Raw genomic sequence first — 54,359 nt, 5'->3', positions numbered from 1 at the left:
GGGCCACCGGGTCGCCGCCGTAGGCGTCGGTGCGGCGGTTGGTGCCCGCCCACAGGAACTGGTCGATGAGGTAGCCGTGGGCGCCGTGCAGCTCCACGCCGTCGAAGCCGATGCGCTCGGCGTCGGCCGCCGCCTTCGCGAACGCCGCCACGACGTCGTCGATGTCCGCCTGGGTCATGACCTTGCCGCCCTCGGAGCCGTCCAGGCGCAGCCCCGACGGGCCGACCGCCGGCGCCTCCGGGAAGGGCGGCTTCCCCTGCTCGCGGACCGTGCCGACGTGCCACAGCTGCGGCATGATCCGGCCCCCGGCCTCATGCACCGCCGCCGCGACCTTCGCCCAGCCGGCCAGCTGCTCCTCCCCGTGGAACCGGGGAATCCGGTCGCTCATGCCGGCGGACGGGTGGTCGACGTACGTGCCCTCGGTGACGATCAGCCCGACGCCCGCGGCGGCCCGGCGCGCGTAGTACGACACGACGTCCTCGCCCGGCACGCCGCCCGGTGAGAACTGGCGGGTCATGGGCGCCATGACGATGCGGTTCGGCACGCTCAGCCCGTTCAGGGCGACCGGCCGGGCCAGGATCTCGGCGGCACGTCCGGTGGTCTCGGAGGCGGCGACGGTCATCAGGAGGGCTCCTCGCGGATACTCGACGGTATGTGTACGTGCATCGATCGCACCCTTCGTCGAACCCGCGCGACGCGACGGTCATTCCCGCCCCTCCCCCGCCCCCACTTGTGACGCCGGTCACCCCGTGAGGCGTCCGGACACGCCGAAGGGCGGCACCCCCACTGCGGGGAGTGCCGCCCTTCGTACTTCGGACGGGTCCGAACCTGACGGGTCAGGCTCAGAAGTCCATGTCACCGCCCGGCATGCCGCCGCCGGCCGGGGCCGCGGCCTTCTCCGGCTTGTCGGCGATGACGGCCTCGGTGGTGAGGAACAGCGCGGCGATCGACGCGGCGTTCTGCAGCGCGGAGCGCGTCACCTTGGCCGGGTCGATGATGCCTTCCTTGACCAGGTCGACGTACTCGCCGGTCGCGGCGTTCAGGCCGTGGCCCGGGGTCAGGTTGCGCACCTTCTCCACCACGACACCGCCCTCGAGGCCGGCGTTCACGGCGATCTGCTTCAGCGGGGCCTCGAGCGCGAGCTTCACGGCCTGGGCGCCGGTCGCCTCGTCACCCTCGAGCTCCAGCTTCTCGAACACCTGGGAGGCCTGCAGCAGGGCCACGCCACCACCGGCGACGATGCCCTCCTCGACGGCCGCCTTGGCGTTGCGCACGGCGTCCTCGATGCGGTGCTTGCGCTCCTTGAGCTCCACCTCGGTGGCGGCGCCGGCCTTGATGACGGCCACACCGCCGGCGAGCTTCGCCAGGCGCTCCTGCAGCTTCTCGCGGTCGTAGTCCGAGTCGCTGTTCTCGATCTCGGCGCGGATCTGGTTCACGCGGCCCTGGACCTGGTCGGCGGAGCCGGCGCCGTCCACGATGGTGGTCTCGTCCTTGGTGATGACCACCTTGCGGGCCTTGCCCAGCAGGTCGAGGGTGGCGTTCTCCAGCTTGAGGCCGACCTCCTCGGAGATGACCTCGCCGCCCGTGAGGATGGCGATGTCGCCGAGCATGGCCTTGCGGCGGTCACCGAAGCCCGGAGCCTTGACGGCGACGGACTTGAAGGTGCCGCGGATCTTGTTGACGACCAGGGTCGACAGGGCCTCGCCCTCGACGTCCTCGGCGATGATCAGCAGCGGCTTGCCCGACTGCATGACCTTCTCCAGGAGCGGGAGCAGGTCCTTGACCGAGGAGATCTTGGAGTTGGCGATCAGGATGTACGGGTCGTCGAGGACGGCCTCCATACGCTCCATGTCGGTGGCGAAGTACGCCGAGATGTAGCCCTTGTCGAAGCGCATACCCTCGGTGAGCTCCAGCTCCAGACCGAAGGTCTGGGACTCCTCGACGGTGATGACGCCTTCCTTGCCGACCTTGTCCATCGCCTCGGCGATGAGCTCGCCGATCTGGACGTCGGCGGCGGAGATGGAGGCCGTGGAGGCGATCTGCTCCTTGGTCTCCACGTCCTTCGCCTGCTCCAGCAGGGCGGCGGAGACCGCCTCGACGGCCTTCTCGATACCGCGCTTCAGGGCCATCGGGTTGGCGCCGGCGGCGACGTTGCGCAGGCCCTCCTTGACCAGGGCCTGGGCGAGAACGGTCGCCGTGGTCGTACCGTCACCGGCGACGTCGTCCGTCTTCTTGGCGACTTCCTTGACCAGCTCGGCGCCGATCTTCTCGTACGGGTCCTCGAGCTCGATCTCCTTGGCGATGGAGACACCATCGTTGGTGATCGTGGGGGCGCCCCACTTCTTCTCGAGGACGACGTTGCGGCCCTTGGGGCCGAGCGTCACCTTCACGGCGTCCGCGAGCTGGTTCATGCCGCGCTCGAGGCCGCGCCGCGCCTCCTCGTCGAACGCGATGATCTTGGCCATGTGAAGTGGTCCCTCCAGGACTGGGGGTGATTCCTTCGGACCGCGCCCGCGCCCGCGACGGACGGCTCGCCGGCCGTGTGGTTCCTTGCCCCACCCGACCTGGCGGGCCTCACCGACCCGGTCCTTCGTTGTCACTCTCACCTTCAGAGTGCTAACGCCAATGATTAGCACTCGACCCCCCCGAGTGCAAGGCGCACCCGCGAAGCGACGCGATCGCGCAGGGGACCCACAGGGCCGTACGGGCCAAGCGCGCCAAGGGCACACGCCCGCGCTCAGCCCCGGGCGAACACGGCGCGCACGGCGCGCGCCTAGGGCACGACGAAGGGCCCGCACCCCGGGGGGGTGCGGGCCCTGTCGCCGGCAGAAGATGTCGCGTGCGGCTGGTAGCGCGTTCAGGCGGTGACGCGAACCATGTCGGCCTGCGGGCCCTTCTGACCCTGCGAGATCTCGAACTCGACCCGCTGGCCCTCTTCAAGGGTGCGGTAGCCGTCCATCTGGATCGCGCTGTAGTGGACGAAAACATCCGCACCACCGTCGACCGCGATGAAGCCGTACCCCTTCTCCGCGTTGAACCACTTGACGGTGCCCTGAGCCATGCCTAACTCCCCTATTACTGGCCCTTGCACAGATCCACACTTCGCGGACCCGGGTCAGACCTCACCCCCCAACGGTTGGGGGCGTGCGCCGGAACGCGTCGACCGCGGCTGAATGTATCTGTCCAACTGCCGTCTGCAACAGGTCAATCGGACGAGAAATCTGGACGCCACCGGTCCGGAATGTGGCAAGAATTCGCCAGAATTCAGGGCAAGTCGGGCCGGGCAAAGGTGACAAAAGCCGCGAAAGGAGCCCGCACTTTGGCTACATCCAGTCGGGTCCGCGGCAGGAATTCAGGGTTCCCGATCTATGGATCGGGAGCGCGTTCCCCAACTCTACCGCGCTCAATCCCATGGAATTGCCCCCTCCGCATCTCTCACGGAGGGGGCAATGGAGTAAACGCTCGGTAACGGTCATTACCGAAGGTAATGATCAGCCTCCGGCGACCGCCGGGATGATCGAGACGCCGGCGCCCTCGGGGGTGGCCGTCTCGAGCCCCTGCTCGAAGCGCACGTCGTCGTCGTTGACGTACACGTTCACGAACCGGCGCAGCTTGCCCTGGTCGTCCAGGACGCGCGCGGCGATGCCGGTGTGGTTCTTCTCCAGGTCCTGGATGACCTCGCCCAGGGTGGCCCCCTCAGCGGGGACCTCGGCCTTGCCCCCGGTGTAGGTGCGCAGAATGGTAGGAATACGGACGGTAACGCTCACTTTGAACCTCCGGTCAGGTAACACACCCAGGGGCGCGGGGAACTGTGCGACAAGCCCCCACCGGCCCGCGGTGAAAATTCAAGCCTCAGACGAGCCCGGCCTCACGGAACGACTCCAGACTGGGCCGGATCGTCGCCGTGAGCCCCGTCCCCGCCACCGCGTCCAACGTCTTGAGCCCGTCCCCGGTGTTCAGCACCACGGTCGTGAGGGACGGATCCAGCACCCCGTCCTCGATCAGCTTCTTCGTCACGCCGACCGTGACACCGCCGGCGGTCTCCGCGAAGATCCCCTCCGTGCGCGCCAGCAGCTTGATCGCGTCGACCACCTGCGCGTCCGTGACGTCCTCCACGGCGCCACCGGTGCGCCGGGCGATGTCCAGCACGTACGGCCCGTCCGCCGGGTTGCCGATCGCCAGCGACTTGGCGATCGTGTTCGGCTTCTGCGGGCGCACCACGTCGTGCCCGGCCTTGAAGGCGGTGGACACCGGTGAGCACCCCTCGGCCTGGGCGCCGAAGATCTTGTACGGCTTGTCCTCGACGAGTCCGAGCTTGATCAGCTCCTGGAGACCCTTGTCGATCTTCGTGAGCTGCGAGCCGGAGGCGATCGGGACGACCAGCTGGTCGGGCAGGCGCCAGCCGAGCTGCTCGCAGATCTCGTACGCGAGGGTCTTGGAGCCCTCGGCGTAGTACGGCCGCAGGTTGACGTTGACGAAGCCCCAGCCCTCGCCGGCCGGGTCGCCGATCAGCTCGGAGCAGAAACGGTTCACGTCGTCGTAGTTGCCCTCGATGCCGACGAGCTCGCCGCCGTAGACGGCGGCCATGACGATCTTGCCCTGCTCCAGGTCGTGCGGGATGAACACGCAGGAGCGGAAGCCGGCCCGGGCGGCGGCGGCGCCGACCGCGCCGGCCAGGTTGCCGGTGGAGGAGCAGGACAGCGTGGTGAAGCCGAAGGCGCGCGCGGCCTCCAGGGCCTGGGCGACGACGCGGTCCTTGAAGGAGTGCGTGGGGTTGCCGGAGTCGTCCTTGACGTAGAGGCCGCCGGTGACGCCCAGCTCGCGGGCGAGGTTGTCGGCCTGGACGAGCTTGGTCCAGCCGGGGTTCAGGTTGGGCTTGGTCGCCACGTCCGCGGGGACGGGCAGCAGCGGCGCGTAGCGCCAGATGTTCGCGGGACCCGCCTCGATGCGCTTGCGGAGCTCTTCGGTGTCGTGACCCGAGAAGTCGTAGGCGATCTCCAGCGGGCCGAAACACTCCTCGCAGGCGAAGACGGGGCCGAGGGGCACACGGTGGCCGCACTCGCGGCAGGACAGCGCGGCGGCGGGACCCAGGTCGACGGAGTTCGCGGAGTCGGTGGTGCTTGCAACAGTCTGCACAGCCATGGAGGCGAGGCCCTTTCTCCTCATCTTCCTCACGACGCACTTCGCCGTGAGACGGATTTGGCACCTTCCCTAGCCGGGAGCCTCGCCACGTCCGCGTGACAGGAACCGACTGGAGGGTTGCCGGGGCTTCATCGGGCCGTATCCCTCTGCCCCTCTGGATGAGCGGTGTTCAGTTGTGCGCCGCGTGACCCCGGGATGCGGGGCCCCTCGGCGTTGTTCAAGACTGTAACCGAAGGCCCGGACGGCGGAGACAGCCGTCCGAACCCCGAGATGGATCACCGGCCAGTGAGGAGCCCGGACCGTGCTGGAAGAAGTCGAGCGCTGGCTCATCGCGCGCTCCTGGTCGGTGGCCGACCGTCCCCCGCACCGGCTCCTGGCGGCGAAACGGGCCTCGGGGCAGTCGGTGAGCGTGGTGCTGCCCGCGCTGAACGAGGAGGCCACCGTCGGGGACATCGTCTCCGTCATACGGCACGACCTCGTCCTCCAGGTGCCGCTGGTCGACGAGGTCGTGGTGATCGACTCCGGCTCCACCGACCGCACCTCCGAGGTGGCCGCGGCGGCGGGCGCGCGGGTGGTGCACCGGGACGCGATCCTGCCCCGGATACCGGCCGTGCCCGGCAAGGGCGAGGTGCTGTGGCGGTCGCTGCTGGTCACCCGCGGCGACATCGTGTGCTTCGTCGACGCCGACCTGAGGGACTTCTCCTCCGACTTCGTCACCGGCATCGTCGGCCCGCTGCTCACCGACCCCGGCATCCAGCTCGTCAAGGCCATGTACGACCGGCCGATGACCCGGGCCGACGGGACCACCACCGGCGCGGGCGCCGGGCAGGGCGGCCGGGTCACGGAGCTGATGGCGCGCCCGCTGCTCAACATGCACTGGCCGCAGCTCGCCGGGTTCGTGCAGCCGCTGGGCGGCGAGTACGCGGCCCGCCGGAGTCTCCTGGAGCAGCTCCCGTTCCCCGTCGGGTACGGCGTCGAGCTGGGCATGCTGGTCGACGCCCTGCACCTGGTGGGCCTGGACGCGCTGGCGCAGGTGGACGTGGGCGTGCGCAAGCACCGGCACCAGGACGGGCAGGCGCTGGGCCGGATGGCCGCCGCGATCTACCGCACCGCGCAGCTGCGGCTGGCCCGCGCGCATCTGCTGCGGCCGTCGCTGACCCAGTTCGAGCGCTCCGGGGACGCCTTCGAGCCTCGTACGTACTCGGTGGACACCGAGGAGCGGCCGCCGATGACGGACATCGCGGAGTACCACGCGCGCCGGGTGGCGTGACCCTGCCGGGCGGCCCCGTGCCTCCGGGGTGGCTCGACCCCGCCGGCCGGACCGGTGCGGCCGGGTGGCCTGACCTCGTCCACCACCGGCCGGTGTGACGCACCGGCACGTTTGAGGCCCGGGGGGCCGGGCTAGGTTGAGGCGTATGGCTTCAAGCTTCGGTGCAGCTCAGGTGCTGGTCGCCTCCAACCGGGGGCCCGTGTCGTACGCGGTCGCGGACGACGGTTCGCTGAGGAGCAAGCGGGGCGGCGGAGGACTGGTCTCCGGCCTCTCGGCCATCGGCTCCGGGTCGGACTCGCTGTGGGTGTGCTCGGCGCTGTCCGACGGCGACCGCGAGGCCGTGCGGCGCGGCGTCGCAGTGGACGGCGTGCGGATGCTGGACATCCCGGCCGACGTGCACGCGGACGCGTACAACGGCGTCGCGAACTCGGTGCTGTGGTTCGTCCACCACATGCTGTACCAGACCCCGCTGGAGCCGGTCTTCGACGCGTCCTTCCGCAGCCAGTGGGCCTCCTACGAGACGTACAACCGCGCGTTCGCCGAGGCGCTGGCCGAGGAGGCCGCCGAGGGCGCGGCCGTCCTGGTCCAGGACTACCACCTGACCCTGGTCCCCGGCATGCTCCGCGAGCTCCGCCCCGACCTGCGCATAGGGCACTTCTCGCACACCCCGTGGGCGCCGCCCGAGTACTTCGCGATGCTGCCCGACGACATCGCGCGGCAGGTGCTGCGCGGGATGCTCGGCGCCGACCGGCTCGGCTTCCTCACCCGCCGCTGGGCGGACGCCTTCACCGCGTGCTGCGAGCGGTTCGCGGGCGGGCTCGGCGACACCCGCATCGGGGTGCACGGGCTCGGCGCCGACGCGGACTTCCTGCGCGCCCGCTCGCACGAGGCGGACGTCGACGAGCGGATGGCCGGCCTGCGCGAGGAGATCGGCGAGGGGCGCCGGACCATCGTCCGGGTCGACCGCACCGAGCTGTCCAAGAACATCGTGCGCGGCCTGCTGGCGTACCGGCAGCTGCTGGACGACCGGCCCGAGTGGCGCGAGCGCGTGGTGCACGTCGCCTTCGCCTACCCGTCCCGGCAGGACCTCGCCGTCTACCGGGACTACACGGCCGAGGTGCAGCGGGTCGCCGAGGAGATCAACGAGCGGTACGGCACCCCCGGCTGGCGCCCGGTCGTCCTCCACGTCAAGGACGACTTCGCCCGCTCGCTGGCCGCGTACCGGCTGGCCGACGTGGCCCTGGTCAACCCCATCCGCGACGGCATGAACCTGGTCGCCAAGGAGGTCCCGGTGGTCTCCGACGGGGGCTGCGCCCTGGTGCTGTCCCAGGAGGCCGGCGCCCACGAGGAGCTGGGCGAGGACGCGATCACCGTCAACCCGTACGACGTCGTCCAGACGGCCGAGGCCCTGCACGAGGCGCTGTCGATGCGCCCCGAGGACCGCACGGAACGCAGCAAGCGGCTCGCCGCGGCGGCGACGGCGCTGCCACCGGCCCGGTGGTTCCTGGACCAGCTCGAAGCACTGCGTGGATAGGTTGGGGCGCATGGCCAGTCAGACGGATTCCACGGACGCCGGCGACCTGCCGACGCCCTCCACGCAGGCCGGGCGGGACGGACTCGACGCGATTCTGGCCCACCCGGGCAAGGCGCTGATCGCGCTCGACTTCGACGGCACGCTCGCGCCGATCGTGCCCGACCCCGAGCAGGCCCGCGCCCACCCGGACGCGGTGCCGACGCTCGCCGCGCTCGCCCCGGAGGTGGCCGCGGTGGCCGTCGTGACGGGCCGCCCGCCGGGGGTCGCGGTGCGGCACGGCGGTTTCGCGGGCGTGCCCGGTCTCGAGCACCTGGTGGTGCTCGGCCATTACGGCGCCGAGCGGTGGGACGCGGTGACCGGTTCCGTCACCGCGCCGGCCCCGCATCCCGGCGTCGCCGCCGCCCGCGCGGAGCTGCCGGGGCTGCTCGACCGGGTGGGGGCGTGGCAGGGCACGTGGATCGAGGAGAAGGGGCGGGCCGTCGCCGTCCACACCCGCAGGGCGTCCGACCCGCAGGCCGCCTTCGAGGCGCTGCGCGCTCCGCTGACGGACCTCGCGACGCGGCACGGCCTTGTCGTGGAGCCGGGGCGGCTGGTGCTGGAGCTGCGGCCGCCGGGGATGGACAAGGGGGTCGCGCTGCTGGAGTACGCGCGGGAAATCGGGGCGGGGTCGGTGTTGTACGCCGGGGACGACCTGGGCGACCTCGCCGCCTTCACGGCGGTGGACAAGCTCCGTGCCTCCGGCACGCCGGGGGTGCTGGTGTGCAGCGGCAGCGAGGAGGTCACGGAGCTGCGTGACCGGGCCGACCTGGTGGTGGACGGCCCGGCGGGCGTGGTGCGCCTGCTCCGGGCGCTGGCAGCCCGGCTCGCCTGACGAGGGGTTCCGCCCCCGCCGGGGCGGAACACCCCTACCGCTCCCCGCGCCGCGCCTCCCGCACCCGCCGCAGCCGGTTCACCGTCACGGGATCGTGGGCCAAGGCCCGCGGATCATCGAGCAGCGCGTTCAGCAGTTGGTAGTACCGCACCGGCACCAACCCCAGCTCCTCCCGAATCACCCGCTCCTTCACCCCGGGCGACACAACCCCCCGCCGCTCCAGCGCGAGCACCGCCCGCTCGATCTCCCCCAGCTCCTCACCCATGCCGGCAGGCTAACCGCTACGCCGCGTTCTCCGCCCGCACGGCAGCCGCCTGCAGCTCCCCCAGCACGCCCGCGGGGCTGCCCCCGGGCGCCACGGCCCGCCCGATCTTCTGCTTGATCGCCGCGTTCACCGCGGCCCACGACGTCTTGCCCACCGGGTACAGCTCCGACAGCGGCAACTGGTCGAGGAACGGCTTGAGTTCCTTGTCCTGCCCCGACGCCGCCATCGCCCGCGACGCGGAGTTGGTGACCGGCAGGAGGTCGTACTCGCGGGAGAAGTTCAGCACGTTCTCCTCGCTGTAGACGAAGTCGAGGAAGTCGCCGATCTCGTCGCGGTGCCCGTTCTTCTCGAACGCCATCATCCAGTCGGCGACACCCAGCGTGGACGGCGTCTCGCCGTCGGCGCCGGGGATCGGCACCATGCCGTACTTCACGCCCTTCTTCTTCGCCATCTCCATCAGCGAGGGATGCCCGTTGAGCATGCCGACGTCGCCCGCGGCGAACGCCTCGAACGCCTTCGCGCGGTCGAGCTTGCCGGGGGCGACGGGCCCGGTGAGGCCCTTGCCGACGAGTTCGTCGCGCAGCCAGCTGAAGGTCTCGACGTTCTCCGTGGAGTCGATGCCGTAGGTGCCGCCGATGTCGGTGTAGCCGCCGTCGCCGCTGAGCAGCCACTGGAGGGTCTCGGCCTGCGCCTCCTCGGGGCCGAGGGGGAGCGCGTACGGGAACCTCACCCCGTTCGCCTTGAGCGCCTCGGCGCACTCGACCAGCTCGTCCCAGGTCTCGGGCGGGGTGAGCCCGGCCTCGGCGAAGAGGGACTTGTTGTAGAAGAGCAGCCGCGTGGAGGCGGCGAACGGCATGCCGTACTGCACGCTGTTGAGCTCGCCGGCGCCGGAGAGCTGGGAGAGGAAGTCCGCCTGGACGGGGATGGAGAGCAGGTCGCCGGCGCGGTAGAGCAGGCCCTGGGAGGCGTAGTCGGCGTACGCGCCGATCTGGGCCATGTCCGGCGGGCTGCCGGCGTCGACCATCTCCTTGACCTTGCGGTCGACGTCGTTCCACGAGTACACGCTGACGTCGATGTCGACGTCGGGGTGGTCGGTCTCGTACCGCTCGACCAGGTCGGCCCAGTACTTCTTGCTGCTGTCGGCGGCGCCGTTGCCGTAGTCGGCGGCGACCAGCGTGAGGGTCACGTCGGAGGAATCGCCGCCGATCCCGCATCCGCTCAGGACCGCTGCCAGTCCCAGCGCGGACACCGCCGCGATCGTCCTTGTCCTGACCCGCCCTCGCACGTGCTCTCCCCTGCTCCGGCGCCGCGCGCCATCCGTGGTTCCGATAATCGGATTAAGGTCTACACCACGTGAGTGGACTAGACCTCTTGCGGGTCCACGGGCCACACTGTTCCCCGTGAAACATGTCATCGCCCTCGACGTGGGCGGCACCGGGATGAAGGCCGCCCTGGTCGGGGCGGGCGGCGAGCTGCTGCACCAGGCCCGCCGCCCCACCGGCCGCGAGCGCGGCCCGGACGCCGTGGTCGAGGGCATCCTCGGCTTCGCGGCGGAGCTCCGCGCCCATGGCATCCGCGAGTACGGCGAACCGGCCTCGGCCGCCGGGGTCGCCGTGCCCGGCATCGTCGACGAGGCGGAGGGCGTCGCCGCCTACGCCGCCAACCTCGGCTGGCGTGACGTACCGCTGCGCGCCCTGCTCGCCGAGCGGCTCGGCGGCGTCCCCGTGGCGCTCGGCCACGACGTGCGCACCGGCGGTCTCGCCGAGGGCCGCATCGGCGCCGGGCGCGGCGCCGACCGCTTCCTCTTCGTGCCGCTCGGCACCGGCATCGCGGGCGCCATCGGCATCGACGGCAAGGTCGAGGCCGGCGCGCACGGCTTCGCGGGCGAGATCGGCCACATCGTCGTACGGCCCGGCGGCGCGGAGTGTCCGTGCGGGCAGCGCGGCTGTCTGGAACGGTTCGCGTCCGCGTCGGCCGTGAGCCGGGCGTGGGCCGAGGCGAGCGGCGACCCGGACGCGGACGCGGCGGACTGCGCCAAGGCCGTCGCCTCGGGCGACGAGCGGGCCGTGCGGGTGTGGCAGGAGGCGGTGGACGCGCTCGCCGACGGGCTGGTCACCGCGCTCACCCTGCTGGACCCGCGCACGCTGATCATCGGTGGCGGGCTCGCCGAGGCGGGGGAAACCTTGTTCACACCGCTGCGGGAGGCCGTCCGGCGGCGGGTCACCTTCCAGAAGCTGCCGTCCCTGGTCCCCGCGACCCTCGGGGACACCGCCGGATGCCTGGGCGCGGGCCTTCTCGCCTGGGACCTGATCGGGACCGGGACCGCCGATCCCTCGATCGAGACCACTGACCCCTCGGAGGTAACCACCTGATGGCCCCCACCAAGGTTCTCACCGGTGCCCGGGTGGTCCTGCCCACCGGGACCGTGGACGACGCCCGCGTGACCGTCGAGGGCACGCGCATCGCGGCCACGGAGCCCGGCACGTCCGCGTCCCCTTCCCCGGCGGACCGGGCGGCCGAGACGGTCGACCTGCGGGGCCACTGGGTGGTCCCCGGCTTCGTCGACATCCACAACCACGGCGGCGGCGGTGTGTCCTTCGCCGCCGGCACCGCCGAGGACGTCCTCCAGGGCGTCCGCACCCATCTGCACCACGGCACCACCACCGTCGTCGCCTCCGCCGTCACCGGCGACCTGGACTTCCTCGCCCGGCACGCGGGGATGCTGGCGGAGCTGGCCCAGCAGGGCGACATCGCGGGCATCCACTTCGAGGGGCCGTTCATCTCCCCCTGCCGCAAGGGCGCGCACGACGAGACGCTGCTGCGCGACCCCGACCCGGCGGAGGTCCGCAAGCTGATCGACGCGGCCCACGGCCACGCCCGGATGATGACGCTCGCCACCGAACTCCCCGGCGGCCTGGACTCCGTACGGCTGCTCGTGGAGCACGGCGTGATCGCCGCCGTCGGCCACACGGACGCGACGTACGAGCAGACGGTGGCCGCCGTCGACGCGGGCGCGAGCGTCGCCACGCACCTGTTCAACGCGATGCCGCCGCTCGGCCACCGCGCGCCCGGCCCGATCGCGGCGCTGCTGGAGGACGAGCGGGTCACCGTCGAGCTGATCAACGACGGCACCCATCTGCACCCGGCCTCCCTGCAGTTCGCGTTCCACCACGCGGGGCGTGACCGGGTCGCCTTCATCACCGACGCGATGGACGCGGCCGGCTTCGGCGACGGCCGCTACATGCTCGGCCCGCTGGAGGTCGAGGTCGCGGACGGCGTGGCCCGCCTGGTGGAGGGCAACTCGATCGCCGGCTCCACGCTCACCCTGGACCGCGCCTTCAAGCGGGCGGTGACGGTGGACGGGCTGCCCGTCGAGGACGTCGTCGCGGCGGTGTCCGCCAACCCGGCGCGGCTGCTCGGCCTGTCCGACCGCATCGGCTCGCTGGAGTCCGGCAAGGACGCCGACCTGGTCGTCCTGGACGACGCCTTCGAGCTGGTGGGCGTCATGCGCAAGGGAGAATGGGCGGTCACTCCCCAACTGGCCTGATCCGTCCCGGGACCGGTCCACGGTGGCCGGTCCCAGGGGTGGGCCGACCGCCTTCCATTTGGCATGATCGTGACCCCGGGGCCACGGAAGGCAGGCAAGAGGGGGAGGTCGGCCCGGTGATTCTCACGGTCACGCTGAACACCGCTCTCGACATCACCTATCGCGTCCCGTCCCTGCGGGCGGGCGCCTCCCACCGGGTCTCCGAGGTGCTGGAACGCCCCGGCGGCAAGGGCGTCAACGTCGCCCGGGTGCTGGCCGCGCTCGGCCACGAGGTGACCGTCACGGGCTTCTCGGGCGGCCCCACGGGACGCGTCCTGCGCGACCGCCTCACCGAAGTGCCGCGCCTCACCGACGCGTTGGTCCCGGTCTCCGGCGCCACCCGCCGCACGGTGACCCTCGTCGACGACCGCACCGGCGCCACGACCCATCTCAACGAGCCCGGCCCGGACATCACCCATGCCGAGTGGTCCGCGTTCCAGGAGGTCTACGAGGACCTGCTGGCGTCCGCCTCGGCGGTGGCCCTGTGCGGCAGCCTGCCGCCGGGCGTCCCGGTCGGCGCGTACGCGCACCTCGTCCGCACGGCGCGCGCGGCCCAGGTGCCGGTGCTGCTCGACACGAGCGGGGCGGCGCTGCGCCGCGGGGTCGCGGGTCGTCCTGACTTCCTGAAGCCCAACACGGAGGAGCTGGCCGAACTCACCGGCTCCCACGAGCCGTTGCGCGCCACCCAGGACGCCCGCCGCCGGGGCGCGGGCACGGTGGTCGCGTCCCTGGGCGCGGAGGGCCTCCTCGCGGTGACCCCGGAGGGCCGCTGGCGCGCGACCCCGCCGGCCCCGCTGACCGGCAACCCCACGGGCGCGGGCGACGCGGCCGTGGCGGGCCTGCTGTCCGCCCTGGTGGAACACCGCCCCTGGCCGGAACGCCTGATCCGCGCCACGGCCCTCTCGGCGGCGACGGTCCTCTCCCCCACAGCCGGCGACTTCGACCGGGCGGCCTACGACCGGTTCCTGACGACGGTCACGGTCACGGGCGTGGCCACGGCGGCGTGAGGCTTTCACGCCTCACGATGAAGGCCCGCAGGATCAGCTGGATCCGTCCTCGTTCGTGAGCCACAGCTGGTCGAGGACGGCGTTGCACTTGTTGCCCTCGTTGCAGGCCAGTTCGATGGTGTTGGTGCCGTCGTTGAGGTTCACGCTGGCCCAGGTGTTCTGCCAGCCCTTCTCCCAGTCGCCCTTGGGGCTCTTCGCGAAGTTCTTCATGTTCAGCGGGCGGCTCTGGGCCTCGCCGTTGACCACGATCGTCGCGTCGGCGTCCTCGCCGGGGATGCCGTACTGCGCGTAGAAGCGGTAGTTGCCGGCCTTCACGCCGTTGACGGTCCAGGTGACCTTCGAGCCGACCTGGTTGAAGCCGGTGACGTAGACGCCGCCGTCGGCCTTCGCGCCCTTGAACTCGGACGCGAGGCTCGCGCCGCCGTCAAGGCGGAGCGCCTTCGCGTCGATGGCGGGCAGCTTCGCCTCGTCCTCGCCCTTGTCCTCGGAAGAGGACGGGCTCGGCTCGCCGGATTCCTGGGTGGCCGTCGGGGACGGGCCCGCCTCGTCGCCGCCCTTGTCGTCGTCGTCACCGCTGAGCATGGCGACGCCGATGCCGATGACGACCGCCGCGACCACGGCGATCGCGCCGATCAGCAGCCCCTTGGTGTTGGGGCCGCCGCCACGGCCGCCCCCGCGGGAGGGCTGGGTGCGTGCGGTGGGCGCGCCCCCGGGCAGCGTCTCCGGCGCGGCGTAGTGCGCGCTGGGCTGGCCGAAGGCGCCCTGCTGGGGCGGTGCCTGCGGGGCGGGCCCCTGCTGGCCGTACTGGCGGGAACCGACCGGCCGCACCCGGTTCACCGAGTTCGGGTAGCCGTAACCCCCGGACGGCGGCTGGGCTCCGTTGGCCTGCCCGTCGGCGTACAGATAGCCGAACGGGTCGTCGTCCTCGGGCGTGCTCGCGCCGTTGTTGCCGGGCGTCATCCCCTGTGCTCCTAGCTGCGGATCGGGTGCGTACGTGTGCGGAGAAGCCGAGCCTACCCGGTTCCACTGACCCGAAAGGGTGACCCGGACCGCATCAACCCGCCGACCTGGAGATCATCCGGCACGTCTGTGCTGTTTGGGACGAGATCGTTTCTCGACGTACATCCGCTCGTCGGCCGACTTCAGCACTTCGTCGGCCGTCATGCCGCAATGGGCCCACCCGATGCCGAAGCTGGCGCCCACCCGCACGGCCCGTCCCTCGGCCCGGATGGGCTGGATGATCTCGTTCCGCAGCCGCACCGCGAGGTCCTGCGCGTCGGCCCGGCCGAGCCCGTCGGCGAGGATGACGAATTCGTCACCCCCGAGCCGGGCCACGGTGTCGCCGTCCCGCACGCCGTTGCTGAGCCGCCGGGCGACCTCGATGAGAACCGCGTCACCCGCGTTGTGCCCGAACCGGTCGTTGATCGACTTGAAGCCGTCGAGGTCGCAGAAGAGCACCGCGAGCCCCTTGGTGCCGTCGTCGGCGTCCGCGGCGGGGGCGACGGTGTGCACATGGTGGTCGAAGCCGTCGTACGCGTCGCTGCCGGGCGGGAAGTCGAAGTCGTGGCCGCGGTCGAAGGCGGGCGGCCCGAAGGCGGCGTCGTGGGAGTCGAAGGACTCGTAGGGCTCCATGGAGTCCACGGCCGCCGGCAGCGCCTGCGGCTGCTGGCTGCACAGCCGGGCGGAGAGCCGGGAGCGCAGCTCGGCGGAGTTCGGCAGTCCGGTGAGCGAGTCGTGGGAGGCGCGGTGGGCGAGCTGGAGCTCGCGGCGCTTGCGCTCCTCGATGTCCTCGACGTGGGTGAGCAGGAACCGCGGCCCGTCGGCGGCGTCGGCGACCACCGAGTTCCGCAGGGAGACCCACACGTAGGTGCCGTCGCGCCGGGCCAGCCGCAGCTCCGCCCGGCCGCCCTCGGCGGAGGTGCGCAGCAGGGTGCCTATGTCCTCGGGGTGGACCAGGTCGGAGAAGGAGTAGCGGCGCATCGCGGAGGCGGGCCGGCCGAGCAGCCGGCACAGGGCGTCGTTGGTGCGCAGGATGCGGCCGTGCTGGTCGCCGCCCATCTCGGCGATGGCCATGCCGGAGGGCGCGTACTCGAAGGCCTGCCGGAAGCTCTCCTCGCTGGCCCGCAGCGCCTGCTGCTCGCGCTCCAGGCGGACGAGGGCGCGCTGCATGTTGGACCGCAGCCGGGCGTTGCTGATCGCGATGGCGGCCTGGAAGGCGTACATCTGGAGGGCCTCGCGGCCCCAGGCGCCGGGCCGGCGGCCGTTGCGCGGGCGGTCGACGGAGAGCACGCCGATCAGTTCGCCGGAGGTGCCGCCGCCGGCGGGGCCGGGCGCGTACATGGGGGCGAAGAGCCGGTCGGAGGGGTGCCACTCGTCCTCGAAGCGGGGAGCGGGCCCGTCGGTGTACCACTGCGGGACGTCGTCGTCGTCGAGGACCCAGCCCTCGGTGTGCGGTATGAACACCAGGTCGCCCCAGCGCTCGCCCATGGTGAGCCGGCGGTCCCAGGACTCACGGGAGCCGACCCGGCCGGTGATGAGGGCCTCGGCGGCCGTGTTCCCGGACAGGGCGGCGACCACCAGGTCGCCGTCGGGGCGTACGAGATTGACGCAGGCCAGCTCGTACCCGAGGGCGCCCACGACGCCGTCGGCGACCGTCTGCAATGTGTCCGCCAGACTGCGCGCCGTGTTCATGTCGGCCATGGCCCGGTGGAGTTGTCGCAGCGATGCCAGACGGACGTAGGGTTCCGACTCGGTCTCCATCCTCGCCCTCCCCCCGAGACCTCGCAGCGCATCAAGGGTCATCATCGGCGTATCGTCGCAGCAGCTTCCCGCCACTGAATCACAGCGCGCTGCTCACCCGGTACACAGGGTCAACAATTCTTGCCCCTTGTGACTCAAGTCACAGCTAAACGTGAACAATTGCGTGGTCTACGCGCGGAATCCCGGCCTATTTCCGCGACGCGGATCATGTGGTGATTGCGCATGAATCGTGCCTGCATCGGCCGCTGGTCCTAGGTCCCGGTTCGGGCCACGGTCCGATGCGGTGTCCACGCGGCGGAGATTAGCGTTCCCGGTGTGCTGAACACTCCCGCCGCCCCGGCCTCGATCACCGTTCCGCCCGCCGCCCGGCATGCTGAGGGGGTGAGCAACGACGAGTTCCGTGCCGCCATGTCCCGTCTGGCCGCCGGTGTGGTGCTGGTGACGGCCATGGAGCCGCCGCTGGACCCGGACGACCCGGGCGCGCCGGCCGGCGAGGACGTCGGCATGACCGCGACCGCGTTCCTGTCCGTCTCCCTCGACCCCCCGTTGGTGCTGGTCAGTCTGCGGACCGGCTCCCGCATGGACGAACTGCTGGAGGAGCAGCCGCTGTGGGCGGTGTCCGTGCTGTCCGAGAGCCAGCGCCACATCGCGGGCCGCTTCTCGATGAAGGGCCGGGTCAGCGACCGTTTGCTGTTCGCGGACATTCCCTACCGGCGCGGCGAGTACACCGGGGCTCCTCTGGTCGGCGGCGCGCTGGCGACCCTGGAGTGCCGCACGGAACAACGGGTGGCGGCGGGCGACCACACCCTCGTCGTCGGCCGCGTGACGACGGCCGCCGTGCCGAGCGCGGAAGGCGGTCCGCTGGTCTATTTCAAGGGCCGCTACCGCCAGTTGGGCTGAGCGCGTCCGAAAACCCTTTTACCGCCGCCGTTTTACCTGCCTACCCTCCCCGCATGACGACCGCCAGGGCCCCGCGCCTCGAAAAGATCACACCCGCGAATCTCGAGGCCGCCCTCGCCCTGCGGGTCCGCCCGGAACAGGAATTCGCCGTCGACCCGGTGGCCCACTCCCTCGCGGAGGCGTACGTCCGCCCCGACAAGGCGTGGCCGCGCGTGATCGTGGCCGACGGCCGCGTGGTCGGCTTCGTGATGGCGTTCCTCGACATCGACTGGCGCGACGACGGCACCGACGTCCGCTCGGGCCTGTGGCGCCTCACCGTCGCGGCGGAGGAACAGGGCAAGGGCTACGGCCGCTTCGCGGTGACCGAGGTGGCGGAAGAACTACGCCGCCGAGGCAAGAAGACCCTCCACGTCACGTGGCACCCCGGCGAGCACGGCCCGGAGGACTTCTACCTCACCCTGGGCTTCGAGAAGACGGCCGAGAAGGTCGACGAGGAGCACGTGGGAATCCTGCGTCTGTAAGAACACCCTCAGGGGCGCGGGGAACTGCGCGGCCGGCCCCCACCGGCCCGCAGGTGAAGAACAAGGGCGTGGCCCACCCGCGTCTCACCAGTCCCGCGCGGAGCGCCCCCGCTTGGTCTCGGACCGCCGCTTCTTCTCCCGCAGCCGCCGCTCGTTGATTCCCCGAGGCACCCGGGTAGGCCGCCGCGGCTTGGGCGGAGGCGCCGTGGCCTCCGCGAGCAAAGCAGCCAGCCGCACCGCCGCCGCCTCCCGGTTCCGCCACTGCGACCGATGCTCGGACGCCCGCACCGTGAGCACCCCGTCGGTCAGCCGCCCCGCGAGCCGCTCCAGCGCCCGCCGCTTCCACACCTCGGGCAGCGCCTCGGTCCTGGCGAGGTCGAACCGCAGCTCGACCTGGGTGTCGCTGGTGTTGACGTGCTGCCCGCCCGGCCCGGACGACCGCGAGAAACGCCACATGAGCTCGGCCTCGGGCAGGGAGACGGAGCCGCGTACGACAAGGGGACCGGACATGACATACAGGTTCCCGCGCCCGGACCGGTCACGTCACCCGAATATCCGCATCCGGGTAAAGAAAGTAAAGCGACCTGGAACCTGGCGCACCCCTCTCGGCGTTCAAGGTGGTAGCTGTAGCTTCATTAGCCGTACGCAAACGAGGGAAGGGACTCCCAACAATGGCTGTAAGCCTGTCCAAGGGTGGCAACGTCTCGCTCACCAAGGAGGCTCCGGGCCTGACCGCCGTCACCGTGGGCCTCGGCTGGGACGTCCGCACCACCACGGGAACGGACTTCGACCTCGACGCGTCGGCGATCGCGGTCAACGCACAGGGCAAGGTCTACTCGGACGCCCACTTCGTGTTCTTCAACAACAAGCAGACCCCGGACAACACCATCGTCCACACCGGTGACAACCGCACCGGTGCGGGTGAGGGCGACGACGAGGCGATCAACGTCAACCTGGCGGCCCTCCCGGCCGACATCGACAAGATCGTCTTCCCGGTCTCGATCTACGACGCCGAGAACCGCAGCCAGAACTTCGGCCAGGTGCGCAACGCGTACATCCGGATCGTCAACCAGGCCGGCGGCGCCGAGATCGCCCGTTACGACCTGTCGGAGGACGCCGCCACCGAGACCGCGATGGTCTTCGGCGAGCTGTACCGCAACGGCGCCGAGTGGAAGTTCCGCGCGGTCGGCCAGGGCTACGCCTCGGGCCTGGTGGGCATCGCCCAGGACTTCGGCGTGAACGTCTGACGGACGCGCCGCGACCGACCTGACGGAGCCCCCGCCCGCGTCTCGCCGGGCGGGGGCTCCGCCGTGCCCGGCCGGCGCGCCCGCCCCGGCCGGCGCGCCCGCCCGGCGCCCGCGCGCTACGTTGCCCCCGTGTTCCTCGACCCGCTGCGCCTCTCCCCGGACGGCGACCTCCCCGGCCCCGTGCTGACCGAGGTCACCGCCCTGTACGCCTCCAACCACGCCTTCCACGCCCTCAGCGGCGACTTCCCCGACCCGTACGACATCCGGCCGGAGCAGGTCGCGGCCGAGCTGGCCCGTGAGCTGGCGGACCCGCACACCGAGGTGCTGCTCGCCCGCGAGAAGGGGCTTCTCGTCGGCATCGCCGTCACGCTCTCCGAGCACCCCGACCCCGCCGACCCCGACCCGTGGATCGGCCTGCTGATGGTGGACGCGAGCCTGCACGGCCGTGGTCACGGCCGCCGCCTCGCCGGACTCGTCGAGGACCGCCTGCGCGCGGCCGGCCACACCGCCGTACGGCTCGCGGTGCTGGAGGACAACGCCCAGGGCCTCGCCTTCTGGACCGCCCTCGGCTACACGGAGATCGACCGCCGCCGCGACCGCGAGCTCGGGCGCCCGTGCCGGGTCCTGCGCAAGCCCCTCACCGCGCCCGGCCCGGACCCCGCCCAGGAACCGGGCCCCGCCCAGGAACCGGACCCCGCCTAGGACGCGCTCTCCGGCCGCCCCTCCCCGTACAGCCACTCCTCCCACACCCGGGAGAAGTCCTTGTCCGGCACCGTCTTCTCGACGTACGCGGTGAAGTCGTCCGTGCTCGCGTTGGCGTGCCGGTGCTCCGCCGCCCAGCCGCGCAGCAGGCGGCCGAAGGCCTCGTCGCCGGCCGTTCCGCGGACCATGTGGAGGACCATCGCGCCGCGCCAGTACACGGGCGTGGCGGAGATGTGCGCCGCGCCGGGCGGGTCGGCGGGCGGGAAGGACCAGAGCGCGGCGTTGGTCCCGGCGTCCGGGAAGTACGAGCCGGAGTACAGCCGGTCGAAGGTGCTCTGCGCGCTGCCCTCGCCGTGGTCCTCCTCCCACAGCCACTGCGCGTACGTGGCGAAGCCCTCGTTGAGCCACATGTCCCGCCAGGTGCGCGGGGTGACGGAGTCGCCGTACCACTGGTGGGCGATCTCGTGGACCAGCAGGGCGGTGTCGGGGGCGCCCGCGAAGACGGGGCGGTTCTGCGTCTCCAGGGCGTACCCGGCGTCCCCGGGGCGTTCCACGATCGCGCCGGCGGAGGAGAAGGGGTACGGCCCGAACCGCCGCTCCGCCCACTCCACGACCTCCGGCAGCAGCTTCACCGCCGCGCGGCTCGCGCCCGCCTGCTCGGGGTCGACGGCGGTGAACAGCGGCAGCCCGCCGGCGGTCTCCGCGCGGTGGACGTCGTAGCGGCCGATCGCGACCGTCGCGAGATAGCTCGCCATGGGCTCGGGGGTGTGCCAGCGGTACGTCGTGCGGCCGTCCTCGGTCTCCTCGCCGGCCGGTTCGCCGTTGGAGACCGCCCGCAGCCCTTCCGGCACGGTGACGGAGAGGGTGTAGGTGGCCTTGTCGGAGGGGTGGTGGTTGCCGGGGAACCAGGCCATGGAGCCGACCGGCTGGCCCAGGGCGAGCGCCCCGTCGGCGGTGCGCAGCCAGCCCTCCTCGGAGCCGTCGGGGTCGGTGACGGTCTCGGGACGCCCCGAGTAGCGGACGACGACCCGGAAGCGCGCGTCCCGGTCGAGGGCGCGGCGCGGCCGCACGGTCAGCTCCTGCCCCTCGCGGCCGAAGCGGGCGCCCGCGCCGTCGACGGTGACGGCGTCCACGTCGAGGCCCTGGAGGTCGAGGTTCAGCGCGGTGAGGTCCTCGGTGGCGCGGGCGTCGATCGTCGCGGTGCCGGTGAGGCGGCGGTCGTCGGGGTCGTAGGAGAGGGCGAGGTCGTAGTGGGTGACGTCGTAGCCGCCGTTGCCCGCCTTCGGGAAGTACGGGTCGCCCGCGCCGTCGTCACCGGCGCCCTCGGCGCCCGGCCCGGGCCCGCACGCGGCGAGCACCACCGCGAGCAGGGCGGCGGCGGTTCCGCGGCTCAGGGGGCGGGGGGTGCGCACGCCGGGATCCTATGGCGGTTCATGGCCTGGACCGTGACACCATCACCCACGTGCTCGACATCGGTTACGCCCTCTCCAACCGCTTCCCCGACCCCCCGCAGACCGACTACCGCCGCGCGGACGTCCACGCCCTGCGGCACGACCTGTTCTGCGGCGACGTCTATCTCGCCGACACCGAGTCGGACCGCGAGATCTCCACGACCTGGGGATGGGTGCCGGTGCTCGACTTCGCGTGGGCGCTGTGCGACATCGTCGAGCGCGTCGACCGCGACCCGGCGGGCTCGCGCGCCTCACGGCCGCAGCACGCCGAGCTGGACTTCACCGAGTCCACGGACCGCCTGCTGTTCGAGCGGCGCTTCGGCTGGGTGGACATCGAGGCGGAGTGGCTGCCGGCGTCCGAGCCGCCGCTGACCTTCTCCCACGCCGAACTGCGCCGTGAGGCCCGCGACTTCCTGCACGACCTGCTGGCCGACCTGATCGACCTGCACGAGGACCTCGGCGAGAACCCGGCGATCTGGACCCTCCAGTCCCGCTTCCCCCGCGTGAGCTGACGGGCCCCGCGGGGCGGCCGTGAACGGTCAGGCGCCGATCCGGTCCACCAGCTCCCGGGCCTCCTCGGTGCGTCGGTGGTCCGGGCCGAGGACGGCCAGACAGGCGTCGTGAGCGGCCACCGCCCGCACCCGCGCCTCGTCGCGGCGGCCCACCCCGAGCAGCGCGGTGGCCGTCGCCAGATCGACGGCGCCCGCCTCCGGCCGCTGCTCCGCGGCGGGCAGGCCGCGGTGCAGCCGCAGGGCGTGTTCCGCCTCGGCGAGCGCCTCCTCGTGGCGGGCCTGACCGTTGAGACTGCGCGCCAGGTTGAGCCGCAGGACGAGGGAGAAGCGCTCGGGCATCCCCCGGGCGGCGGCGAGCACCTCGCGGGCGAGCGCCTCGGCCTCGGGGTGGCGGCCCAGCGCGGTGAGGGCGAAGACCTGTCCGTTGCGGGCGGCCAGCGCCACATGGGCCGCCTCCGGCTCCGGCCTGCGGGCCGCGGCGGACACGACGGCCGCGCACTCCGTCTCGCATTCGGCGTACCGCCCGAGCGAGGTCAGCACCTGGGCGCGGTCCGAACGCGCCTTCAGCGTCTGCGGATGCCCGTCCCCGAAGGCCCTCGCGAAGTGCGGCAGCGCCTCGTCGTGGAGGGCGACGGCCTCGGCATGGCGCCCCTGCGCGCCCGCCGCGATCGCGGCGACGTGGAGCGCCACGGGCGCCCACGTGTCGTTCCGTCGCCGGGACCGGGACGCGGCCACGGCCCGGGCCTCCCTCTCCGCGTCGGCGTGGCGCCCGGCCCGGTGCATGGCGACCGCCTGGGCCAGAGGCGATCCGACCGACGACACGTCAAGAGGGCCACGCGGCCGGAAGATTCTCATGCGCGGAGCATACGAACAACACGCACGTCCGTTCGACGATTCCCCGGACCGGGTGGCGGCCCCGCACCCATGCTCACTCCTCCACCCTGATCCCCAGCTCCCCCGCCAGCACCGGCGCCAGGTCCAGCAGCTGCGCCGTGCTGATCACCGCGCCGGACAGGCGGTCCACGCCGCGGGCGATCTCCAGTGAGGCCGCCTGGCGGAGGTCCACGTCCTTCAGGGTGGCGCCGGACAGGTCCACGGCCGTCAGTGTGCAGTCGGTGAACTCGACGCGCTCCAGACGGGCCCCGCCGAAGTCCGGCTCGACCAGGACGCAGCCCTCGAAGACGACGTCCTTGAGGGCGGCCGAGCGCAGGTTCAGGAAGTCGATCTTCCCGCCGCGGACGCGGACCCGCTCCAGCGCCGCCCCGTGCAGCTGCGTGCCGCCGAGCCGGGCGTCGGTCAGCTCCACGTCGCGGAGGGTCGCGCCCGCCAGGTCCGTGCCCACGCCCCGCACCCCGTCGAGCACCGAGTCCAGCAGCCGGGCCCGGGACAGCCGCGTCTCGTCCAGCGCGCACCCCCGCAGCGCGCAGTCCATGAAGCGCGCGCCCGCGCCGTCCTGCCCGGCGAGGTCCGCGCCGGCGAACTCCAGCCCGTCGTAATCCCCGTCCGGCTCCAGACCACCCCCCTCGAACGCCTCCAGCGGGGGCAGCCGCAGCTCCGGCCTCCGCGCCGCCCGCACACCCGGTCTCCCCGCCGCCGCTCCACGCACCATGCGCACCATGCTGCACCCCGCCTCTGACATCCCGTCCGGCCTGCGGAAACGCCCCGCGTGTCACATCCCGGCGCCGCCGGGCGTCCTGGTTGTGTACCGACCGAGCCCGACCGAGGGAGAAGCCCAGTCATGCACCGCATCACCGTCGTCGGCGGCGGATTCGCCGGACTCACCGCGGCCGTCTCCGCCGCCGAGGCGGGCGCCGAGGTCACCCTGTACGAGGCCCACCACACGCTCGGCGGCCGCGCCCGCACCGCCGACGCCCCCTACCGCACCAACGAGGGCCCGCACGCCCTCTACAGCGGCGGACCCCACTGGACCTGGCTGCGCGAGAGGGGCCTGCTCGGCCCGCTCGCCCCGCTGCCGCTGCGGGAGGCGGCCCGGCTGCGGCTGCGTCACCGGGGCGCCCTGCGCCGCACCCCGCCGCCCGCGATGCTGAAGCTGCTGCGCCCCGGCCTGCGGGCGCCCGTCGACGCCGACTTCCTCACCTGGGCCACCGGGATCGCCGGCCCGGAGGGCGCGCGGGCCGCCGCGCACTTCTCCGCGGTCGCGCTCTTCCACCACGACCCCGGCTCCCTGTCCGCCGCGTTCGTGCACGAGCGGCTGCGCCGGGCCACGAAGCTGCCTCCGGAGGCGCACTACCCGCGGGGCGGCTGGGGCGCGCTGATCGACCGGATGGCCTCCCACGCCTGGAACCTGGGCGTGCGCGTGGAGACCCTGTCCCGCGTCGACACCCTCCCCACCGACACCCCGGTGATCGTCGCCACCTCGCTGGAGTCCGCCCGCCGTCTCCTCGGCGACCCCTCGCTGACCTGGCCGAGCGGCCGTACCGTCCTGGTCGACCTGGCGCTGCGCACCCGGCGCCAAGACCCGTTCGTGGTGTCCGACCTGGACGCGCCCGGCTGGCTGGAGCGGTTCACCGCGCAGGACCGCACCCTCGCCCCGGCCGGCGAGCAGCTGATCCAGAGTCAGATCCCGGTCGGGCCGGGCACGTCGAAGGCCGAGGGCGCCGCCCGCGCGGACGAGCTGCTGGACCTGGGGTTCCCCGGCTGGCGCGACCGGCTCACCTGGCGGCGCGAGGCGCTGGCGGACGCCCGTACCGGCGCCGTCGACCCGCCCGGCGCCACCTGGCGCGACCGGCCCGCCGTGGACCGCGGGAACGGGGTCTACCTGGCCGGGGACCGGGTCGCCGCGCCGGGCGTGCTCTCCGAGGTGTCCTTCACCAGCGCCCTCACCGCCGTCTCCCTCGCCCTCGGCCGGGACGCCCTTGACCTCAAGCGCGCTTGAGGTCGCACGGTGGATGCCGGGGCGCACGGGCGCCCCGTGACAGCCCAGGGGGAGCACGATGCACGCCGTCCGACTGCACGCCTTCGGTCCCGCCGAGAACCTCACGTACGAGCGGGTCGAGGACCCGGTGCCGGGTCCCGGCCAGGTCCGGGTCGCCGTCCGGGCGGCCGGGGTCCACCTCCTCGACACCGCCCTGCGCGAGGGCCTGCGCGGCCCCGGCCCGGGCCCCGCCGAGCTGCCGACGATCCCCGGCCGGGAGATCGCCGGGGTGGTCGACGCGCTCGGCCCGGACGCCCCCGACGGCTGGCTCGGCAAGCGGGTCGTCACCCACCTCGGCTTCGCTCCCGGCGGCTACGCGGAACTCGCCGTCGCCGACGCCGCACGCCTGCACGAGATCCCGGAGTGCCTGGACTTCGCCGAGGCCGTCGCCATGATCGGCACGGGCCGCACGGCGATGGGGATCGTGCAGTTCGCCGAGCCGGGCCCCGGTGACGTGGTCGCCGTCCCGGCCGCGGCGGGCGGCATCGGCACCCTCCTCGTGCAGTACGCCCGGAACGCGGGCGCGACCGTGATCGGCCTCGCCGGCGGCCCCGCGAAGACCGCGCTCGCCACGCGGGCCGGCGCCGGCCTCGCCGTCGACTACACCGCCCCCGACTGGCCCGAGCGTCTCGAGGAGTACCGGGGCAAGCTCACCGTCGTGTACGACGGCGTGGGCGGGGACGTCGCCCGCACCCTGGCCGGCCTGCTCGCGCCGGAGGGACGGCACGTGGTGTTCGGCTGGACCTCGCAGGGCATCGGCAGCGACCGCCCGTACCTCGTCGACGGCGTCTCGGTCAGCGTCCTCGGCCCCGAGATGCTGCGCCGGGCCGGCGGCGACGACCCGATGCGCACGCTGGAGACCCGCTCCCTCGCGGAGGCGGCCGCGGGCCGGCTCACCCCCGCCGTGCGGCGTTTCCCCCTGTCGCGGGCGGCCGACGCCCACCGGGCGCTGGAGAACAGGGGGACGACCGGGAAGGTGGTCCTGGAGCCGTAGCGCCCCGCCCGCTGGAAAATCCCGGCGCGCCCGCCCCCTTACGGCACTACCGTGCGAGGCGTGATCGACATCCCCGCGGAACTCGCCGAGGCCCAGGTCAAGTTCAACAAGGAGGCCGGGCGCGCCTTCATCGCCGCCCTCCCCGGCCTCGCCGCGGACTTCCTGGACCGCTGGGAGCTGCGCCTCGTCGGGGCGCCCCTGCACGGCGTCAGCGCCCTGGTCCTCCCCGTCGACCGCGCCGACGGCACCCCGGCGGCGCTCAAGCTCCAGATCCGCGACCACGAGAGCGAGGGCGAGCCGGTCGCCCTGCGTCTCTGGGACGGCGACGGGGCGGTCCGCCTCCTCGACCACGACGAGCCGACCGGCACCATGCTGCTGGAGCGCCTGGACTCCTCCCGGATGCTCGCCCACCGGCCGGACGTCCACGAGGGCGTCCTGGTCATCGCGCGCCTCCTGGCCCACCTCCACACCACCCCGGCGCCCCCGGGGATGCGCCGCCTCGGCGACATGGCCGCGTCCATGCTGGAGCGCACGCCCGCCGTCCTCGACCGCATCCCCGACCCCGAGGCCCGCCGCCTGGTCGCCGACTGCGCGGCCGCCGTGCGCGAGGTCGCGGACGAGCCCGGCGACCGGCTGCTCCACTGGGACCTGCACGACGAGAACGTCCTCGCCGCCGACCGCGCGCCCTGGCTCGCCATCGACCCCAAGCCGCTCGCCGGCGACCCCGGCTTCGACCTGTGGCCCGCCCTCGCCAACAACTTCGATCCCGCCGACGTCCTGTGGCGCTTCGACGCGATGACCGAGGTCCTCGGCCTGGACCGCGCGCGGGCCCGGGCGTGGACGTACGGGCGGGTGCTGCAGAACTGCCTGTGGGAGACCGAGGAGGGCCGCCCCCTGAACGAGGCGGACCTGGAGATCGCCCGCCGCCTGCGCGGCCGTACGCGATGAAGGGCCCGGGACATGAAGAACCCGGGCCGGAGAAGGTCCGGCCCGGGGAAGTCGCTGGAGCCCCCTGTCGGATTCGAACCGACGACCTGCTGTTTACAAGACAGCTGCTCTGACCATCTGAGCTAAGGAGGCACCGCGCGCGGCGCGCGCGAAGCGCGGTCCACTGTACACAGTGCCGGTTTCGCCGAGCCACGCACTTGATTCAGGCGCGCCCCACCTCGTACGCGAAGGTGTACGGCACCTTCGTCTCGCCGTGCCGGTAGGTGAAGCCGCCCGTGCCGCGCAGTCCCGCCAGCTCCCCGGTGGCCGAGCCCACGACCACCTCGAACGTGCAGTGCACGGTGCCGTCGTCGGCGAACCGGCCGCGCTCCTCCAGCGCGAAGGCGCCCGCGCGGCCGTCGACCCGGCCGGTGACCAGCTCCATCCCGGCGAAGGCGCCGGTGGCGGCGGTGTCGTAGGCGATGGCATAGCTGCAGACGGTCGCCTCGGCCTCGATGACTCCGGTGAAGGCGTTGACGACGGTGGCGTGCGCGAGCCGGGGGAAGGCGTCCTCCGGCGAGACGGCGATCTCCTTCCAGTCGGCGAAGGTGAAGTGGCCGGCGGTCTCGGTGACGGGCATGCGGGTTCCTCCGGGGTCGGTTCCAGGGGCGCGTCCAGCGCTGTGCCGCCCAGCTTTCCGGCCGTACCTGACACCTTCTGTCAGGTACGGCGCCACGGCCTGAGAATGGGCCGCATGCGCGCCGACCGGCTCCTCACCCTGCTCCTGCTGCTGCAGAACCGCGGCCGGATGACCGCGCCCCAACTCGCCGCCGAACTCGAGGTGTCGGTGCGCACCGTCTACCGGGACGTCGAGGCGCTCGGCGCGTCCGGGGTGCCCGTGCGCACCGAGCGCGGGCCGCAGGGCGGCTTCCGGCTGGTGGAGGGGTACCGGACGCGGCTCACCGGGCTGACCGACGCGGAGGCCGGTTCGCTGGTCCTCGCGGGGCTGCCGGGGCCGGCCGGGGAGCTGGGGCTCGGGGCGGTCCTGGCGAGCGCCCAGCTCAAGGTGGAGGCGGCGCTTCCGGAGGGGCTTGCGGAGCAGGCGCGGCGGGTGCGCGAGCGGTTCCACCTGGACGCGCCGGCCTGGTTCCGGGACGCCGACCCGGTGCCGTACCTGGCGGCGGTCGCGCGGGCGGTGTGGGAGCGGCGGGTGCTGCGGACCCGGTACGCACGCTGGCGCGGCGAGGTGCGGCGGGAGGTGCGGCCGCTGGGGCTCGTACTCAAGGGCGGCATCTGGTACCTGATCGCCCTCGCCGACGACGCGGTGCGCACCTACCGCGTCTCCCGGTTCCAGGAGGTGGAGGAGACCGGGGAGGAGTTCACCCGGCCCGCCGGGTTCGACCTGGCCGTGTACTGGACGGAGACCTCGCGGCGGCTGGAGGCGGCGCTGCGGCAGGACACGGCACGGCTGCGGCTGTCCCCGCGCGGGCGGAAGCTGCTGCCCATGCAGTTCGGGGCGGCGGGCGCGCGGGCGCTGGCGGCGGCGGGGCCGCCGGACGAGGACGGCTGGGTGGAGGTGGAACTGCCGGTGGAGTCGGAGGCGGTGGCCACCGGCGATCTGCTGCGGCTCGGCGTGGAGGCGGAGGTGCTGGGCCCGCCGGGACTGCGGCGGGCGGTCGCCGAGGCGGTGGCGGTCCTGGCCGCCCGCTACGACGCCGCCCGCTACGACGCCGACCGCCCCGCCGACCGCCCCGAAGCCGACCGCCCCGAGGCAGGCTGATCCAGAGCCGACCGGATCCGAACAGGATCGAAAGTTCCCGCGAAATTCACAGCCGGGAAACTGCTGACAAGCAGGTGAACGCCAGGTACCGTCCTGAGCCAGTTCACTCGTGTGGACCACACCACAACGGAACACCCGTCGTGGCATCACCTTCCTACTCGGATCGTCCGGCACGTTCCTGCCGGTAGAAGGGGACCATTCACATGGCCACTGTCACGTTCGACAAGGCGACCCGCATCTACCCGGGTTCGACCAAGCCCGCCGTCGACGCCCTGGACATCGAGATCGCGGACGGCGAGTTCCTCGTCCTGGTCGGCCCGTCCGGTTGCGGCAAGTCCACCTCGCTCCGCATGCTCGCGGGCCTCGAGGACGTCAACGGCGGCGCCATCCGCATCGGCGACCGCGACGTCACGCACCTGCCGCCGAAGGACCGGGACATCGCCATGGTGTTCCAGAACTACGCGCTCTACCCGCACATGACGGTGGCCGACAACATGGGCTTCGCGCTCAAGATCGCCGGCGTCAACAAGGCGGAGATCCGCAAGAAGGTCGAGGAGGCCGCGAAGATCCTCGACCTCACCGAATACCTGGACCGCAAGCCGAAGGCACTCTCCGGCGGTCAGCGTCAGCGTGTGGCGATGGGCCGCGCCATCGTGCGTGAGCCGCAGGTGTTCCTCATGGACGAGCCGCTGTCCAACCTGGACGCCAAGCTCCGTGTGTCCACCCGTACGCAGATCGCGTCGCTCCAGCGCCGCCTGGGCATCACCACCGTCTACGTCACCCACGACCAGGTCGAGGCCCTCACCATGGGCGACCGCGTCGCGGTGCTGAAGGACGGTCTGCTCCAGCAGGTCGACACCCCGCGCAACATGTACGACAGGCCCGCGAACCTCTTCGTCGCCGGCTTCATCGGCTCCCCGGCCATGAACCTGGTCGAGGTCCCGGTCGCCGACGGCGGCGTGAAGTTCGGCAACTCGGTGGTGCCGGTGCAGCGTGACGCGCTCTCCGCCACCAGCGACAAGACCGTCACCGTGGGCGTCCGCCCCGAGCACTTCGACGTCGCCGGCGCCGACTCCGACCAGGGCGTCGCGGTCACCGTGAACGTCGTGGAGGAGCTGGGCTCCGACGCCTTTGTCTACGGCACCGCGCAGATCGGCGGCGAGGCGAAGGACCTGGTGGTCCGCGTCGGCGGCCGTGAGGTCCCGGAGAAGGGCAGCACGCTGCACGTCGTGCCGCGCTCCGGCGAGACCCACGTGTTCTCCACGTCGACGGGCGCCCGCCTGTCCGACTGAGCGCGTTGACGCCGAGGGGCCCCGCAGCACCGCTGCGGGGCCCCTCGCGTTGTCGACAAATACCCCGGCAATTCCGACGAATTACCCCAACTCGTCAACACGCGGCGCGGAAGTAGGCGTTCCACGTCCCTCGTAACGGTGACGGAATGTTTCACCTCGGCTACCGGACGCTACCCTCACACGCGTGACGCACTCCATTCACCCTCAGACGCGACGCGGCCGGGGCCCCGCCCGCCGGATCGGCCGCTCCCTCGCCCTCGTCCTGCCCGTCGTCCTGGTGCTCTCCGGCACCCTCGCGGTCGCGCGGGTCGACTGGTCGGGGAACCCGCAGAGTCCGGTGCTCACCGCCGCGGACACGTCCGCCGCCGGCGCCTCGTCGCGGGCCGCCTCCCGCGCCCCCCAGGACGTGCTGCGGGACCAGCTCCTGATGGAGCTCCAGAAGAAGGACCCGGGCGCCGCCCTGACCCAGCTCCAGCAGGCGGTGAACGACCGCCCGTCCCTGGCGAAGCACTGCGCCTCGATCGCCCGCTCCCTGGGCAAGGCGGCCGTCCGCGTCTACGGCCCCACCAAGGCCCAGTCCTACGCCCGCCCGGTCTGCGACACGTCGTTCGCGTCGGGAGTGGTCGCGGCCAACGGCTAGCGCGCCCGCGCCCCCGGTCGCACCCACCCGCCGCCACTGCGGGCAGGTGGTCACGACCAATGGTCAGCGCGCCGCGCCTCCGGTCACACCCACCCGCCGCCACTGCCGGCAGGTGGTCACGACCAACGGCTAGCGCGCCCACGCCTCCGGTCACACCGCCGCCACTGCGGGCAGTCGTGACTCCCCCCAGTGTCTTAAGGGCCTGGGAGGTGCACCCAGGGGCGGCACGGGTGGGCGCAGCGGTGCCCCCGCGGGCAGCGACGACGCCGCCCGCACCGCATCCGGGCGGGACGCGCCCACTGCCCCACACCGCACCGGCGGCACCGGCCCCACGCCCCTGCGGCCGTCCGGCCGGCCGAGGACGAAGGCCCGCTGCCGCATTCGCGGGGGCGAGCCCCCACCCCGGCACCGCACCCAGCACCGCAGGCCCCCGCCACCCGGCGCGCGGTGTCTCGCCCCCGCGCGCCCGAGCCCGTCCGGTGCCGGGCAGCAGGGCCACGCGCCCACAGGCCGCACCGACTTCAACTCCCCCACCCGAGGGCGTCCGAGGGAAGGCCCCGACACCATCGCGCCCCGCGCGCCCCGACCCCCGGGAGTCCGCGGCCCCCGGCCGCGTAAAGTGCGGGCATGACCGATCCGCGTGCCGTGTCCCGCCCCACGCAAGCCGTAGTCCTGGCCGGCGGCCAGGGTTCCCGGCTCCGTCCGTACACCGACGACCGGCCCAAGCCGATGGTCGAGATCCCCGGCACGGGAACCCCGATCATCGGCCACCAGCTGACCTGGCTCGCCGAGGAGGGCGTGACCGACGTCGTCGTCTCCTGCGGCCATCTCGCCGAGGTGCTGCAGGAGTGGCTGGAGAGCACGGACCTGCCCGTATCCGTCACCACCGTCGTCGAGCCGGAACCCCTCGGCCGCGGCGGCGGACTGAAGTACGCCGCCGCCCACCTGCCGCACCCGGACCGTCCCTGGTTCGCCACCAACGGCGACATCTGGACCCGCTTCTCGCTGCGCGACATGGCCGACTTCCACACCGAGCGGGACGCCGTCGCCACCGTCGCGCTGGCCCGCCCGCGCCTGCCGTGGGGCGCCGTCCGCACCGACGGGTTCGGTCTGATCACCGACTTCATCGAGGCCCCGCCGTCCACCTTCGAGATCAACGCGGGCGTCTACGTCTTCTCCCCCGAGTTCGCCGGCCTGCTCCCGGAACGCGGTGACCACGAGCGCACCACGTTCCCGCACCTCGCGCGCGAACGCCGGCTCGCCGGGTTCACGATCCCGCAGGGCTCCTACTGGCGTGCCATCGACACCGCCAAGGACCTCACCGAGGCCGCCAAGGAGCTTGCGTCGCAGGGTCGTTGAGACGCCCTCGGTCACACGAACGGGGTCCCGTACGCCATCACGTACGGGACCCCGTCGTCGTGTCCACCGGCGTCCGCTACCCCAGCAGGCCGCCCACCAGGCCGGGGCGGTCCGAGGAGCCGCCGTCGTCGCCGCCGGGCGTGCCGCCCCCGCTGCCGCCGGAGCCGTCGCCGCCCGAGGTCGGGCCGGCGGTGGTGCTCGGCGCCTGGCCCTCCGGGGAGGACTGCTGCGGCGCCTGCCCCGTGCTGCCCTGCGTCTGGCTGGGCGCCCCGGTGACAGCACCCGCGCCCTGGGTGGCGCCGGGGGTGCTGCTCGTCCCGGCGGACGGGCTGGTCGATCCCGAAGTGGCGCCCTGCGTGGGCGAGTTGGACGCGGACGGCGTCCCCGTCCCGCCCTTCTCGTTCCGCTCACCGGACTCCTCCGGCAGCGGGGACCCCGGCAGGTTGTTGCGCGGCGCCTCGCCGGGTCCCGGCACGACCACCCGGTCCGCGTCCCGTACGGCCCCGCCGAGCAGCGCGCCCACGAGCATGCTGAACCCGCACACCACGAACGTGACGAGCGCCCCTCGGCGCAGCACGTAGCGCCGCAGGTCCCAGATGTCGGCGCGCGGCCCGAGCCGCCGCCAGGCGCGGCCCGCGAGGCTGCCGTCGACGGAGTAGACGGGCGCGCCCGCGATGATCAGCGGCGACCAGGCGGCGAGGTAGATGATGTCGGGCGTCTCGTAGACGGGGGCGCTCTTCCAGCTGACGCTCACCAGCAGCGCCGCCGAGAGCATGGCCCCGACGCCGGCGGCCACCCGCTGCCAGCAGCCGAGGACGGTGAGGACGCCGACGACGACCTGGGCGAAGGCGATGGCCAGCCCGGTGCCGATCGGGTGGGCGAGCGCGAACTGCCGCAGCGGCTCGGCGACCTCCCACGGGTGCAGGCTGTGCAGCCACTTGACCATGGACCCGCGCGGCCCGCCGTCGAAGTACAGCGGGTCGCACAGCTTGCTCATCCCGGCGTAGACGGAGATCCCGCCGAGGAAGACGCGCAGCGGGAGCAGCACCACGCCCAGGTTCATCCGGCGCCCTGGGTAGTACGCGTGGCGCGCCGGGTCGTCGCCGTGCCGCCGGGCGCGCCGGCCGCCCTCCTGCCGCTCCTCGATCTCGTAGGCGGGCTCGTACGTGTCCTCGTCGAGGGACGCGTGGCCGTCCTCGTCGTACGCGCTGCCGACCGTGCGCATCGGAGGCAGCAGCGGGCCGTCGGCGTGGCCGCGTGGGGCGCCGACGAAGGGGCTCTCCAGCGGCTGGGTGTCGTCGTCGTACCCGCCGTACCCGCCGCCCTGTTGCGGGAGGATGCGGGTGCCGCCGGAGTCGGTGAGGGGCTCGTCTGCGTGGCGCAGGCCGCCGTGCCGCACGGCCTGGAGGAGACGGTGGGCGCCGGTGTCGTCGGGGGCGGACCTGCCGCTCCACACGACGGGACGGCGGCGCGGGGCGGCCGGACCCGCGCCCACGGTGGTGACGACGGGGATCCGCGCGGTGTCCGCGCCGGTAGTCATGTGCCGTGCGATCCGCGGCGACCGGACGCCTCGCGCCGGACCGGCCAGCTGCACGCGGAAGCTGGCGTGGTTGACGATGACCTGGGCCGGATCGCTCGGCACCTTCACCATGCTCAGCGCGGGAGCGTCGTCGAGTCCCGACGAGCGGGCCCCCGTGGGTGTGCGGGGTGGTGTTCTGGTGTCCACACTCATCTAACCGAGTGACAAGGCGTTAGGACACTGCCTTGACCGGCCAGATGTGTCCGGACCGCGTCAAGCCGGTCCGGACCGTCCGGAATCCACCAAGTGGGTGACTGAGTCGCACACCCGTTCAGCTACGGCGGCGGGCCGCCTCGTACAGCACGATGCCCGCCGCCACACCGGCGTTGAGCGACTCGGCGCCGCCCGGCATCGGGATCCGCACCCGCACGTCGCAGGTCTCGCCGACCAGCCGCGACAGCCCCTTGCCCTCGCTGCCGACGACGATCACGACCGGCCCGTCCAGCGCCTCGACGTCGCCCAGCTCGGCCTCCCCGTCGGCGGCGAGACCGACGACGAGGATGCCCGCCTTCTTGTACGCCTCCAGCGCCCGCGTCAGGTTCGTCGCGCGGGCGACGGGCGTGCGCGCGGCGGTGCCCGCGGACGTCTTCCAGGCGCCGGCGGTCATCCCGGCCGCGCGACGCTCCGGCACGAGCACGCCGTGCCCGCCGAACGCGGAGACGGACCGGACGACCGCGCCCAGGTTGCGCGGGTCGGTGACCCCGTCGAGCGCGACGATCAGCGGGTCCTCGCCCTCGTCGTGCGCGGCGGCGACCAGGTCCTCGGGGTGCGCGTACTCGTACGGCGGGACCTGCAGGACCAGGCCCTGGTGGTTGAGGCCGTTGGTCATGCGGTCCAGCTCGGGGCGGGGCGCCTCCATGAGGTTGATGCCGCCGCGGTCGGCCGCGAGCTGCAGCGCCTCACGCACCCGCTCGTCGTTGTCGATGAACTGCTGGACGTACAGCGTGGAGGCGGGCACGCCGCCGCGCAGCGCCTCGACGACCGGGTTGCGGCCGACGACCAGCTCGGAGGCGGACTTGCCGCCGCGCCGCTGGGTGGTGCGGCCCTGGGCGCGCCGGGCCTTCGCCTGGGCCGCGCGCTGCTTGGCGTGCCCCTTGCGCATCTCGGCGGGCGGGGTCGGGCCCTTGCCTTCCAGGCCCCGGCGTCGCTGGCCGCCACTGCCGACCTGCGCGCCCTTCTTGCCGGACATGCGGCGGTTGTTCGCGGCCATGAGGTATCCGTCTCCGTGAAGTCGTGGGGGGTGCGCCACATGGGTGGGCGCTCCCGTGTTCGTGGGTGTGCCTGTGCAGTGTGTCGCCCGGCGGCCCGGACGGCACACTCGATCTTGCGCGCGGCCGGGACCGGTGAGGTCCCGGGCCGGGTTCCGCGGCCGGCCGGCCGTGGTCCGCAGCCGGTCGGCCGTGGGTCCCGGGGGCGGTGTCTCAGCGGGGGCCGAGGCTCCAGCGCGGGCCCTGCGGGCTGTCCTCGATGACCAGCCCGGACTGGTTGAGCTGGTCGCGGATGGCGTCCGCGGTGGCCCAGTCCTTGCGGGCCCGGGCGGCCTCGCGCTGGTCGAGGACCATGCGGACCAGGGTGTCGACGACGCCGTGCAGGTCGTCCCCGCGGCCGTCGTCGCCGGCCCAGTGCGGGTCCAGCGGGTCGAGGCCGAGCACGCCGAGCATGGCGCGGACCTCGGCGAGGCGGGCGACCGCCTCCTCCTTGTCGTCGGCGGCCAGCGCGCTGTTGCCCTGCCGGACGGCGGTGTGCACGACGGCGAGCGCCTGCGGGACGCCCAGGTCGTCGTCCATCGCCTCGGCGAACGCGGGCGGCACCTCGGCGGCGGGCTCGACGACCCCCCCGGCCTTCTCCACCACGCGCTGCACGAAGCCCTCGATCCGCGCGAACGCGGACTCGGCCTCGCGCAGGGCCTCCTCGCTGTACTCGATCATCGACCGGTAGTGCGGGGTGCCCAGGTAGTAGCGGAGCACGATGGGACGCCAGCGCTTGACCATCTCGCTGACCAGCACCGAGTTGCCGAGCGACTTCGACATCTTCTCGCCGCTCATGGTGACCCAGGCGTTGTGCACCCAGTAGCGGGCGAACTCGTCGCCGTAGGCCTTGGCCTGGGCGATCTCGTTCTCGTGGTGCGGGAAGATCAGGTCCAGGCCGCCGCCGTGGATGTCGAAGGCGGTGCCGAGGTACTTGTGCGCCATCGCCGAGCACTCCAGGTGCCAGCCCGGACGCCCGCGTCCCCACGGCGTCTCCCAGCTGGGCTCGCCCGGCTTGGCCGCCTTCCACATCGCGAAGTCGCGCGGGTCCCGCTTGCCGGTCTCGCCGTCGCCGGACGGCTGGAGCAGGTTGTCCAGCTCCTGGTTGGACAGCTGCAGGTAGTCCGGGAACGAGGTCACGGCGAAGTACACGTTGCCGTCGGCCTCGTAGGCGTGCCCGCGCTCGATCAGGCCGCGCATCATCTCGACCATCTCGGTGATGTGGCCGGTGGCGCGCGGCTCGTACGTCGGGGGCAGGCAGCCGAGCGCGCGGTAGCCGTCGCTGAACGCGCGCTCGTTCTCGTACCCGATGGCCCACCAGGGGCGGCCCTGCTCGGCGGACTTGGCGATGATCTTGTCGTCGATGTCCGTGACGTTGCGGATGAACGTGACCTCGAGGCCGCGGTACTCGAACCAGCGGCGCATGATGTCGAAGTTCAGGCCCGAGCGGATGTGGCCGATGTGGGGCGCCGCCTGCACGGTGGCACCACACAGGTAGATCGAGACGCAACCCTGCCGGAGCGGGGTGAAGTCACGGATCTGCCGGGCGCTGGTGTCGTACAGGCGAATAGTCACGACACCAGGGTAGTAGGCGCGGGGGTGTGCAGTGTGCCTCCGGCGGATTCGGGGTTGCATGTCACGTGCGGGCCCGGTGAGGGCTTGTCGCGCAGTTCCCCGTGCCCCTGAAGGTGTGGTTCTTCACCCTGCTTTTACGACCAGGGCCGTCGCCACTGCCATCAGGCCCTCGTCGCGGCCCGGGAAGCCCAGGCCGTCCGTCGTGGCTCCCGAGACCGAGACCGGGGCGCCCGCCGCCTCGGAGAGGATCTTCTGGGCCTCCTCCCGGCGTTTGCCGATCTTGGGGCGGGGGCCCACGACCTGGACGGCGATGTTGCCGATGCGGAAGCCGGCCTCGCGGACGATGCGGGCGGCCTCGGTGAGGAGGGTGACGCCGGAGGCGCCGGACCACTCGGGGCGGCCGGTCCCGAAGTGCTGTCCGAGGTCACCGAGGCCCGCCGCGGAGAAGAGGGCGTTGCAGGCGGCGTGGGCGACGACGTCCGCGTCGGAGTGGCCGGCGAGGCCGGGGCCCTCGCCCTCCCACTTCAGGCCGGCGCACCACAGGTCGCGGCCGTCCTCGAAGGCGTGGATGTCGGTGCCGATGCCGACCTGCGGCAGGGGGTGGTAGGTCTCAGAAGCCATCGTTGAGCCTCCTGCGCGCCAGGACCGCCTCGGCGAGGACCAGGTCGAGGGGGCGGGTGACCTTGAAGGCCTCCTCGTGCCCGGGGACGGTGACGACGGTGAGGCCGAGCCGCTCGACCATGCTCGCGTCGTCGGTGACGTCGTCCGTCACGGTCTCGTGGGCGCGGACCAGGGTGGCCCGGTCGAAGCCCTGCGGGGTCTGGACGGCGCGCAGCCGGGAGCGGTCGGGCGTGGCGACCACGGGCTCGGGACCGCCCGGGGCGGCGGCCGGCTCGACCTGCTTGACGGTGTCGGCGAGCGGCAGCGCGGGGACGACGGCGGGCGCTCCGTCGCGTACGGCCTCGATGACCGCGTCGACGGTGTCCACGGGGACCAGCGGGCGGGCCGCGTCGTGGACCAGGACGATGTCGTAGCCCTCGGGGAGCGCGTCCAGGCCGAGCTTCACGGACTCCTGGCGGCTCTCGCCGCCGGGGACGACGAGGACCTCGGTCCGCTCCGGCAGGGCGTGCGCGTCGAGCAGGGACTTGACCTCGCCGGCGCCGTCGGGCGGCGCCACCACGACGACGAGGGAGACGGCGCGGGAATCGGCCATCGCGCGTACGGCGTGGACGAGCATGGGCGTGCCGCCGAGCGCGCGCAGCGCCTTGGGGGCACCGGGGCCGAGCCGCACACCCCGGCCCGCGGCCGGGATGACGGCCGCCGTCCGGACCGTCGGACGGCCGGGTACGGGGGTCGGCGAGGACGGCGGGAGCGGATCGTCAGACATCGGTTCCTGTCAGGTTTGTGGGCTCGGCCTACGTGGGTATGGCCTGGGCGTGCCCCGCTCCCATGAGCGGGGAAGTGCCGGGCGTTCCGCCTTGACCAGCCCCTTCCGTGACTCTGGTCGAGTCCGACCGCCCGGGCCCGGCACGCCAGGGGTGGGGACGTGAGTGATGACACATTCCCCGTCTCGGCGCAAGTGCAGCCTACGTAGGGTGTCCGGGTACGAACATGCCGCAGCGCCCGGCGACGTCCTGGACGTCATCGGGCACCGCGGCATTTCGATGCGCTGAGTGCTCTGAGTGCTGCTCCGACGGCCGGCGTGACGGCACGCGACGGGCAGAGCCACGACTCGGAGGACTCAGGAGGCGAGAACCTCGTCGAGGAGGGCCTCGGCCTTGTCCTCGTTGGTGTTCTCGGCGAGGGCCAGCTCGCTGACCAGAATCTGACGCGCCTTCGCGAGCATGCGCTTCTCACCTGCGGAGAGACCGCGCTCCCGCTCCCGGCGCCACAGGTCACGCACGACTTCCGCGACCTTGATGACATCGCCCGAGGCGAGCTTCTCGAGATTTGCCTTGTACCGACGGGACCAGTTCGTGGGCTCCTCGGCGTACGGCGCGCGCAGCACCTCGAAGACCCGGTCCAGCCCGTCCTGACCGACCACATCACGCACGCCGACGAACTCCGCATTGTCCGCTGGCACACGTACCGTCAGGTCACCCTGGGCGACCTTCAGCACCAAGTAGGTCTTGTCCACGCCTTTGATCTGGCGAGTTTCGATTGCCTCGATCAGCGCGGCCCCGTGATGGGGATAGACCACGGTGTCGCCAACCTTGAACGTCATGTGACAGGTACCCCTTCCGTGGCTATCCAGGGTAACACGGATACGGCGTCTTCTGAATGGCGTTTTCGCAGGTCAGGGCCATTCTCGGGGCTTGACAACAGCAACAGGAACGTGCTTCGGGCAGCTAGCGGAAGCGGGTATTCGCAGGTCGGAGCGGCTCTCCGGGGCAAGTGAAACGCGCACGTTACACCCTTCCGGAGCCCCACACGAGCGGTCGAACTTCCCCAAATGTCCGGTTCCAGATGCGCGACTTCCGCTACTCCGTTCGGTGAGCCGAGCCGGTTCCGGCCGAATCCGGAATTGATCACACGGTGTGAGGATCGGCGGCCGGTGATCAATTACCGGGGATCCCCCTCATTCCTTCACCGAAATGCGCGCGCGCGTGAATGGAGGGGCGCCCGGGACGGAAGTGGCGAGTGTTTACCCGCGGGTCACTTGTGGTTCGTGCGACGCGAGAGGCGCGGCTCGCGGGAGTCGGTGGTGATCGGGTGACATCCCCGGCGCGGGCACTCCTCACCGGCGTGACCCGGGTAGGCGTGGGGAGGGTCGGGTGCAGCAGCCTGCGGGAGGCTCGGTAACCTGAGGCCGCTGACAGACACTTAGGGCGGCTTTACCCGGTCGCCACACACGCTCGAGTCAAGGAGTTGCCGCCGCCGTGAGCAGCAGCCTTCGACGCGGCGCCCTCGCCGCCGCCGCCCTCGCAATCTCCCTCGCCTCGCTCTCCGCGTGCGCGGCCGGCAACAACGCCCAGACCCTGCAGATCCAGCCGGACAACGCGTCCACGACGGTCGGCGACATCCAGGTGCAGAACGCCACCGTCATCACGCAGCCGGACCTGGAGTCGACCGGCCCCGCCGTCATCTCCGCCACGCTCTTCAACTCCGGCGACAAGGACCAGACCCTGGAGTCGGTCACCGTCCCCGGCACCGGCAAGACCGCCGAGCTGTCCCCCGCCAAGGGCGGCGACCTGGTCGTCCCGGCCGGCGGCAGCCTGATCCTCGGCGGCGAGGGCAACGCCTCCGCCGTGCTGCCCAGCAGCCGCGAGGCCGTCCAGGACGGCAACGCCCAGGAGATCACCTTCACCTTCAGCGAGACCGGCGACGTGAGCCTGCGCGCCATCGTGTTCCCGGCCGAGCACTTCTTCAAGAGCTGGGGCCCGAGCGAGGCCCCCGCCGCAGGCGCCTCCACGTCGCCGTCGGCGGACGCCTCCGGCAAGCCGGCCGACGAGGCCACGGGCGAGGGCGAGCAGTCGGGCGAGGGTGTCGAGTCCGGTGAGGGAACCTCCGGCGACGAGCCCACCAGCACGGGCGCCCCGTCGGGCACCCCCTCGGACGCGGCCTCCGCGAGCCAGGAGACGTCCGGCCACTGACGGCCGTCCGCGCACCGCACGCAACGCCGAAGGGCGGGCCCCCCACCGGGTCCCGCCCTTCGTGCTGTGTCCCTGTCGTGAGGCCTACGGCTCGAACTTGTAGCCGAGCCCCCGCACGGTCACCAGATAGCGGGGCGCGCCCGGGTCGGGCTCGATCTTGGCGCGCAGGCGCTTGACGTGGACGTCGAGGGTCTTGGTGTCCCCCACGTAGTCCGCGCCCCACACCCGGTCGATGAGCTGCATCCGGGTGAGCACCCGGCCCGCGTTGCGCAGCAGCATCTCCAGCAGGTCGAACTCCTTCAGCGGCAGGTCGATCTTGGTGCCGCCGACGGTCACCACGTGCCGGTCGACGTCCATCCGCACCGGGCCCGCCTCCAGGGCCGCCGGGGCGGTCTCCTCGGGCTCGCCGCGCCGGCGCAGCACCGCGCGGATCCGGGCGACCAGCTCACGCGAGGAGAACGGCTTGGTGACGTAGTCGTCGGCGCCTATCTCCAGGCCGACCACCTTGTCGATCTCGCTGTCCTTGGCGGTCACCATGATCACGGGGACGTTGGAGCGGCCGCGCAGCTGGCGGCACACCTCGGTGCCCGGCAGTCCGGGCAGCATCAGGTCGAGGAGGACGAGGTCGGCCCCGTTGCGGTCGAACTCGTCGAGTCCGTCGGGCCCGGTGGTCGCCACGGCGACCTCGAAGCCCTCCTTGCGGAGCATGTACGACAGGGCGTCGGAGAAGGACTCCTCGTCCTCGACGACGAGCACTCGGGTCACGGAAGGACCTCCGGGGAGGGAAGCGTTGCGTACGCGGATGGATCGGACGAGTGGGGGGAGGGGTGGGACGTCCCTCCGGCCTCTGCGTCGAGGCCCTCGGAGTCGTCCCGCTCGGACGGCCGGCGGCCGCGGGCCGGACGGGCCTCGGGCAGCCGCAGGGTGAAGGTGGAGCCCTGGCCCTCGGCGCTCCACACCGTGACCTCCCCGCCGTGCGAGGCGGCCACGTGTTTCACGATCGCGAGGCCCAGCCCCGTGCCGCCGGTGGCACGGGAGCGGGCGGGGTCGACGCGGTAGAAGCGCTCGAAGATGCGCTCCTTGTCCTTGTCGGAGATGCCGATGCCCTGGTCGGTCACGGCGATCTCGATCAGGTCCCCGCCGGGCTGCGCGACCGAACGGACCGCGATGCCCACGCGGGTGCGGGCGGGAGAGTAGTTGACCGCGTTCTCGACGAGGTTGCCGAGCGCGGCGGCGAGCTGGCCGCGGTTGCCCCAGACCCGCAGGTCGGCGGCGCCCGCGGCGGCCATGGTGATCTCCTTGGTGGACGCCTGGTGCCGGCAGCGGTCCATGGCCTCGGCGACCAGTTCGCCGACCGGGACCGGCTCGGCGTCCTCCAGCGGGTCGTCGTTCTGCACGCGGGAGAGGTCGATCAGCTCCTGCACCAGGTTGGTCAGCCGGGTCGCCTCGATCTGCATGCGCCCCGCGAACCGCTCCACGGCCTCGGGGTCGTCGGAGGCGTCCATCACGGCCTCCGACAGCAGGGACAGCGCCCCGACGGGGGTCTTGAGCTCATGGCTGACGTTGGCGACGAAGTCGCGCCGTACGGCCTCGATACGGCGGGCCTCGGTGAGGTCCTCCACCAGCAGCAGCACCAGCCGGGAGCCGAGCGGCGCCACCCGCGCGGACACCGCGAGGGCCTCGCCACGCCCGGTCCCCCGGCGGGGCAGGTCCAGCTCGACCTGCCGTATCTCGCCGTCCCGCCGGGTGTCGCGGGCCATCTTCAGCATCGGCTCCACGGCGAGCTTGCCGCCGCGGACCAGTCCGAGGGCGTACGCGGCCGAGCTGGCCTTGACCACGCCGTCGTTCTCGTCGAGGACCACGGCGGACGAGCGCAGCACGGACAGCACGGTGTCGACGCCGGGCGGGAGCACGGCGTCGGTGTGCAGCGAGGTGCGCGTGGGGCGCCGCTGTTCGCGCTCACTGACGCGGAACGCCAGCATGGCGATGACGCCGGTGAGCAGTCCGGCGATCGCAGCCGCTGCGGCGACCGCCGCGTTCACGTCCATGCGTCCAGGTTAGGCATGGGGCGGGCGCGGCCCACAGCGCTCGGCGGGCGACCTCGGACACTCGTCGCCCAGAGTTCACCCACAGGCCAGGACCGGTTCACGCGAGGTGACGGAACCGGACGCGTGGAGGACGGAACGTGGGAGCGTGGGTGGGAGCCGAGGGCCCCGGAGAGCCCGGACCGGGACAGCCCGGACCAAGACGCACGAGAGGAACTGCGATGCGGGACGCGTACCACGAGGAACTGGATTCGATCGGCGACGGTCTGGTGGAGATGGCCCGGCTGGTCGGATCGGCGATCGGGCGCGCCACGACCGCCATCCTCGACGCCGATCTGAAGCTCGCGGAGAGCGTGATCGAGGCCGACCAGAAGGTAGACGAGCTGCAGCACGACCTGGAGGCGCGGGCCATCGCCCTGCTGGCCCGGCAGCAGCCGGTGGCGACCGACCTGCGGATCGTCGTCACCTCGCTGCGGATGTCCGCCGACCTGGAGCGCTCCGGCGACCTCGCCCAGCACGTGGCGAAGCTGGCCCGGCTGCGCTACCCCGAGCGTGGGGTGCCGCGGGACCTGCACGCCACGATCCTGGAGATGGGCCAGCTCGCCCAGCGCCTGATGGCGAAGGCGGCCGAGGTGATCATCACCAAGGACGTGGACCTGGCGCTCCAGCTGGAGCAGGACGACGACGCGATGGACCTCCTCCACCGCACCCTCTTCCAGCACCTGATGGACGACCGCTGGAAGCACGGCATCGAGACGGCGGTGGACGTCACCCTGCTGGGCCGCTACTACGAGCGGTTCGCGGACCACGCGGTGTCGGTCGCGAAGCGGGTGGTGTACCTGGTGACGGGCGAGCACGCGGACGAGATCCAGGCGGATCTGCAGCCGGAGATCGCGCCGGTGCAGGGGGTGGAGGGCAGCTGAGGCTGCTTGTGGACACGGCGTGCGGGCGGCGGCCGGGGGCGCGGGTGAGCTTCCGCCGCCCCCGATGCGCCGTTGATGCGCCCGGCCGGGTGGGCATGCAATGGGTGGCAGGTGTGCGCAGGCCCCAGTCCGAGGAGGGACCCATGGCCGAATCCCCCGGCACGACGCCCGACCCCACGCAGGAGCGCGAGACCGAGCAACCCGCCGAGGTCAGGAACCTCACCCTGATCGCCGCCTGCGGCTGCGGTTCGGGATGCGGCTGCGGGTGCCAGTCGGGCAGCCCGTGTCAGTGCGGGTGAGATGACGTACGTACGCAGGCCCCGCGCGCCGGTGACGGCGGGCGGGGCCTGTGGTCGTGGGGCGTGTCAGGCGCTTTGCTTGGCGGGCTCGGTGGAGTGCTTGGCGGGTTCGGCGCCGGTGTCCGCGTCGGTGTTCCCCGGCAGCCGCCGCATGAGCAGCCCGTACCCGAGGCCGGCGACCGTGCCGACGACGGCGCAGGTGCCCCAGAGCCAGGCGGCGCCCCAGCGGTCGATGACGAAGCCGGACAGCAGTGGGGCGACGAGGGCGGCGACCGCCCAGGACGAGGTGTAGACGCCCTGGTAGCGCCCGCGCCCGTGCACCGGGGAGAGCCGTACGACCAGGCCGGTCTGGACGGGCGCGTTGACGATCTCGGCGAGGGTCCACACGCAGACGGTGAGGGCGAAGACGCCGACGGACCCGGCGAAGGCGGTGAGGCCGAAGCCGTATCCGGCGAGCAGCGAGGAGACGATCAGCATCCGGCGCGGGTCGCGGTGCTCGATGAGCCGGGTGACAGGCAGCTGGAGGACGACGATCAGGACGCCGTTGACGGCGATGGCCATGCCGAAGTCGGCGGGTGTGAAGCCGGCCTCGCCCATGGCGACCGGGAGTCCCAGGTAGCCCTGCTGGAAGACGAGGGCGATGAGGAAGGACAGCCCGACGACGCCCATGAAGCGGCCGTCGCGCAGCACGGTGCCGAGGGAGACGGAGTCCTCGTCGGTGCCGCCCGGTCCGGCGGGCTTCTGCTCCGGCCGGGACTCGGGGAGCTTGACGAAGACGAGCACGGCGCACAGGAGGGTCATCCCGGCCTCGATGAGGAAGCCGGCGAGGTAGCTGACCTCGGCGATGAAGCCGGCGCCCACGGAGGAGATCGCGAAGCCGAGGTTGATGGCCCAGTAGTTGAGGGAGAAGGCCCGGATACGGTCCTCCGGCCGCACGATGTCCGCCATCATCGCCTGCACGGCGGGCCGGGAGGCGCTGGACGCCATGCCGACGAGGAAGGCGACGGCGGCGATGGCGACGGGGTGGTGGACGAAGCCGAGCAGGGCGACGGAGAGCGCGGTCGCGGTCTGGGCGACGAGCAGGGTGGGGCGCCGCCCGAGCCGGTCGGTCATGACGCCGGCGCCGAGGGAGGAGATGACGCCGCCGAGCCCGTGGAGGGCGACGACGAGACCGGCGTAGGAGGCGGAGTAGCCGCGGTCGAGGGTGAGGTACAGCGCCATGAAGGTGGCGACGAAGGCGCCGAGCCGGTTGACCAGGGTGCTGGTCCACAGCCACCAGAACGCGCGGGGAAGCCCTGAGACGGACTCGCTCAGGGCACGTCTGACTCCGGTGACGGACATGGGTGGCCCCCCTGACGCCCGGGCCCGGCCCGGGACGGCATGTAAGTGTTGGTATCGGCGAGCACAACTTACGAAAGGAGGCCTGTGGGCGGCCACTCGATTAACAGATCCCGTCAAGCGTCCGCCAGGCGGGCAGGGCGCGCGGGCCGTGTGGGGCGTCGATTACGCTCGGGCACATGGCCGACGCACCGTACAAGCTGATCCTCCTCCGCCACGGCGAGAGCGAGTGGAACGAGAAGAACCTGTTCACCGGCTGGGTGGACGTCAACCTCACGGCGAAGGGCGAGAAGGAGGCGACGCGCGGCGGCGAGCTGCTCAAGGAAGCCGGCCTGCTGCCCGACGTGCTCCACACCTCGCTCCAGAAGCGCGCGATCCGCACGGCCCAGCTCGCGCTGGAGGCCGCGGACCGCCTGTGGATCCCGGTCAGCCGCAGCTGGCGCCTGAACGAGCGTCACTACGGCGCCCTCCAGGGCAAGGACAAGGCGCAGACGCTCGCGGAGTTCGGCGAGGAGCAGTTCATGCTGTGGCGCCGCTCCTACGACACCCCGCCGCCGGCGCTGGACCGCGACGCCGAGTACTCGCAGTTCAACGACCCGCGCTACGCGACCCTCCCGCCGGAGCTGCGTCCGCAGACGGAGTGCCTGAAGGACGTCGTCGTCCGCATGCTGCCGTACTGGTTCGACTCGGTCGTCCCGGACCTCCTGTCCGGCCGCACGGTCCTGATCGCCGCCCACGGCAACAGCCTCCGCGCGCTGGTCAAGCACCTGGACGGCATCTCGGACGCCGACATCGCGGGCCTCAACATCCCGACGGGCATCCCGCTGTACTACGAGCTGGACGCCGACTTCAAGCCGGTCACGCCGGGCGGCAAGTACCTCGACCCGGAGGCGGCCGCGGCGGCGATCGAGGCTGTGAAGAACCAGGGCAAGAAGAAGTAAGCCCGCACGAATAAGCCCCCTACCTGCGGGTTCTCCGCCGGGAGGGGGCTTTTCGCTGCCTCTGGGCCGTCTCTGGGCCGTCAGGTGCGGGACGACTCCGGTCGGGCCGTGTCGAAGACGGCGGCGACCGCCTTGCGGGTGCGCTCCTGGCTGGACGGCAACAGGTGCGCGTACACGCGGAGCGTCAGGCCCGGGTCCGAGTGCCCCAGGTACTCGGCAAGAGCTTTGATGTTCTCGCCCGCGTCCAGGAGCACCGAGGCGTAGAAGTGGCGGAGGGCGTGCATGCCGTTCTCGCGCGACTCCGCGTACGGTCGACCTCGCTCGGGCACAGGGATGACGCCAGCCGCAGCCAGCGCTGGCTTCCACGCCTCCTCATTGAGCGACGTACGCCAGACGTGCCCACCGCGCGGTCCGGTGAAGATGAGCCGCTTGGTCACCGGAGGACCGTCGGCGACCTTCCACGGCAAGGTGATCTCGACCGGCGGGAACCGCTTCATGTGCGCCCGGAGTGCATCGGCGACGGGGCCGGGAAGCGGCACGTCCCGCAGCTTGCCGCCCTTCGGCGGCGCGAACACGGGCTTGCTGCGGCTCAACTTCAGTTGCTGGACCACGTGGAGCGTGTCCGACTCGAAGTCGATCGCGTCGACGGCCACGCCCAGGATTTCGCCCTGGCGGAGCCCGCAGCCGCCGCCCAGGTCGACCATGGCTTGGTAGCGCTCGGGCATGGCGGCCCGGACGGCGAAGACCCGCTCGGATGTCCACGGCACGACGCGCTTGTTGTCGACGGTCGGCGGCCGGACGGACCGGGCCGCACACGGGTTTCGGGGAAGGTGGCCGTCGTCCACGGCCGCGCTGAGCGCCGCGCGCACGTTGGAGTAGATCGTCCGGGCGTACGACCCGCGGATGCCGTTCTCCTGCAACTGCCGCACCCAGTCCCGGATGTGCGCCGGCTGGAAGGAGCCGAGCGGACGCGAGCCGAGGTAGGGGAAGGCGTGCAGCCGTAGCTGCGACTCCATCGAGGCTTGGGTGTTCGGGTCGGCGCCCTGCGTGGCGACCCAGCGCTCGGCGTACTGCTGAAAGGTGATCCGGGCGGCGCGCGGGTCGATGTACTGCCCGCGCGCCATGTCCGCCTCGATGTGCGCCAGCCACTGATCAGCGAGCCGCTTCTGACGGTCGGGGAAGCTCTTGGCCTTCTCCGTGCCGTCCGGGCCGACATAGCGAGCGCGGTAGCGGAGGCCGGATCCGTAGCGCTCGGTCTTGACCTTGCGCACCTTCCCGTCCGGGCCGGTCTCGGTTCTGTACCAACGGTCTTGGACGTGCCCGGCCATCAGGCGGCAGCCCCTTCCCGCAGTGACTCGACCCACGCCTGGACGTCCGCAGGGTCGTAGCGCAGGTGCCGGCCGACCCGGAAGCCACGGGGACCGGTGCGCTTGCGGCGCCACTGGTAGACCGTCTCGACGCTGGGCAGGTCGAACATCGCCACCAGGTCGTCAGGAGTCAGGTACCGCGACGGCAGAGGCCTCGACTCGGGGACCACGTCCACAACAGTGCTGCGTCGGCTAGCCATGTGCGGGCTCTCCTTCCGCTCCCGCATCGGGCTCGCGTGTAGCGGCAAGCCAGGCTTCTGCGGCAGTCAGGCCGGTACCGGCGAAGCGCCAGTGGCGGAGGACAAGGACGGTGCCGGGGTCGGGCAGCGGGTGGCCGGCCTCGGCCGCGCGTTCGCGGGCCAAGGCTTCGTTGTGGTCGGCGCGTGCCTGGCGGAGGGCGCCAAGGGTGACGGAGTAGGCGCGGGACTTGGTGGAGAAGTGGCCGCGGAAGCCGAGCATGTGGGCCCACTTGCGCAGGCGGAGGTCTTCCAGCTCGGGGAGCGCCCCGAGGTGCCAGCAGGTGAGGATCATGCGCCGGGCGTGGTCGGTGACGTCGGAGCCGATCAAGTCCGTGATCGGGTTGCGGATGGGCCGGTCGAGGGTGCCCGCCGTCTCGGCTCCCTTGGTGGCGTACTTGGCGATGTAGGCGGCCACGGCCCGGCTGGACAGTTCCGAGCTGCCTGCGAAGTCGGCCGACCGGATGGGGCGGATGTCGAGCTGGTCGCCGAAGCGGAAGGTGTACGCGTGTCCGTCGAGGACCGGACCGGGCACCTCGGCTTCCTTGGCCGCCCAGCGGATCGCATCAGTGAGGAGTTCGGTCGTGGCCCAGGCCGGCGGGGCGTCCTCGGCGCCGTCCGGGCCGTCGAGGCGGATGACGGCATGGAAGTGGACGGCGCCGCGCCGCTGGTACTCGGCGACCTTGGCGTAGGAGACCTTGAGGCAGTGACGCAGCGCCGAGCGGCTGAGGCCCGCGCGGGAGGCGAGGTGCTGGCGCAGGTAGGTGGTGAAGCGGCCCCAGAGCTTCCCCGCGTGAGCGTTCCACAGGACGGCCGCGCGGTAGTCGTATCGGTCCGGGTCCAGGGGCGTGCCGAGGGCGGGGCCGTCGTCCGGGTGAAGGCGTCCGCAGCGGCACCGGCCGCCGCCGGGGCGATTGTGCACGGGGCCGAAGGACGGTGCGGTGAAGGTGGCGAAGACGCGCGGGTGTTGGGCCACGGCCGGGCCGATGCCTTTGCCGCCGCTCAGACCGGCCGTGACGAGGTGGAAGGTGTCTTTGCGGTACACCTCGGCGCACGAGACGCACCGAGTGGCGCGGCGGTTGTTGCAGCGGATGAGGAGCTGTCCGGCCGGGAGGTCGCGGTCGGTGATCTCCCGGACGATCTCCCCGGTGGCGGCGTGGACGTCGAGCCGGTGGCCCTCCATTCGAATGGGCCGCTCGCAGCCGCCGAGGCGCTGGATCTGGTGGGCGTAGCTGCTGAGGTCGCCGTGCTGGGCGAGTGCTGCCAGCTGGCGGATAGCTGCGGTCGGAGCCGCAGGAGTCATGTTCGGGGTCCTCCTTGTGTGGGTGAGCGTGCAGTTGGGCTTGTCGAGGGGGCTAGACAGTGCGAGAACACCGGGAGGTCGGGGCGGTGGTGTCAGCGGCGGGCGATGACGGAGCGGACGGTGAGGGCACATACGGCCACGGATGCGGCGGTGAGGGCGACGGCGAGGAGCATGGAAACCAAGACGGCGCCGACGACCAGGACCACGGCGGTGCCGCCGCCGACCAGGGCGAGCACGGTGCCCGGCGTGAGCTGGACGGCCGGACGGGCCGGGGTAGCGGGTGCCGGCGGCGGGGCCGAGGTGTCCGGCGTGATGGTGGTCAGTTCGGCGACAGCGGGCGGGGTGGTCAGATCGGTGGGCTGCGGCATGGTCGGGACCTTCGGTCGGAACATGAGCGGTCTCCCTTCGCGGGTCACTTGACGGCGGGGTCGATGACGGGGGCGAGCAGGCTGTCGGCGAGCAGGTAGCCGCCGAGGAGCAGTACGGCGATGAGCCACCAGGGCGGGCGAATGAGCTTGACGCCGAGGACGCCGACGACGAGCAGGGCGAGCCAGAGCGGAACGTCCATGTCGGTGGTCTCCTGTCAGGCCGGGCAGCGGTGGGTACGGGCGGCGAGTTCGGCGGCGGCGCGGCTGTCGTACTCGGCGGAGAAGTCGCAGCGGGGAGCGGTGCAGGCGGCCAGGTGGCGGTTACGTCCGCGGTCGATGTACGAGGCGACGTTGACGGGGCCGATGCGGCGGACGTTGCGGAAGCGCGGGTTCATGGTGGGTCTCCTCTCTCAGAGGTGAGCGGCGACGGATGCGGTCATGGACGGGGGCAGGCCGAGCCGAGTGCGTACGGCGTCGGGGTCGGCGGGGCGGCCGGTGGCCGAGCGGTGTTCCTCGGCCAAGGCCCGGACGCGGTCGACGAGGGCGGGCGGCAGGGCGACGGCTGGAGCAGGCGCCGGGGCGGGAGCGGTGGCCGGTGCGGCAGCAGGCTCGGGAGCCGGTTCGGGGTCGGCGGGGTACGGAACCGTGTGATCGGGCCCTTCCACGCCGGACGAATCGCCGTCAGGAGCCGCTACCGCGTCCGTCGCGGGAGAGGCTGTGGGCCCTTCCGGGGTGTGCGGAGCGTGGGCCAGCAGCGTGCCGCCGAAGAAGGCGACAGCGGGCCAGCCCGCGACCGTCACGCGGAGCCAGGCGGGTACGTCGTCCAGGTCGAGGAGGCCGGCCGTGGCGACGTTGGCGCCGAGGGACGCGGCCAGGGCCACGAGGAACCACAGCCGCGGGCCGCCGGCCGCCAGGCCCGCTCGCTGTGACTGGCGCATCCGACGCCAGGCGGCGACCAGGAGCAGGTCGACACTCACGGGGTAGGCCCACGCCTTCCAGCCGTCCTGTCCGGCCGCCGCGGCGACGTCGTGCAGGTGGGAGAAGGACAGGGCACCGGCGATGACGGCCTGCACGATCACGGCGTCCACGCGGGCCAGGTGGGCACGCATCGGCTCGGGCTCCTTCAATTCGGGCATGGTAGGGGTAGGGACTTGGCGTGAGGCGGTCACGCCGACCGTGGGAGGGAAGTGCGGCTACCCGGTCACCGGGCGCGCGGTAGGCGGCGCGGCGGGAACAGCGGAAGGCTGCGCCACGACAGGTCGGAAGGCCTCCAGGCGAGGCAGTTCCGGAATGAGGCCCGAAGTGTCGCGGCAGACGGCCGCCGCGTCTTCGAGGGTGAGGTGCGGGGAGCGGACCCGGGACCAGCCGCCGGAGGAGTCACCGACGACCGCGACGCCGGGTCGTTCGGCCGGAATTCGGGTGGCTGCCAGCGCCGCTTCCGGTGCGATGTCGCCGAGGGCCATGTTGGCGGACGTCTCGTCGTTGACGCGGTGGCAGACCCGCCCGGTGAGCTGGGCGCGGAGCATGGTGGCGCCCTTGCCGAGTTCGGCGCCGAAGCGCTGCCCGCACACCTCCAGGTAGATGCCGGCCGCGCGCCCGAGCTGGGCGAGGCGGATGAGCTTGGTGACCATGGCGTCTCGCCGCTTCTCGTCGTCCTTGCTCGGGGCAAGGAAGAGTTCGGCGACCTCGTCGACGACGACCACGACCGGCACCGGTCGCGCCTTCTCCGGCAGGCCCCAGACGTCCGAGGTGAGCACGGCATCCGGACCGGCCCCGCCCCTCATGCCGATGAGGCGGAAGCGTGCCTCCATCTCGTCCACCAGGACGTCAAGGAGGTCGTTCGCACGGTCCGGTGTATCGGCGAGCGCCGACAACCGGGGTGCGAACGGCGCCAGTTCGACGCCCCATTTGCAGTCGATGCCGACGAGTGCGACGGGTTGCCGGGCCAGCCCGCAGAGCAGGTTGCGCAGGTACACGGACTTGCCCGACTGCGTTGCGCCGAGGATGAGTTCGTGCGGCACGGTGCGGAAGTCCCGGACGTGCCAGTGTCCGTCCTCACGCAGTGCCAGGGGCAGGGTCAGCGGTTCGGTCCGCAGCCCCCGACGAGGGGGCCGTACGTCGGTGAGGACGTCCCAGCCGACCAACCGCAGCTCCAACCGTCCCGGCTTGGTGGGACGGACGTGCACGGCGTGCGCACCCCAGGCGTGCCGTAGCCGGTCGGCCGAAGCGTTGAAGTCTTCGGGTGCCTGGCCGGCCGCCATGCGCAGCCGCATCACGAGTCCGGACCCGGTCGGCAGCGGCAGCGACCGACGAGGCGGTACGGGAGCGGCCTGTCGCCCCACCATCCGGGCGGTGGCTCGGCGCATGGCAGAGGCGGGCACCGTCAGCCCGCAGGCGTCCATGGTGGCCCGGTACGTGGTGAGCACCCGCAGCGTCACGGCCGGATACCCGACCAACCACCAGAACAGGACCGGCAGTCGACGGCGTACGGCGACCAGCCCAGCCGCCACCAGCAGCGCTAACAGCAGAATCCACAGGGCGTCGGTCATGGCGGTCAGCCCTGCACCGCAGCGGGGGTGTCGACCATGACGGCGTCCGCCCGGTAGGCGATGCCGTGCCGAGTACGACCGCCGAACTCGCTCTCCCAGGGCCGGGCAATAAGGCCGGACAGGAACACCGGTGCGCCCATGGCCAGTCCTTCACCGATGCCCTTCTCGGGCACCGTGACCTTGATCATGTCCGAGCCGCCCTGGGCGATGAACACCAGCTCCATGACCATGAGACGGTCGTTGGTGACCGGGTCCACGGCCACCTCGCCGGTCTGCCGGTCCCTCACTTTGACCTCGGGGAGCTTGGTGACCAGCAGAGTGGCGGACGAGGTGTCCACGGGGATGACACGCATTCTGAACCTCACTTGATTCGGGCGCCCTCGTGGACGCCGAGCCGCTGCATACCCCCCTAGACAGCACAGGGAGGCGCCCACCCCAACCGTCTAGGGGGGTTGACGACAACCGTAAACCGACGCCCCGTCAACTGTCTAGGGGGGTATACGAACGTGTCGCGCGAGCGTCGATGGGACCACCCGATCTCGCAGCGGCCGGTGACGCCATTCGGGAGCCCCTCGCCCGCTTTTAGACCACCACCGTCACGGGTTGTCGAGCAGGCCCAGCGCCGTATCCGGGCGGCAGTGCACGCACGCCGGCACGCCATGCCGCAGAGCTTCAACCACCTGCTCGCGGGACGCGGGACGACACCGGCCCGACTTCGTCGCTGCCCAGCAGTCCCCGGCATGAACGGCATCCACGTTCTTCCGGTTGAGCCCGTGCTGGAGCAGCCAGTCCGGAGGCGGCGGCCGCATCTCCTCACCTCGACGCCGCTCAGCCTCGCGCCGCTCCTCGTCCGCGATCCACCCGTCGAGCTGCCGCACGGCAGCCGTCGCCTGCTGCACGACCACACGGCGCGCGAAGCGCAGCAGCTCCAGTCGGGACGGTTGGTCGCTCACACGTTCGATTCTACGGTTGGGTGTGCGGCTACGACGAGGGCACCCAGTGGAGAACCGTGGCGTCGTCCCTCGCCTTTCCGCGAGGCCATCGCTGCCCGTCGGGATCGCTGTTCTCCGCTTCCCGTACACGGCGGATGAGTTCGTCCGGGCTGGCGGACGCGAGCACGTCCAGCACGTCCGTCCAGTCGGCGAGGCCGAACCGGTCGACGAGGCGTGTCGCGCCGTCGCTCAGCAAGGTCACTGACGCCAGCGACTCCAGCGGCACCGTTCCGGTGAGGGCGTGCTCGGCTGCCCGTGGTTCGGGGCCGGCGATCCAAAAGCCGCCCGGCCGGTTGCGGAGTCCTGTCAGGTCGTCGCGGTACTGGGCCAGGGCGGCAGCGTGCTCGGGCGTGCCGGTGGGCAGTCGGTCGACCGGCGCGCGAAGTTGCTTCCCGACCTGGTCCAGACGGTCGTCGGTGACAGCGGTCGTCTTCCCGTCCTGACCGGCGAGGAGGAGGGTCGAGTCACCGAGGACGAGGTACTCCATCCCTCCCCCGCCGACGCGGACCGCGACGACTGTGCTGGTCGGGCTGGCCCGGTAGGTCAGGTCACAGGTGTCCTCGTGCAGAGATCGAACGCCGCGGATCGCGCCGGCGAGACAGTCAGCGAGCGGCCGGGCGGGATCTCCCGCGATGTTGCCCAGCAGCAGTCCGCCCAGCGTCGAGGAGAACCACGCGATGCCGTGCACGCATCCGGTCTCGGCCCCGGCGACACCGGCACCGTCGAGGAGGACGGCCGCACCGGGAGCGACGGCCGCGAAGTCCTCGTTCTGCTGGTCTGGTTCAGCGGGCAGCGTGCCGAGGGCGACGTTCACGCCGTCGCCTCCTCGTCGTGCAGGTAGAGGGGGCAGAGGAGTTCGGCGGATTGCGGCTCTTCGGTATCGGGGTCGTATTCGACACTCACCAAGGTGGAGAAGTGCCGCTCCCCCACCTGTCCCCACAGCGTGCTGAGGTCTGAGGTGAGCAGGTGGACGACGCCGAGGGAGCCTGCCGTGTGGATGCCGGCGATGGCGAGGATCGAGCCGTTGCCGTCCGGGCGGGGCAGTCGGCCCAGGTATCCGACGTCGTGCGGGCGGCTCGGCTCGAGGTCCGCCCCTGCGTGATAGGCCGTGCCGGTCCGCCGGTCCACGAGCGCCCAAGGCTCACCCTCCGGGTGTTCCCAGGCGAGTACCGGGTCCTGGGCATACAGGTCACGCATAGCCTCGGACATACCCGGACCGCAGACGACGACCAGGCCGTCACGGTTGAGGTCGACCTCGCCGCTCACCTGCACGTGGCCGGAGCTGACGTCGAGCCCGTACGACTTCGCCAGCTCCTCCAGCCGCTTGCCGGAGTTCATGTCGGCCATGGCGACGACCGGACGCTTCTTCGCGTCGTCCCACCGCAGCGGCGTCACCACCGTGACGGCACCCGTCCCGAGGAAAGCCCCCTCGGGCGCCGGGCCGGTATGCCGGATCTGATGGATACGCCCGCGGCTCAGGCCGGCCTTCTCGGCGATCTGCGCGTAGGACATTCCTTGCGCGTGGAGGTCCTGAACCACGCGGCGGCGGAGCCGGGCGAGTTCGGTCACCTCCTGCTGCGCAGCGGCCAGCCTCGTGGTGACCTCACGCAGGAGCAGGTACGGATCATCGATCGCCATGATCCGCTGCAACTCGTCCGACATGACCACACCTCCCAGAAGTACCCAGGAGTCTAGGGCCCTAGACGGAATGGGCGGGAGGCGCCGTCCCGTACGACTTTCAACGACGAAGAAACGCGACCGCCGCCGAGGCACACCCCGAGGAGTCACCCGCCACCGCCGACACAGCAACGGCCACCTATCAGCGGACAGTGCGCGATCACGCACCCTCCCAGGCCAGCTCCGCCCACACGGAACGCCCGTCGGGCCAGTTCTTCACACCCCAGCCCTTCGCGCAGGCCGCGATCAGCAGCAGCCCGCGCCCGCCCTCTTCCTGGCTGGTCACATCGCAGAGGTGCGGTACCCGTTCGCCGCCCTGATCGACCACCTCGATACGGACGAAGCCGTCACCGAAGCCGACGACCACGAGGAACCAACCGCCTTCCGCACCGCTCAGCGAGTGACGTACGGCGTTGGTGGCCAGTTCGCTGACAACCAGGGTGGCGTCATCGACCGGCCCCTTCTCGGCGACTAAGGCAGCGACGAAGTGACGGGCCTGGACCACTTGCTCGGCAAGACCCGGGAAGGCGCGGCACCACTTAGTACGCATGGCAAGCTCCTTGTCTACGTCTAGGGGACTAGACAGCGCGCGACGGCAGGCTATGCCCACAGGAAGCCAGCACGCCAGGCAT

Annotated in this window: 58 protein-coding genes, 1 tRNA gene and 1 riboswitch (1 of these 60 cut by a window edge); of the genes, 22 read left to right on the top strand and 37 right to left on the bottom strand. The window is 72.2% G+C overall.

All coding sequences use genetic code 11. From position 1 onward, the window contains the following. The 5 genes from ACQY0Z_RS08830 to thrC all read right to left on the bottom strand — a co-directional run. Nucleotides 1–622, bottom strand: partial view of an NADH:flavin oxidoreductase gene (locus tag ACQY0Z_RS08830; RefSeq protein ID WP_189896243.1) — the 5' portion only. The gene continues 506 nt to the left of window position 1, outside the view; 622 of the gene's 1,128 nt are visible here — the first part of the coding sequence; the start codon lies at nt 620–622; its stop codon lies beyond the left edge, outside the window. Nucleotides 623–842: 220 nt separating this feature from the next. Further along, a complete protein-coding gene (groL, locus tag ACQY0Z_RS08825; RefSeq protein ID WP_019523925.1) occupies nt 843–2,465 on the bottom strand; it encodes a chaperonin GroEL in 1,623 nt (540 codons plus the stop codon). Between the two features lie 392 nt (nt 2,466–2,857). Then, nucleotides 2,858–3,061: a cold-shock protein gene (locus ACQY0Z_RS08820; RefSeq protein ID WP_004986573.1), complete on the bottom strand. Its 204-nt coding sequence runs from the start codon at nt 3,059–3,061 to the stop codon at nt 2,858–2,860. Between the two features lie 430 nt (nt 3,062–3,491). Then, nucleotides 3,492–3,767, bottom strand: a complete 276-nt coding sequence (locus ACQY0Z_RS08815; protein WP_048459043.1) for a MoaD/ThiS family protein — start codon at nt 3,765–3,767, stop codon at nt 3,492–3,494. Nucleotides 3,768–3,852: 85 nt separating this feature from the next. Then, complete coding sequence (thrC, locus tag ACQY0Z_RS08810) at nt 3,853–5,142, bottom strand: threonine synthase (protein ID WP_189896245.1); 1,290 nt, start codon at nt 5,140–5,142, stop codon at nt 3,853–3,855. A gap of 17 nt (nt 5,143–5,159) precedes the next feature. Then, a riboswitch (SAM riboswitch) is annotated at nt 5,160–5,307 on the bottom strand. 136 nt (nt 5,308–5,443) lie between these two features. On the opposite strand from thrC, the gene ACQY0Z_RS08805 reads away from it, so the two are divergent. The 3 genes from ACQY0Z_RS08805 (at nt 5,444) to otsB (ending at nt 8,817) form a co-directional block, all read left to right on the top strand. Then, nucleotides 5,444–6,412, top strand: coding sequence for a glucosyl-3-phosphoglycerate synthase (locus ACQY0Z_RS08805; protein WP_189896247.1), 969 nt, complete (start codon nt 5,444–5,446; stop codon nt 6,410–6,412). A gap of 145 nt (nt 6,413–6,557) precedes the next feature. After that, on the top strand, nt 6,558–7,946 hold the full coding sequence (locus ACQY0Z_RS08800; RefSeq protein ID WP_189896249.1) for a trehalose-6-phosphate synthase: 1,389 nt from the start codon (nt 6,558–6,560) through the stop codon (nt 7,944–7,946). Nucleotides 7,947–7,956: 10 nt separating this feature from the next. Continuing rightward, nucleotides 7,957–8,817, top strand: coding sequence for a trehalose-phosphatase (gene otsB, locus ACQY0Z_RS08795; RefSeq protein WP_439812053.1), 861 nt, complete (start codon nt 7,957–7,959; stop codon nt 8,815–8,817). A 34-nt stretch (nt 8,818–8,851) separates the two neighbouring features. Here the strand turns inward: otsB and ACQY0Z_RS08790 are convergent, their stop codons facing one another. Together ACQY0Z_RS08790 and ACQY0Z_RS08785 are read right to left on the bottom strand one after the other, a co-directional pair. After that, a complete protein-coding gene (locus ACQY0Z_RS08790; RefSeq protein ID WP_189896253.1) occupies nt 8,852–9,082 on the bottom strand; it encodes a DUF3263 domain-containing protein in 231 nt (76 codons plus the stop codon). Nucleotides 9,083–9,098: 16 nt separating this feature from the next. Then, nucleotides 9,099–10,331, bottom strand: a complete 1,233-nt coding sequence (locus ACQY0Z_RS08785) for an extracellular solute-binding protein (RefSeq protein WP_439812052.1) — start codon at nt 10,329–10,331, stop codon at nt 9,099–9,101. 151 nt (nt 10,332–10,482) lie between these two features. On the opposite strand from ACQY0Z_RS08785, the gene ACQY0Z_RS08780 reads away from it, so the two are divergent. The 3 genes from ACQY0Z_RS08780 (at nt 10,483) to ACQY0Z_RS08770 (ending at nt 13,675) form a co-directional block, all read left to right on the top strand. After that, nucleotides 10,483–11,454: an ROK family protein gene (locus tag ACQY0Z_RS08780; RefSeq protein WP_439812051.1), complete on the top strand. Its 972-nt coding sequence runs from the start codon at nt 10,483–10,485 to the stop codon at nt 11,452–11,454. Next, on the top strand, nt 11,454–12,629 hold the full coding sequence (gene nagA, locus ACQY0Z_RS08775) for an N-acetylglucosamine-6-phosphate deacetylase (RefSeq protein WP_189896258.1): 1,176 nt from the start codon (nt 11,454–11,456) through the stop codon (nt 12,627–12,629). Before ACQY0Z_RS08780 ends, nagA begins: the two co-directional genes overlap by 1 nt. A gap of 116 nt (nt 12,630–12,745) precedes the next feature. Then, nucleotides 12,746–13,675, top strand: coding sequence for a 1-phosphofructokinase family hexose kinase (locus ACQY0Z_RS08770; RefSeq protein ID WP_189896260.1), 930 nt, complete (start codon nt 12,746–12,748; stop codon nt 13,673–13,675). Between the two features lie 33 nt (nt 13,676–13,708). Here the strand turns inward: ACQY0Z_RS08770 and ACQY0Z_RS08765 are convergent, their stop codons facing one another. Both ACQY0Z_RS08765 and cdgB read right to left on the bottom strand, forming a co-directional pair. Next, nucleotides 13,709–14,635: a carbohydrate-binding protein gene (locus tag ACQY0Z_RS08765; RefSeq protein WP_439812050.1), complete on the bottom strand. Its 927-nt coding sequence runs from the start codon at nt 14,633–14,635 to the stop codon at nt 13,709–13,711. 114 nt (nt 14,636–14,749) lie between these two features. After that, a complete protein-coding gene (gene cdgB / locus ACQY0Z_RS08760) occupies nt 14,750–16,435 on the bottom strand; it encodes a diguanylate cyclase CdgB (protein WP_254586976.1) in 1,686 nt (561 codons plus the stop codon). 315 nt (nt 16,436–16,750) lie between these two features. On the opposite strand from cdgB, the gene ACQY0Z_RS08755 reads away from it, so the two are divergent. Both ACQY0Z_RS08755 and ACQY0Z_RS08750 read left to right on the top strand, forming a co-directional pair. Then, the gene (locus ACQY0Z_RS08755; RefSeq protein ID WP_189896266.1) at nt 16,751–17,335 is read left to right on the top strand and encodes a flavin reductase family protein; all 585 of its coding nucleotides are present in this window, start codon (nt 16,751–16,753) and stop codon (nt 17,333–17,335) included. A 53-nt stretch (nt 17,336–17,388) separates the two neighbouring features. Next, the gene (locus ACQY0Z_RS08750; RefSeq protein WP_439812049.1) at nt 17,389–17,856 is read left to right on the top strand and encodes a GNAT family N-acetyltransferase; all 468 of its coding nucleotides are present in this window, start codon (nt 17,389–17,391) and stop codon (nt 17,854–17,856) included. An 84-nt stretch (nt 17,857–17,940) separates the two neighbouring features. Here the strand turns inward: ACQY0Z_RS08750 and arfB are convergent, their stop codons facing one another. Next, nucleotides 17,941–18,366: an alternative ribosome rescue aminoacyl-tRNA hydrolase ArfB gene (gene arfB, locus ACQY0Z_RS08745; RefSeq protein WP_381728642.1), complete on the bottom strand. Its 426-nt coding sequence runs from the start codon at nt 18,364–18,366 to the stop codon at nt 17,941–17,943. 161 nt (nt 18,367–18,527) lie between these two features. Between arfB and ACQY0Z_RS08740 the strand changes: the two genes are divergently transcribed. Both ACQY0Z_RS08740 and ACQY0Z_RS08735 read left to right on the top strand, forming a co-directional pair. Next, on the top strand, nt 18,528–19,103 hold the full coding sequence (locus ACQY0Z_RS08740; protein WP_019523941.1) for a TerD family protein: 576 nt from the start codon (nt 18,528–18,530) through the stop codon (nt 19,101–19,103). Nucleotides 19,104–19,232: 129 nt separating this feature from the next. Further along, complete coding sequence (locus ACQY0Z_RS08735; RefSeq protein WP_439812048.1) at nt 19,233–19,805, top strand: GNAT family N-acetyltransferase; 573 nt, start codon at nt 19,233–19,235, stop codon at nt 19,803–19,805. Here ACQY0Z_RS08735 and ACQY0Z_RS08730 read toward each other — a convergent pair. Further along, complete coding sequence (locus ACQY0Z_RS08730) at nt 19,802–21,217, bottom strand: M1 family metallopeptidase (protein ID WP_189896272.1); 1,416 nt, start codon at nt 21,215–21,217, stop codon at nt 19,802–19,804. The genes ACQY0Z_RS08735 and ACQY0Z_RS08730 overlap by 4 nt on opposite strands. Before the next feature lie 50 nt (nt 21,218–21,267). On the opposite strand from ACQY0Z_RS08730, the gene ACQY0Z_RS08725 reads away from it, so the two are divergent. Then, on the top strand, nt 21,268–21,768 hold the full coding sequence (locus ACQY0Z_RS08725; protein WP_439812047.1) for a hypothetical protein: 501 nt from the start codon (nt 21,268–21,270) through the stop codon (nt 21,766–21,768). 27 nt (nt 21,769–21,795) lie between these two features. On the opposite strand, the gene ACQY0Z_RS08720 is transcribed toward ACQY0Z_RS08725, so the two are convergent. Beyond that, nucleotides 21,796–22,623 carry a tetratricopeptide repeat protein gene (locus ACQY0Z_RS08720; RefSeq protein WP_347224968.1) on the bottom strand — a complete coding sequence of 276 codons (828 nt, stop codon included), beginning with the start codon at nt 22,621–22,623 and terminating at the stop codon, nt 21,796–21,798. 73 nt (nt 22,624–22,696) lie between these two features. Further along, on the bottom strand, nt 22,697–23,377 hold the full coding sequence (locus ACQY0Z_RS08715) for a pentapeptide repeat-containing protein (RefSeq protein WP_381728644.1): 681 nt from the start codon (nt 23,375–23,377) through the stop codon (nt 22,697–22,699). 129 nt (nt 23,378–23,506) lie between these two features. Here ACQY0Z_RS08715 and ACQY0Z_RS08710 point away from each other — a divergent pair, with 129 nt between their 5' ends. The 3 genes from ACQY0Z_RS08710 to ACQY0Z_RS08700 are packed head-to-tail and all read left to right on the top strand — an operon-like array spanning nt 23,507 to nt 26,645. Next, on the top strand, nt 23,507–24,664 hold the full coding sequence (locus ACQY0Z_RS08710) for an NAD(P)-binding protein (RefSeq protein ID WP_381730279.1): 1,158 nt from the start codon (nt 23,507–23,509) through the stop codon (nt 24,662–24,664). Between the two features lie 58 nt (nt 24,665–24,722). Then, on the top strand, nt 24,723–25,697 hold the full coding sequence (locus tag ACQY0Z_RS08705; protein WP_189896279.1) for a zinc-binding dehydrogenase: 975 nt from the start codon (nt 24,723–24,725) through the stop codon (nt 25,695–25,697). Nucleotides 25,698–25,748: 51 nt separating this feature from the next. Beyond that, on the top strand, nt 25,749–26,645 hold the full coding sequence (locus ACQY0Z_RS08700) for an aminoglycoside phosphotransferase family protein (protein ID WP_439812046.1): 897 nt from the start codon (nt 25,749–25,751) through the stop codon (nt 26,643–26,645). Nucleotides 26,646–26,700: 55 nt separating this feature from the next. On the opposite strand, the gene ACQY0Z_RS08695 is transcribed toward ACQY0Z_RS08700, so the two are convergent. Together ACQY0Z_RS08695 and ACQY0Z_RS08690 are read right to left on the bottom strand one after the other, a co-directional pair. Continuing rightward, nucleotides 26,701–26,777 (bottom strand) — tRNA-Thr (locus ACQY0Z_RS08695). 70 nt (nt 26,778–26,847) lie between these two features. Then, nucleotides 26,848–27,264, bottom strand: a complete 417-nt coding sequence (locus ACQY0Z_RS08690; RefSeq protein ID WP_439812045.1) for a DUF3224 domain-containing protein — start codon at nt 27,262–27,264, stop codon at nt 26,848–26,850. A 114-nt stretch (nt 27,265–27,378) separates the two neighbouring features. On the opposite strand from ACQY0Z_RS08690, the gene ACQY0Z_RS08685 reads away from it, so the two are divergent. The 4 genes from ACQY0Z_RS08685 (at nt 27,379) to ACQY0Z_RS08670 (ending at nt 31,695) form a co-directional block, all read left to right on the top strand. After that, the gene (locus ACQY0Z_RS08685; RefSeq protein WP_381730276.1) at nt 27,379–28,404 is read left to right on the top strand and encodes a helix-turn-helix transcriptional regulator; all 1,026 of its coding nucleotides are present in this window, start codon (nt 27,379–27,381) and stop codon (nt 28,402–28,404) included. Nucleotides 28,405–28,607: 203 nt separating this feature from the next. After that, nucleotides 28,608–29,696, top strand: a complete 1,089-nt coding sequence (locus tag ACQY0Z_RS08680) for an ABC transporter ATP-binding protein (RefSeq protein ID WP_019523951.1) — start codon at nt 28,608–28,610, stop codon at nt 29,694–29,696. 184 nt (nt 29,697–29,880) lie between these two features. Continuing rightward, nucleotides 29,881–30,336 (top strand): hypothetical protein, encoded by a 456-nt coding sequence (locus tag ACQY0Z_RS08675; protein WP_019523952.1) that lies wholly within the window; start codon nt 29,881–29,883, stop codon nt 30,334–30,336. 627 nt (nt 30,337–30,963) lie between these two features. Then, nucleotides 30,964–31,695: a nucleotidyltransferase family protein gene (locus ACQY0Z_RS08670; RefSeq protein WP_189896286.1), complete on the top strand. Its 732-nt coding sequence runs from the start codon at nt 30,964–30,966 to the stop codon at nt 31,693–31,695. A gap of 76 nt (nt 31,696–31,771) precedes the next feature. Here the strand turns inward: ACQY0Z_RS08670 and ACQY0Z_RS08665 are convergent, their stop codons facing one another. From ACQY0Z_RS08665 to ACQY0Z_RS08640, 6 genes are all read right to left on the bottom strand, one after another. Next, entirely contained in the window at nt 31,772–33,427 is a 1,656-nt protein-coding gene (locus tag ACQY0Z_RS08665; RefSeq protein WP_189896288.1) for a DoxX family membrane protein, read from the bottom strand. A gap of 118 nt (nt 33,428–33,545) precedes the next feature. Then, nucleotides 33,546–34,484, bottom strand: coding sequence for a 23S rRNA (guanosine(2251)-2'-O)-methyltransferase RlmB (gene rlmB / locus ACQY0Z_RS08660; RefSeq protein ID WP_254587373.1), 939 nt, complete (start codon nt 34,482–34,484; stop codon nt 33,546–33,548). 211 nt (nt 34,485–34,695) lie between these two features. Then, nucleotides 34,696–36,096: a cysteine--tRNA ligase gene (cysS, locus tag ACQY0Z_RS08655; protein WP_189896292.1), complete on the bottom strand. Its 1,401-nt coding sequence runs from the start codon at nt 36,094–36,096 to the stop codon at nt 34,696–34,698. A gap of 123 nt (nt 36,097–36,219) precedes the next feature. Beyond that, on the bottom strand, nt 36,220–36,717 hold the full coding sequence (ispF, locus tag ACQY0Z_RS08650) for a 2-C-methyl-D-erythritol 2,4-cyclodiphosphate synthase (protein ID WP_189896294.1): 498 nt from the start codon (nt 36,715–36,717) through the stop codon (nt 36,220–36,222). Beyond that, nucleotides 36,707–37,483 carry a 2-C-methyl-D-erythritol 4-phosphate cytidylyltransferase gene (gene ispD / locus ACQY0Z_RS08645; RefSeq protein ID WP_439812044.1) on the bottom strand — a complete coding sequence of 259 codons (777 nt, stop codon included), beginning with the start codon at nt 37,481–37,483 and terminating at the stop codon, nt 36,707–36,709. Before ispD ends, ispF begins: the two co-directional genes overlap by 11 nt. Nucleotides 37,484–37,837: 354 nt before the next feature. Beyond that, the gene (locus ACQY0Z_RS08640) at nt 37,838–38,320 is read right to left on the bottom strand and encodes a CarD family transcriptional regulator (RefSeq protein ID WP_003953493.1); all 483 of its coding nucleotides are present in this window, start codon (nt 38,318–38,320) and stop codon (nt 37,838–37,840) included. 655 nt (nt 38,321–38,975) lie between these two features. On the opposite strand from ACQY0Z_RS08640, the gene ACQY0Z_RS08635 reads away from it, so the two are divergent. Next, nucleotides 38,976–39,689 (top strand): DUF461 domain-containing protein, encoded by a 714-nt coding sequence (locus ACQY0Z_RS08635; RefSeq protein ID WP_439812043.1) that lies wholly within the window; start codon nt 38,976–38,978, stop codon nt 39,687–39,689. A gap of 84 nt (nt 39,690–39,773) precedes the next feature. Here the strand turns inward: ACQY0Z_RS08635 and ACQY0Z_RS08630 are convergent, their stop codons facing one another. Then, nucleotides 39,774–40,454, bottom strand: a complete 681-nt coding sequence (locus tag ACQY0Z_RS08630) for a response regulator transcription factor (RefSeq protein WP_026243695.1) — start codon at nt 40,452–40,454, stop codon at nt 39,774–39,776. Beyond that, nucleotides 40,451–41,737: a sensor histidine kinase gene (locus ACQY0Z_RS08625; protein WP_189896298.1), complete on the bottom strand. Its 1,287-nt coding sequence runs from the start codon at nt 41,735–41,737 to the stop codon at nt 40,451–40,453. Before ACQY0Z_RS08625 ends, ACQY0Z_RS08630 begins: the two co-directional genes overlap by 4 nt. A gap of 218 nt (nt 41,738–41,955) precedes the next feature. Between ACQY0Z_RS08625 and phoU the strand changes: the two genes are divergently transcribed. Further along, nucleotides 41,956–42,657 carry a phosphate signaling complex protein PhoU gene (gene phoU, locus ACQY0Z_RS08620; protein WP_019523962.1) on the top strand — a complete coding sequence of 234 codons (702 nt, stop codon included), beginning with the start codon at nt 41,956–41,958 and terminating at the stop codon, nt 42,655–42,657. 143 nt (nt 42,658–42,800) lie between these two features. Further along, on the top strand, nt 42,801–42,956 hold the full coding sequence (locus tag ACQY0Z_RS08615; RefSeq protein ID WP_006133908.1) for a hypothetical protein: 156 nt from the start codon (nt 42,801–42,803) through the stop codon (nt 42,954–42,956). 66 nt (nt 42,957–43,022) lie between these two features. Here ACQY0Z_RS08615 and ACQY0Z_RS08610 read toward each other — a convergent pair whose 3' ends face one another. Then, entirely contained in the window at nt 43,023–44,297 is a 1,275-nt protein-coding gene (locus ACQY0Z_RS08610; RefSeq protein WP_189896300.1) for an MDR family MFS transporter, read from the bottom strand. A 176-nt stretch (nt 44,298–44,473) separates the two neighbouring features. On the opposite strand from ACQY0Z_RS08610, the gene ACQY0Z_RS08605 reads away from it, so the two are divergent. Continuing rightward, the gene (locus tag ACQY0Z_RS08605) at nt 44,474–45,235 is read left to right on the top strand and encodes a phosphoglyceromutase (RefSeq protein WP_189896301.1); all 762 of its coding nucleotides are present in this window, start codon (nt 44,474–44,476) and stop codon (nt 45,233–45,235) included. Between the two features lie 80 nt (nt 45,236–45,315). Here the strand turns inward: ACQY0Z_RS08605 and ACQY0Z_RS08600 are convergent, their stop codons facing one another. The 13 genes from ACQY0Z_RS08600 to ACQY0Z_RS08540 form a co-directional block, all read right to left on the bottom strand. Then, entirely contained in the window at nt 45,316–46,563 is a 1,248-nt protein-coding gene (locus tag ACQY0Z_RS08600; protein ID WP_439812042.1) for a tyrosine-type recombinase/integrase, read from the bottom strand. Beyond that, a complete protein-coding gene (locus ACQY0Z_RS08595) occupies nt 46,563–46,802 on the bottom strand; it encodes a helix-turn-helix transcriptional regulator (protein ID WP_359747190.1) in 240 nt (79 codons plus the stop codon). The genes ACQY0Z_RS08600 and ACQY0Z_RS08595 overlap by 1 nt, the downstream gene beginning before the upstream one ends. Continuing rightward, complete coding sequence (locus ACQY0Z_RS08590) at nt 46,795–48,141, bottom strand: replication initiator (protein WP_439812041.1); 1,347 nt, start codon at nt 48,139–48,141, stop codon at nt 46,795–46,797. Before ACQY0Z_RS08590 ends, ACQY0Z_RS08595 begins: the two co-directional genes overlap by 8 nt. 92 nt (nt 48,142–48,233) lie before the next feature. Continuing rightward, the gene (locus tag ACQY0Z_RS08585; RefSeq protein ID WP_439812040.1) at nt 48,234–48,533 is read right to left on the bottom strand and encodes a SpdD-like protein; all 300 of its coding nucleotides are present in this window, start codon (nt 48,531–48,533) and stop codon (nt 48,234–48,236) included. Nucleotides 48,534–48,553: 20 nt separating this feature from the next. Continuing rightward, nucleotides 48,554–48,709, bottom strand: coding sequence for a hypothetical protein (locus ACQY0Z_RS08580; protein WP_331448661.1), 156 nt, complete (start codon nt 48,707–48,709; stop codon nt 48,554–48,556). A gap of 15 nt (nt 48,710–48,724) precedes the next feature. Continuing rightward, on the bottom strand, nt 48,725–48,904 hold the full coding sequence (locus ACQY0Z_RS08575; protein WP_086699574.1) for a mobile element transfer protein: 180 nt from the start codon (nt 48,902–48,904) through the stop codon (nt 48,725–48,727). Nucleotides 48,905–48,919: 15 nt separating this feature from the next. Then, nucleotides 48,920–49,618: a DUF2637 domain-containing protein gene (locus ACQY0Z_RS08570; RefSeq protein WP_439812039.1), complete on the bottom strand. Its 699-nt coding sequence runs from the start codon at nt 49,616–49,618 to the stop codon at nt 48,920–48,922. Nucleotides 49,619–49,702: 84 nt separating this feature from the next. Continuing rightward, entirely contained in the window at nt 49,703–51,058 is a 1,356-nt protein-coding gene (locus ACQY0Z_RS08565; protein ID WP_439812038.1) for an FtsK/SpoIIIE domain-containing protein, read from the bottom strand. A 5-nt stretch (nt 51,059–51,063) separates the two neighbouring features. Further along, nucleotides 51,064–51,411: an SCO3933 family regulatory protein gene (locus ACQY0Z_RS08560; protein WP_145826844.1), complete on the bottom strand. Its 348-nt coding sequence runs from the start codon at nt 51,409–51,411 to the stop codon at nt 51,064–51,066. A gap of 243 nt (nt 51,412–51,654) precedes the next feature. Beyond that, entirely contained in the window at nt 51,655–52,011 is a 357-nt protein-coding gene (locus tag ACQY0Z_RS08555; RefSeq protein ID WP_086699580.1) for a DUF6233 domain-containing protein, read from the bottom strand. Nucleotides 52,012–52,039: 28 nt separating this feature from the next. After that, a complete protein-coding gene (locus tag ACQY0Z_RS08550) occupies nt 52,040–52,864 on the bottom strand; it encodes an integrase (protein ID WP_439812037.1) in 825 nt (274 codons plus the stop codon). Continuing rightward, a complete protein-coding gene (locus ACQY0Z_RS08545) occupies nt 52,861–53,712 on the bottom strand; it encodes a sigma factor-like helix-turn-helix DNA-binding protein (RefSeq protein WP_161107966.1) in 852 nt (283 codons plus the stop codon). The genes ACQY0Z_RS08550 and ACQY0Z_RS08545 overlap by 4 nt, the downstream gene beginning before the upstream one ends. Before the next feature lie 175 nt (nt 53,713–53,887). Beyond that, on the bottom strand, nt 53,888–54,277 hold the full coding sequence (locus ACQY0Z_RS08540) for an ATP-binding protein (RefSeq protein ID WP_161107965.1): 390 nt from the start codon (nt 54,275–54,277) through the stop codon (nt 53,888–53,890). Nucleotides 54,278–54,359: the final 82 nt, after the last annotated feature.

Origin of the sequence: Streptomyces sp. P9-2 (genome assembly GCF_051903975.1) — a bacterium.
GTDB lineage: Bacteria > Actinomycetota > Actinomycetes > Streptomycetales > Streptomycetaceae > Streptomyces > Streptomyces cellulosae.
This window is presented reverse-complemented; position numbering and strand designations above follow the sequence as displayed.

Coding starts and splice junctions, on each gene's coding strand:
- groL (WP_019523925.1), bottom strand. CDS start 2,465: ATGGCCAAGATCATCGCGTTCGACGAGGAGGCGCGGCGCGGCCTCGAG.
- ACQY0Z_RS08820 (WP_004986573.1), bottom strand. CDS start 3,061: ATGGCTCAGGGCACCGTCAAGTGGTTCAACGCGGAGAAGGGGTACGGC.
- thrC (WP_189896245.1), bottom strand. CDS start 5,142: ATGGCTGTGCAGACTGTTGCAAGCACCACCGACTCCGCGAACTCCGTC.
- ACQY0Z_RS08800 (WP_189896249.1), top strand. CDS start 6,558: ATGGCTTCAAGCTTCGGTGCAGCTCAGGTGCTGGTCGCCTCCAACCGG.
- otsB (WP_439812053.1), top strand. CDS start 7,957: ATGGCCAGTCAGACGGATTCCACGGACGCCGGCGACCTGCCGACGCCC.
- ACQY0Z_RS08790 (WP_189896253.1), bottom strand. CDS start 9,082: ATGGGTGAGGAGCTGGGGGAGATCGAGCGGGCGGTGCTCGCGCTGGAG.
- nagA (WP_189896258.1), top strand. CDS start 11,454: ATGGCCCCCACCAAGGTTCTCACCGGTGCCCGGGTGGTCCTGCCCACC.
- ACQY0Z_RS08765 (WP_439812050.1), bottom strand. CDS start 14,635: ATGACGCCCGGCAACAACGGCGCGAGCACGCCCGAGGACGACGACCCG.
- cdgB (WP_254586976.1), bottom strand. CDS start 16,435: ATGGAGACCGAGTCGGAACCCTACGTCCGTCTGGCATCGCTGCGACAA.
- ACQY0Z_RS08750 (WP_439812049.1), top strand. CDS start 17,389: ATGACGACCGCCAGGGCCCCGCGCCTCGAAAAGATCACACCCGCGAAT.
- arfB (WP_381728642.1), bottom strand. CDS start 18,366: ATGTCCGGTCCCCTTGTCGTACGCGGCTCCGTCTCCCTGCCCGAGGCC.
- ACQY0Z_RS08740 (WP_019523941.1), top strand. CDS start 18,528: ATGGCTGTAAGCCTGTCCAAGGGTGGCAACGTCTCGCTCACCAAGGAG.
- ACQY0Z_RS08720 (WP_347224968.1), bottom strand. CDS start 22,623: ATGAGAATCTTCCGGCCGCGTGGCCCTCTTGACGTGTCGTCGGTCGGA.
- ACQY0Z_RS08715 (WP_381728644.1), bottom strand. CDS start 23,377: ATGGTGCGTGGAGCGGCGGCGGGGAGACCGGGTGTGCGGGCGGCGCGG.
- ACQY0Z_RS08710 (WP_381730279.1), top strand. CDS start 23,507: ATGCACCGCATCACCGTCGTCGGCGGCGGATTCGCCGGACTCACCGCG.
- ACQY0Z_RS08705 (WP_189896279.1), top strand. CDS start 24,723: ATGCACGCCGTCCGACTGCACGCCTTCGGTCCCGCCGAGAACCTCACG.
- ACQY0Z_RS08690 (WP_439812045.1), bottom strand. CDS start 27,264: ATGCCCGTCACCGAGACCGCCGGCCACTTCACCTTCGCCGACTGGAAG.
- ACQY0Z_RS08685 (WP_381730276.1), top strand. CDS start 27,379: ATGCGCGCCGACCGGCTCCTCACCCTGCTCCTGCTGCTGCAGAACCGC.
- ACQY0Z_RS08680 (WP_019523951.1), top strand. CDS start 28,608: ATGGCCACTGTCACGTTCGACAAGGCGACCCGCATCTACCCGGGTTCG.
- ACQY0Z_RS08670 (WP_189896286.1), top strand. CDS start 30,964: ATGACCGATCCGCGTGCCGTGTCCCGCCCCACGCAAGCCGTAGTCCTG.
- ACQY0Z_RS08665 (WP_189896288.1), bottom strand. CDS start 33,427: ATGAGTGTGGACACCAGAACACCACCCCGCACACCCACGGGGGCCCGC.
- rlmB (WP_254587373.1), bottom strand. CDS start 34,484: ATGGCCGCGAACAACCGCCGCATGTCCGGCAAGAAGGGCGCGCAGGTC.
- ispF (WP_189896294.1), bottom strand. CDS start 36,717: ATGGCTTCTGAGACCTACCACCCCCTGCCGCAGGTCGGCATCGGCACC.
- ispD (WP_439812044.1), bottom strand. CDS start 37,483: ATGTCTGACGATCCGCTCCCGCCGTCCTCGCCGACCCCCGTACCCGGC.
- ACQY0Z_RS08640 (WP_003953493.1), bottom strand. CDS start 38,320: ATGACGTTCAAGGTTGGCGACACCGTGGTCTATCCCCATCACGGGGCC.
- ACQY0Z_RS08625 (WP_189896298.1), bottom strand. CDS start 41,737: ATGGACGTGAACGCGGCGGTCGCCGCAGCGGCTGCGATCGCCGGACTG.
- phoU (WP_019523962.1), top strand. CDS start 41,956: ATGCGGGACGCGTACCACGAGGAACTGGATTCGATCGGCGACGGTCTG.
- ACQY0Z_RS08615 (WP_006133908.1), top strand. CDS start 42,801: ATGGCCGAATCCCCCGGCACGACGCCCGACCCCACGCAGGAGCGCGAG.
- ACQY0Z_RS08610 (WP_189896300.1), bottom strand. CDS start 44,297: ATGTCCGTCACCGGAGTCAGACGTGCCCTGAGCGAGTCCGTCTCAGGG.
- ACQY0Z_RS08605 (WP_189896301.1), top strand. CDS start 44,474: ATGGCCGACGCACCGTACAAGCTGATCCTCCTCCGCCACGGCGAGAGC.
- ACQY0Z_RS08600 (WP_439812042.1), bottom strand. CDS start 46,563: ATGGCCGGGCACGTCCAAGACCGTTGGTACAGAACCGAGACCGGCCCG.
- ACQY0Z_RS08595 (WP_359747190.1), bottom strand. CDS start 46,802: ATGGCTAGCCGACGCAGCACTGTTGTGGACGTGGTCCCCGAGTCGAGG.
- ACQY0Z_RS08590 (WP_439812041.1), bottom strand. CDS start 48,141: ATGACTCCTGCGGCTCCGACCGCAGCTATCCGCCAGCTGGCAGCACTC.
- ACQY0Z_RS08585 (WP_439812040.1), bottom strand. CDS start 48,533: ATGTTCCGACCGAAGGTCCCGACCATGCCGCAGCCCACCGATCTGACC.
- ACQY0Z_RS08580 (WP_331448661.1), bottom strand. CDS start 48,709: ATGGACGTTCCGCTCTGGCTCGCCCTGCTCGTCGTCGGCGTCCTCGGC.
- ACQY0Z_RS08575 (WP_086699574.1), bottom strand. CDS start 48,904: ATGAACCCGCGCTTCCGCAACGTCCGCCGCATCGGCCCCGTCAACGTC.
- ACQY0Z_RS08570 (WP_439812039.1), bottom strand. CDS start 49,618: ATGCGTGCCCACCTGGCCCGCGTGGACGCCGTGATCGTGCAGGCCGTC.
- ACQY0Z_RS08565 (WP_439812038.1), bottom strand. CDS start 51,058: ATGACCGACGCCCTGTGGATTCTGCTGTTAGCGCTGCTGGTGGCGGCT.
- ACQY0Z_RS08560 (WP_145826844.1), bottom strand. CDS start 51,411: ATGCGTGTCATCCCCGTGGACACCTCGTCCGCCACTCTGCTGGTCACC.
- ACQY0Z_RS08545 (WP_161107966.1), bottom strand. CDS start 53,712: ATGTCGGACGAGTTGCAGCGGATCATGGCGATCGATGATCCGTACCTG.
- ACQY0Z_RS08540 (WP_161107965.1), bottom strand. CDS start 54,277: ATGCGTACTAAGTGGTGCCGCGCCTTCCCGGGTCTTGCCGAGCAAGTG.